General features: G+C 32.6%; 47 protein-coding genes and 3 pseudogenes. 40 read left to right on the top strand and 10 right to left on the bottom strand.

Features of this window, described 5'->3' with window-relative positions; translation table 11 throughout:
- Positions 1–964 precede the first annotated feature (964 nt).
- From CER22_RS24590 to CER22_RS24560, 7 genes and pseudogenes are all read left to right on the top strand, one after another.
- Positions 965–2,164 carry an FAD/NAD(P)-binding oxidoreductase gene (locus CER22_RS24590; RefSeq protein ID WP_088609804.1) on the top strand — a complete coding sequence of 400 codons (1,200 nt, stop codon included), beginning with the start codon at positions 965–967 and terminating at the stop codon, positions 2,162–2,164.
- Positions 2,165–2,230: 66 nt separating this feature from the next.
- Positions 2,231–3,667, top strand: a complete 1,437-nt coding sequence (locus CER22_RS24585) for an MBL fold metallo-hydrolase (RefSeq protein WP_088609803.1) — start codon at positions 2,231–2,233, stop codon at positions 3,665–3,667.
- A gap of 115 nt (positions 3,668–3,782) precedes the next feature.
- Positions 3,783–4,046: pseudogene (locus tag CER22_RS24580) on the top strand (metallophosphoesterase); the annotation flags it as partial.
- 208 nt (positions 4,047–4,254) lie between these two features.
- Positions 4,255–4,506: a hypothetical protein gene (locus CER22_RS24575; protein ID WP_000548621.1), complete on the top strand. Its 252-nt coding sequence runs from the start codon at positions 4,255–4,257 to the stop codon at positions 4,504–4,506.
- Between the two features lie 177 nt (positions 4,507–4,683).
- Positions 4,684–5,409 carry an ABC transporter ATP-binding protein gene (locus tag CER22_RS24570; RefSeq protein WP_088609802.1) on the top strand — a complete coding sequence of 242 codons (726 nt, stop codon included), beginning with the start codon at positions 4,684–4,686 and terminating at the stop codon, positions 5,407–5,409.
- Entirely contained in the window at positions 5,406–6,425 is a 1,020-nt protein-coding gene (locus CER22_RS24565) for an ABC transporter permease (protein WP_088063510.1), read from the top strand. Before CER22_RS24570 ends, CER22_RS24565 begins: the two co-directional genes overlap by 4 nt.
- A 24-nt stretch (positions 6,426–6,449) precedes the next feature.
- Entirely contained in the window at positions 6,450–7,103 is a 654-nt protein-coding gene (locus tag CER22_RS24560; RefSeq protein ID WP_060488911.1) for a TetR/AcrR family transcriptional regulator, read from the top strand.
- A gap of 199 nt (positions 7,104–7,302) precedes the next feature.
- On the opposite strand, the gene CER22_RS24555 is transcribed toward CER22_RS24560, so the two are convergent.
- Together CER22_RS24555 and CER22_RS24550 are read right to left on the bottom strand one after the other, a co-directional pair.
- Positions 7,303–7,626, bottom strand: a complete 324-nt coding sequence (locus CER22_RS24555; RefSeq protein ID WP_087986149.1) for a WGxxGxxG family protein — start codon at positions 7,624–7,626, stop codon at positions 7,303–7,305.
- Between the two features lie 172 nt (positions 7,627–7,798).
- A complete protein-coding gene (locus CER22_RS24550; protein WP_088609801.1) occupies positions 7,799–8,314 on the bottom strand; it encodes a DUF3231 family protein in 516 nt (171 codons plus the stop codon).
- Between the two features lie 465 nt (positions 8,315–8,779).
- Here CER22_RS24550 and CER22_RS24545 point away from each other — a divergent pair, with 465 nt between their 5' ends.
- The 8 genes from CER22_RS24545 to CER22_RS24510 all read left to right on the top strand — a co-directional run bounded on the left by CER22_RS24545 (position 8,780) and on the right by CER22_RS24510 (position 17,965).
- Entirely contained in the window at positions 8,780–9,748 is a 969-nt protein-coding gene (locus CER22_RS24545) for a YbgA family protein (RefSeq protein WP_087986147.1), read from the top strand.
- A gap of 216 nt (positions 9,749–9,964) precedes the next feature.
- Complete coding sequence (locus CER22_RS24540; protein WP_000397260.1) at positions 9,965–11,110, top strand: acyl-CoA dehydrogenase; 1,146 nt, start codon at positions 9,965–9,967, stop codon at positions 11,108–11,110.
- Positions 11,111–11,125: 15 nt separating this feature from the next.
- The gene (locus CER22_RS24535; protein ID WP_000486754.1) at positions 11,126–12,463 is read left to right on the top strand and encodes an acetyl-CoA carboxylase biotin carboxylase subunit; all 1,338 of its coding nucleotides are present in this window, start codon (positions 11,126–11,128) and stop codon (positions 12,461–12,463) included.
- A gap of 26 nt (positions 12,464–12,489) precedes the next feature.
- Entirely contained in the window at positions 12,490–12,705 is a 216-nt protein-coding gene (locus tag CER22_RS24530; RefSeq protein ID WP_001987345.1) for an acetyl-CoA carboxylase biotin carboxyl carrier protein subunit, read from the top strand.
- 21 nt (positions 12,706–12,726) lie between these two features.
- Positions 12,727–13,638, top strand: coding sequence for a hydroxymethylglutaryl-CoA lyase (gene mvaB / locus CER22_RS24525; RefSeq protein WP_088609800.1), 912 nt, complete (start codon positions 12,727–12,729; stop codon positions 13,636–13,638).
- A 4-nt stretch (positions 13,639–13,642) separates the two neighbouring features.
- Positions 13,643–14,431 (top strand): enoyl-CoA hydratase, encoded by a 789-nt coding sequence (locus CER22_RS24520; protein WP_088609799.1) that lies wholly within the window; start codon positions 13,643–13,645, stop codon positions 14,429–14,431.
- 2 nt (positions 14,432–14,433) lie between these two features.
- A complete protein-coding gene (locus CER22_RS24515) occupies positions 14,434–15,975 on the top strand; it encodes an acyl-CoA carboxylase subunit beta (protein WP_088609798.1) in 1,542 nt (513 codons plus the stop codon).
- Between the two features lie 49 nt (positions 15,976–16,024).
- The gene (locus CER22_RS24510) at positions 16,025–17,965 is read left to right on the top strand and encodes an AMP-binding protein (protein WP_088609797.1); all 1,941 of its coding nucleotides are present in this window, start codon (positions 16,025–16,027) and stop codon (positions 17,963–17,965) included.
- A gap of 442 nt (positions 17,966–18,407) precedes the next feature.
- Here the strand turns inward: CER22_RS24510 and CER22_RS24505 are convergent, their stop codons facing one another.
- Positions 18,408–18,605: a hypothetical protein gene (locus CER22_RS24505; RefSeq protein WP_044440827.1), complete on the bottom strand. Its 198-nt coding sequence runs from the start codon at positions 18,603–18,605 to the stop codon at positions 18,408–18,410.
- A 317-nt stretch (positions 18,606–18,922) separates the two neighbouring features.
- Between CER22_RS24505 and CER22_RS33755 the strand changes: the two genes are divergently transcribed.
- Together CER22_RS33755 and CER22_RS33750 are read left to right on the top strand one after the other, a co-directional pair.
- On the top strand, positions 18,923–19,138 hold the full coding sequence (locus CER22_RS33755) for a hypothetical protein (RefSeq protein ID WP_000237377.1): 216 nt from the start codon (positions 18,923–18,925) through the stop codon (positions 19,136–19,138).
- Positions 19,139–19,183: 45 nt separating this feature from the next.
- The gene (locus CER22_RS33750) at positions 19,184–19,405 is read left to right on the top strand and encodes a hypothetical protein (protein ID WP_256943730.1); all 222 of its coding nucleotides are present in this window, start codon (positions 19,184–19,186) and stop codon (positions 19,403–19,405) included.
- A 17-nt stretch (positions 19,406–19,422) separates the two neighbouring features.
- Here CER22_RS33750 and CER22_RS33745 read toward each other — a convergent pair.
- Both CER22_RS33745 and CER22_RS24495 read right to left on the bottom strand, forming a co-directional pair.
- Positions 19,423–19,479 (bottom strand): annotated as a pseudogene (locus CER22_RS33745) (exosporium leader peptide-containing protein); the annotation flags it as partial.
- Between the two features lie 198 nt (positions 19,480–19,677).
- Complete coding sequence (locus CER22_RS24495; RefSeq protein WP_002168337.1) at positions 19,678–20,046, bottom strand: FtsB family cell division protein; 369 nt, start codon at positions 20,044–20,046, stop codon at positions 19,678–19,680.
- A 666-nt stretch (positions 20,047–20,712) separates the two neighbouring features.
- Here CER22_RS24495 and CER22_RS24490 point away from each other — a divergent pair.
- Positions 20,713–21,093: a hypothetical protein gene (locus CER22_RS24490; RefSeq protein WP_002127497.1), complete on the top strand. Its 381-nt coding sequence runs from the start codon at positions 20,713–20,715 to the stop codon at positions 21,091–21,093.
- A gap of 107 nt (positions 21,094–21,200) precedes the next feature.
- On the opposite strand, the gene CER22_RS24485 is transcribed toward CER22_RS24490, so the two are convergent.
- On the bottom strand, positions 21,201–21,503 hold the full coding sequence (locus CER22_RS24485) for a hypothetical protein (protein ID WP_306426517.1): 303 nt from the start codon (positions 21,501–21,503) through the stop codon (positions 21,201–21,203).
- Positions 21,504–22,052: 549 nt separating this feature from the next.
- Here CER22_RS24485 and exsK point away from each other — a divergent pair.
- From exsK to CER22_RS24460, 5 genes are all read left to right on the top strand, one after another.
- On the top strand, positions 22,053–22,367 hold the full coding sequence (exsK, locus tag CER22_RS24480) for an exosporium protein ExsK (protein ID WP_000535565.1): 315 nt from the start codon (positions 22,053–22,055) through the stop codon (positions 22,365–22,367).
- 141 nt (positions 22,368–22,508) lie between these two features.
- Positions 22,509–23,024 (top strand): GNAT family N-acetyltransferase, encoded by a 516-nt coding sequence (locus CER22_RS24475; protein ID WP_142293550.1) that lies wholly within the window; start codon positions 22,509–22,511, stop codon positions 23,022–23,024.
- Positions 23,025–23,075: 51 nt separating this feature from the next.
- Positions 23,076–23,636, top strand: a complete 561-nt coding sequence (locus CER22_RS24470) for an AAA family ATPase (protein WP_088609795.1) — start codon at positions 23,076–23,078, stop codon at positions 23,634–23,636.
- A complete protein-coding gene (locus CER22_RS24465; RefSeq protein ID WP_088609794.1) occupies positions 23,629–24,369 on the top strand; it encodes an alpha/beta fold hydrolase in 741 nt (246 codons plus the stop codon). Before CER22_RS24470 ends, CER22_RS24465 begins: the two co-directional genes overlap by 8 nt.
- Positions 24,370–24,375: 6 nt before the next feature.
- A complete protein-coding gene (locus tag CER22_RS24460; protein ID WP_088609793.1) occupies positions 24,376–24,834 on the top strand; it encodes a DinB family protein in 459 nt (152 codons plus the stop codon).
- A 59-nt stretch (positions 24,835–24,893) separates the two neighbouring features.
- Here CER22_RS24460 and CER22_RS24455 read toward each other — a convergent pair whose 3' ends face one another.
- The 3 genes from CER22_RS24455 to CER22_RS24445 form a co-directional block, all read right to left on the bottom strand.
- Entirely contained in the window at positions 24,894–25,910 is a 1,017-nt protein-coding gene (locus tag CER22_RS24455; RefSeq protein WP_088609792.1) for a D-alanyl-D-alanine carboxypeptidase family protein, read from the bottom strand.
- 180 nt (positions 25,911–26,090) lie between these two features.
- The gene (locus CER22_RS24450; protein ID WP_060488935.1) at positions 26,091–27,248 is read right to left on the bottom strand and encodes a sensor histidine kinase; all 1,158 of its coding nucleotides are present in this window, start codon (positions 27,246–27,248) and stop codon (positions 26,091–26,093) included.
- Complete coding sequence (locus CER22_RS24445) at positions 27,238–27,933, bottom strand: response regulator transcription factor (RefSeq protein WP_087986134.1); 696 nt, start codon at positions 27,931–27,933, stop codon at positions 27,238–27,240. The genes CER22_RS24450 and CER22_RS24445 overlap by 11 nt, the downstream gene beginning before the upstream one ends.
- Positions 27,934–28,125: 192 nt before the next feature.
- Here CER22_RS24445 and yqeK point away from each other — a divergent pair, with 192 nt between their 5' ends.
- The 7 genes and pseudogenes from yqeK (at position 28,126) to CER22_RS24410 (ending at position 35,112) form a co-directional block, all read left to right on the top strand.
- A complete protein-coding gene (gene yqeK / locus CER22_RS24440; protein WP_088609791.1) occupies positions 28,126–28,734 on the top strand; it encodes a bis(5'-nucleosyl)-tetraphosphatase (symmetrical) YqeK in 609 nt (202 codons plus the stop codon).
- Between the two features lie 13 nt (positions 28,735–28,747).
- Positions 28,748–29,395, top strand: a pseudogene (locus CER22_RS32660) (DUF3885 domain-containing protein).
- A 26-nt stretch (positions 29,396–29,421) separates the two neighbouring features.
- Positions 29,422–30,159 carry a 5'-methylthioadenosine/S-adenosylhomocysteine nucleosidase gene (gene mtnN, locus CER22_RS24430; RefSeq protein WP_142293551.1) on the top strand — a complete coding sequence of 246 codons (738 nt, stop codon included), beginning with the start codon at positions 29,422–29,424 and terminating at the stop codon, positions 30,157–30,159.
- Positions 30,160–30,174: 15 nt separating this feature from the next.
- Positions 30,175–30,810, top strand: a complete 636-nt coding sequence (locus tag CER22_RS24425) for an SDR family oxidoreductase (protein ID WP_088609789.1) — start codon at positions 30,175–30,177, stop codon at positions 30,808–30,810.
- Positions 30,811–30,899: 89 nt separating this feature from the next.
- On the top strand, positions 30,900–31,748 hold the full coding sequence (locus tag CER22_RS24420; protein WP_088609788.1) for a GNAT family N-acetyltransferase: 849 nt from the start codon (positions 30,900–30,902) through the stop codon (positions 31,746–31,748).
- Positions 31,749–31,856: 108 nt separating this feature from the next.
- Positions 31,857–32,231, top strand: coding sequence for a hypothetical protein (locus tag CER22_RS24415; RefSeq protein ID WP_088063527.1), 375 nt, complete (start codon positions 31,857–31,859; stop codon positions 32,229–32,231).
- 208 nt (positions 32,232–32,439) lie between these two features.
- The gene (locus CER22_RS24410) at positions 32,440–35,112 is read left to right on the top strand and encodes a M4 family metallopeptidase (protein WP_088609787.1); all 2,673 of its coding nucleotides are present in this window, start codon (positions 32,440–32,442) and stop codon (positions 35,110–35,112) included.
- Between the two features lie 291 nt (positions 35,113–35,403).
- Here CER22_RS24410 and CER22_RS24405 read toward each other — a convergent pair whose 3' ends face one another.
- The gene (locus tag CER22_RS24405) at positions 35,404–36,630 is read right to left on the bottom strand and encodes an AraC family transcriptional regulator (RefSeq protein ID WP_142293549.1); all 1,227 of its coding nucleotides are present in this window, start codon (positions 36,628–36,630) and stop codon (positions 35,404–35,406) included.
- A gap of 574 nt (positions 36,631–37,204) precedes the next feature.
- On the opposite strand from CER22_RS24405, the gene CER22_RS24400 reads away from it, so the two are divergent.
- From CER22_RS24400 to CER22_RS24355, 10 genes are all read left to right on the top strand, one after another.
- A complete protein-coding gene (locus CER22_RS24400; RefSeq protein ID WP_088609786.1) occupies positions 37,205–38,866 on the top strand; it encodes a SpaA isopeptide-forming pilin-related protein in 1,662 nt (553 codons plus the stop codon).
- 92 nt (positions 38,867–38,958) lie between these two features.
- Positions 38,959–39,762, top strand: coding sequence for a class C sortase (locus tag CER22_RS24395; RefSeq protein WP_088063922.1), 804 nt, complete (start codon positions 38,959–38,961; stop codon positions 39,760–39,762).
- A gap of 153 nt (positions 39,763–39,915) precedes the next feature.
- Positions 39,916–42,150 carry an MSCRAMM family protein gene (locus tag CER22_RS24390; RefSeq protein WP_088609785.1) on the top strand — a complete coding sequence of 745 codons (2,235 nt, stop codon included), beginning with the start codon at positions 39,916–39,918 and terminating at the stop codon, positions 42,148–42,150.
- Between the two features lie 185 nt (positions 42,151–42,335).
- On the top strand, positions 42,336–42,896 hold the full coding sequence (locus CER22_RS24385) for a class I SAM-dependent methyltransferase (RefSeq protein WP_088063530.1): 561 nt from the start codon (positions 42,336–42,338) through the stop codon (positions 42,894–42,896).
- A 270-nt stretch (positions 42,897–43,166) separates the two neighbouring features.
- Entirely contained in the window at positions 43,167–43,646 is a 480-nt protein-coding gene (locus CER22_RS24380; protein ID WP_000559859.1) for an SRPBCC family protein, read from the top strand.
- Between the two features lie 79 nt (positions 43,647–43,725).
- Entirely contained in the window at positions 43,726–46,896 is a 3,171-nt protein-coding gene (locus CER22_RS24375; protein WP_088063531.1) for an ATP-binding cassette domain-containing protein, read from the top strand.
- A gap of 394 nt (positions 46,897–47,290) precedes the next feature.
- Positions 47,291–47,632 carry a PadR family transcriptional regulator gene (locus tag CER22_RS24370; protein WP_046955943.1) on the top strand — a complete coding sequence of 114 codons (342 nt, stop codon included), beginning with the start codon at positions 47,291–47,293 and terminating at the stop codon, positions 47,630–47,632.
- Positions 47,629–48,141: a hypothetical protein gene (locus CER22_RS24365; RefSeq protein WP_142293547.1), complete on the top strand. Its 513-nt coding sequence runs from the start codon at positions 47,629–47,631 to the stop codon at positions 48,139–48,141. Before CER22_RS24370 ends, CER22_RS24365 begins: the two co-directional genes overlap by 4 nt.
- Entirely contained in the window at positions 48,141–49,592 is a 1,452-nt protein-coding gene (locus CER22_RS24360) for a serine hydrolase domain-containing protein (protein WP_088063532.1), read from the top strand. Before CER22_RS24365 ends, CER22_RS24360 begins: the two co-directional genes overlap by 1 nt.
- Positions 49,593–49,707: 115 nt before the next feature.
- Positions 49,708–50,517, top strand: a complete 810-nt coding sequence (locus CER22_RS24355) for a MerR family transcriptional regulator (protein WP_088609784.1) — start codon at positions 49,708–49,710, stop codon at positions 50,515–50,517.
- Positions 50,518–50,606 lie beyond the last annotated feature (89 nt).

Below are 50,606 nucleotides of genomic sequence, written 5' to 3'. Positions count from 1 at the left end.
CCTTTCTTATTATAAAAAAAGAAATAATTAGTTCTCCATAAAATTAAAAAATACGCTATTCTTTCTGTAGAATCATAGGAAAGGATGGCGTTTTTTATGTCTGTTTCTGTGTCTGATGAATTACAACTATTTGCTCAAGAGATTCAAAGGTTCTTATCTCCAAATACCTTACGGAATCTTGCTAGAGATTTTGGTTTCGTTATGGGGGTACTTTAAAATCTTAGCTTGATAGACATGCGATAAGACCCCCAATTAAATATAAAAAAGAGCACTGATTTTTAGTGCTCTTTTTGTAAGCATTAAATAATGAAATTTGAAATATTCTTTAGAATAGCGAATAATTCAAATCTGTTTATTTTTAAGATTAATCAATACAGCAATACTTATGCATTTATTATATTTAAAAGGGCTATTTTATTGAAAGCAAATAATAGATAATTCTACTTTACCAATAAGGTTTACTTCTCCTTTTTCAACATCAGCATATATTATCTTCGGTAACCTCAATAATTTCACTCAATTGAATTTGGATCGTTGCTAATTTCCATGTAATTAGTAATTTTTTTACATGAATACTTAGCGCGATATAAAAACCTTCCATATTTAAATGGAATTCCCTCTATCCGATTATATAAATCTATACAATTAAGAAAAACTATTCGAACTTTTAAATTCCAATTACAAGTAACGAGGTATTCTTCGAAAAAGAAGATAAAGATAGCTTTGAGTGTAGAGAGAAACTGTAATAAAAGTAAGATAGGGCAAAGACTAGTATTGAAAAATATAAAAGATGGAAGTAGCATAGGGGATTTACGCATAAAGTAAAATTGATGGTGAAGTTAACAAAATTTTCAATTAAGTCAGATAAAAGGGTGGTGTTTTTAACTTATAATAATGTTAATACAATGAAAATACGGCTGCGAATTAGTTGTTTTAAAAATCAAATTTAGATGGGAAGAGGATAATGAAGACCAGAGATAGTTATAAAATTATTGTAATTGGTGCTGGGACTGCAGGAATATCTTCTACTGCACATTTGTTACGAAATGTACCCCTATTGAAAGAAGATATAGCAATTATTGATCCATCAAAAAAACATTATTTCCAACCACTATGGAGTTTAGTGGGGGGAGGAATTGTTTCAAAGGAAAGTACGATGCGTGATCAAGAAGTGCTTATTCCAAAAGGTGCAACGTGGATTCCTAAAAGTGTTGTTAAGTTGTTTCCGAAAGAAAATAAGCTACTTTTAGATGATGGATTGCTGCTTGAGTATGAAATTCTTATTGTAGCAGCCGGTATACAAATAAATTGGGATGGTATTAAAGGCTTGAAGGAGTCTATTGGGACTAATGGGGTTTGTAGCAATTACTCTTATAAATATGTTGATTCTACTTGGAGAGAAATTGAAAAATTTAAAGGAGGAAATGCAGTTTTTACCCACCCAAACACTCCTATTAAATGCGGTGGTGCTCCACAAAAGATTATGTATTTAGCAGAAGAGTATTTTTCTAATAGCGGTGTAAGAAACAAAAGTGAAGTAATGTTTTATACGGCGAACGCTAATATATTTCAGGTTCCACGTTATGCTAATACATTAGAACAAGTACTAGAAAGAAAGCAAATTATAACGAATTATAATAAAAACTTAGTAGAAATTATTGCCGAAAAAAGAGAAGCAATTTTTGAAGATACGCAAACACTGAAAAGAGAAACTGTACCATACAGTATGATCCATGTTGTTCCACCAATGGGGCCACCTAATTTTATTAAAGAGAGTGAGATAAGTGATTCTCAGGGGTGGGTAGATATAAGCCCTTATACTTTGCAGCATATACAGTATAAGAATATTTTCGGACTTGGAGATTGTACCAATTTACCCACCTCTAAAACTGGAGCGGCAATTCGAAAACAAATACCTGTCTTAAAACAAAATATTATGGACGTACTTAACGGAAGAGACTTGCATGCTAAATATGATGGATATACATCCTGCCCGATTGTTACAGGTTATAAAAGTCTTATACTCGCTGAATTTAACTATGAACATGAGCCTCAAGAAACATTTCCGTTTAATCAAGCGAAAGAACGATATAGTATGTTTTTACTTAAAAGATATATGTTGCCCTATATGTATTGGAATTTTATGTTGAAAGGGATGCTATAGGAGAAGATAGAAAGCAGTTATACAAATTGAAAAGTAATTTGAAATAACTATTTGGAGGGAATAGCTATGCTTTTAAAATATTTTTATGATGAAAAATTAGCACATGCTTCCTATTTGGTCGGTTGTCAGAAGGAAGGCGTAGCAATTGTAATTGATCCAGGTCGCTATATAGAACAATATATAGAATTTGCTAAGAAAGAGGGAATGGAAGTAATTGCTGCGGCTGAAACTCACATTCATGCAGATTTTCTTTCTGGGTCTAGAGAACTTTCTAATCTTTATCATGCAAAGTTATATGTATCTGATGAAGGAAATTGTGATTGGAAATATCAATATCTTAACGAAGGTCGATACAAATTGGTTAGAGAGGGCACAGAGTTTAAAATAGGTCATATAAAATTTAATGTAATTCACACCCCAGGGCATACGCCTGAAAGTATTTCTTTTTTAGTAACTGATACAAGTCAAAATAATTATACGAATGATAAGCCAATGGGAATATTCACAGGTGATTTTATATTTGTAGGAGATATAGGAAGACCGGATTTATTAGAAACTGCTGTAGGTATGAAAAATACTGCAAAAATAGGAGCGAAACAATTATTTAATTCTATACAAAAAATAAAAATACTCTCTGATTATTTGCAAATATGGCCATCACATGGTGCAGGAAGCGCATGTGGAAAAGCATTAGGAGCAATTCCAACTTCTACATTAGGTTATGAAAAGATGTTCAATTGGGCATTTCAGTGTAATGAAGAAAGTGATTTTGTATCGACTTTATTGAGGGGACAGCCAGAGCCTCCAAAGTATTTTTCATTAATGAAGAATTTAAATAAGTCTGGTCCTCCAATTCGTAAGAAGAGAGAAGTTATTGCTATTGATACAGTAGAAAAACTTCAAGAAGTTATGACAAGCGTTCAGCAAATAGTTGATATAAGGGATGTAGAGAGTTTTGCTTCTGGTCACATCGAGAAATCAATTAACATACCTTATAACAATTCCTTTACAACTTGGTGTGGATGGTTACTAGATTATAAAACAGAAACTTTAATCATTCTAGATGAGGAAAAGGTTAGAGTGGAGGAAGTTATTAGAGACTTTGAATCTATTGGGCTAGATAATATTATTGCTTTTGTACCTGTAAAGGTAATACAAAGATTTAATAGATTAGAAAGTTACAAAGAAGACACATCAATCGAATTATATCCGCATATAAAAGGTGGAAGTGTTAAGGTAATCGACGTGCGTAGTAAAAAAGAGTGGGAGGAAGGACATCTTCATGATGCAATACATATCCCTTTAGGAAATCTATTTAAGCAGCTAGATTGTATACCAAAAGGTTGCCCAATAGTTTTACAATGTCGAACCGGATTGCGTTCCGCCATAGCAGCTAGTATTTTACAAAGAGCAGGTATAAAGGAAGTAGTGAATTTAAAGGGAGGATTTCTTGCATGGAAAAAAGAAGAGTTTCCTTATATAACATGTAATCGCAATGTGTAGGGAAATAATTTTTATTAATTTATCCGATAAGGAAAATTGCGGATTACATAGGAGTATATCTATATATAGGTGCAATACAGTTAGATAGTGTATTAAAATAGGAGAAATAGATGATTTATTCTATAGACCTGAATTTATTCAGAATTATGCTGATGAGCAAATAGATATAGTTTTATCAGGACACGCTAATGGTGGACAATTTAGGTTACCATTTATCAGCAAATTAGTGGCTCCAAATCAAGGTGTTTTACCTAAATATACAACTAGTTTATATGAAAAACAAAATACGTCTATGGTAGTAAGTAGAGGATTAGGCAATAGTATCATTCTGCAAAGAATTTTTAATAGGCCAGAACTTGTAGTCGTACAGTTAAATTGAACTGTACGACTTTTTGTACAGAAAAAATAGGCCATATGCATTTTATACAAGTTAACATTACAGTTTTGTTAAAAATTTTCTACGTTACATAAAGTAACAAAATTTGACCCGGAGAGTTTGTTATAGTGTAAATAATCAAAAAACTTAAAAATTAGTCGAGTGAAAAGTGTGATAAGCAATTCAGTAAAAAACTTAAAGGGGTGTACACATGCATAAAGAATATGAAATTGAAGAGTATACGGCGATTGAGGAACAAATACATTATTATTGTAAATGTTTATTAGTAAGTCATCCTGATCAAATTATAAAGTATTTAGAAAAAAGGTTAGAAAAATATGCAGAAACATTACAATATGCACATTTATATCCTGATACAGTTATTTTACCGTTACAGCAATTAGTTATCGAATATTCTTTAGATGTTGCTAGAATTAGAAAATATATGAATTTAAAAACGTAAAATGAAATATATAATTTAAATGAAACAGAGTCGACTTTAAGAAATGAAATTCTAATGTCGACTCTGTTTCATTGTTTAAGATTGAAAATACATACTAATCAATGAAGTTTGACATATAATTACGCAAGAGTAAAATGAAAGTGAGTACTCACTCATTTTGAAAAGGGGGAAGAATACATGCAGCAACCTGCTATTATTTTACGAACCGTGTCAAAAAGTTTTTGGAAAAAAGAAGTTTTACACAATCTTTCATTGCAAGTTGAAAAAGCAGAGATATTTGGTTTAGTTGGGCCTTCAGGTTCAGGGAAAACGACTCTTATTAAATTGATTGCAGGTATTAATGAGGCAACGAAAGGTGAAGTGCTTGTATACAACACGAACATGCCTAATTTAAATGAAATGAAAAGAATTGGTTATATGGCTCAGGCTGATGCATTATATGAAGAACTATCAGCATATGAAAATGCAGATTTTATTGCAACGATGTATGGATTAAAAGGAAAACATAAAAAAGAAAGAATCGAAGAGGTTTTTGACCTTGTACAATTATCAAAACATATAAGACAGCAAGTGCAGCATTTTTCAGGTGGGATGAAGAAGCGTTTATCATTAGCGATAGCACTCCTTCATGAACCTGAAATATTAATTTTAGATGAGCCAACAGTGGGGATAGATCCACTTCTTAGAAAAAAAATCTGGGAAAAATTTTATGATTTGAAAAAGAAAGGCACAACTATTATTGTAACGACGCACATTATGGATGAAGCTGAGTTTTGTGAGCGTTTAGGGTTGATTAGAGAAGGAAAGCTAGTTGCGACTGGAACACCTGAAGAATTGAAAAAACGGGTATCATCAGGACGGATTGAAGATGTCTTTTTGTTGGAAGAGGTGGCCCTATCATGAGAGTTACTGGTGTAATCATTCGTATTATTCGCCAATTTTTTCGAGATAAACGTTCGTTAGCGATGATGTTTGGAGCACCAATGTTATTACTTTGGTTATTGTCTCTAGTGTTTACACAAAAAGACTATGTACCGCATATTGCTGTAGTTGATGTGCCTGCTCCTATTGTAAAAACAATGAAAACTCAAGAAGCCTCAATTTATGAATATGGCAAAGAGAAAGCAATTTCAGAGTTAGAACAGCAAAAGGTAGATGCAGTAATTTATTTAGAGAATGGGAAAATGAATGTTTTATTAGAAGGAAGTGATTCATCAAAAAATCGTGCTGTACTTCAAGTTTTACAAAAGAGTTCAGAAAAGAATGATGTATCAGTTATGAAGCCTGAAGTAAATTACTTACATGGCTCTAAAGACTTTACAATGTTTGATGGGCTTGGCCCCGTATTGATTGGTTTCTTTACATTTTTCTTTGTATTTATATTATCTGGAGTTTCCTTTGTTAGAGAACGTTTAAGTGGTACATTAGAGAGGTTATTGTCCACTCCAGTGAGAAGATGGGAAATAGTTGTAGGATATATTATTGGTTTTGGAATCTTTGCATTTATACAATCAATTATAATCGTGAATTTTTCAGTTTATATTTTAGACTTGTATGTAGCTGGCTCCATATGGCTAACGCTACTTATTACATGTATGCTTTCTTTAACAGCACTAACTTTAGGGACATTTTTATCAGCATACGCAAATAATGAATTTCAAATGATTCAATTTATACCGCTTGTCATTGTGCCACAAATTTTCTTTTCTGGGTTGTTTCCAATTGAATCTATGAATAAGTGGCTACAAATGTTAGGGAAATTATTTCCGCTCACATATGGAGCTGACGCAATGAGACAAGTGATGATTCGAAATCAAGGATTTACAGAGATTGCGTTAGATCTAACTGTATTACTACTTTTTTCTCTATTATTTGCAATAGGGAATGTATTTGCATTAAAGAAACATCGGAAAATATAATGATGATACAAAGGGGCATTATAGATGAAGAAGGATTGGTTGGATGAATTAATTGCCGCAACTAATACGGATAAACGAAATGAACGTCAAATGCGTATTTTAGAGGCAGCTGTTGATATGTTTGGAGAAAAAGGATATGCATCAACTTCTACAAGTGAAATTGCAAAGCGTGCTGGTGTAGCGGAAGGAACAATCTTCCGCTACTATAAAACGAAAAAAGATTTATTGTTAGCGGTCGTCATGCCGACATTAACAAAGTTTGCTGCACCATTTTTCGTACAAGCCTTTGCAAAGGAAATATTTAAATCGAAGTATGAATCATATGAGGGACTTTTACGAGTTGTCATTCATAATAGATTTGAATTTGCTCAAAAGCACTTTCCTATGATTAAAATATTAATTCAAGAAGTACCATTTCAACCAGAGCTAAAAAATGAAATACAACAATTAGTAGAAACGGAACTGTTTTCACATTTCAAAAAGTTGATTGTGAAGTTTCAAGATAAAGGAGAAATTATTGAGATACCACCATCTTCTGTATTACGTCTTACTTTATCAGCTGTATTAGGTTTACTATTAACACGATTTTTATTATTGCCTGAAGAAAAATGGGATGATGAAGTGGAAATTGAAAATACGATTCAATTTATATTGTATGGATTAACGCCACGAATCTAACTATAACAACATTTTAGGGGTTTGATTTTTGGTATTTAAATAAATGTAATTTAATAGGTTTAATCATAAGTAAAAATATATTGATGTGTGAATTACATATACTATTTTTAAGCAAATAATAAATCGCCTTTAAAAAGGCGATTTATATTCATTATACAATTTTGATAAATAAGTACTTGTTTACGAAAAACATTCTAGATTAACGTACTTCTTTGTCTCTTCTTCTAAGACCTAATAATCCTGCTAGACCTAATAAACCCAGCCAAGCCCAATTATTATTTCTATCATGATTATTATTTAAATCATTTGTCGTATTTACATTTCGAGTTCTCACATCATTATTAACTCTGTTCAAGTTATTATCATTAACTCTGTTCAAGTTATTGTCATTAACTCGAGTTGACATATCAGTGTTATTAACTCTATTCATATGATTTCCATCGTATTCAGCTTGGGCAGATGTGCCTAAAAACATAATAGATAGTGCTAAAACACTTAAAATAGATGATAATTTTTTCTTCATAAATTTCCCCTCCTTTCTTATGTATTAATTTCTCCATTGCTTTTGTACATTATTCGTATCACAGTATCTAAATCATAAAGTTAAAATTATTAGAACTATCTTTAATCTCCATTATTAAAAGGACAGGTAAATACAACGAAGCGGTTAACAAAAGTTAACCGCTTACGCCATGTTATGCTTGATCAGATTGAAGAACATGTAAAGGAGGAGGAATAATCCAGCCTTTTTTCTTATTTAACCGTAGTAAGGTAGCACCTGCTTGTGCCTTTTTCATATGGAATTGTCCAAACATCATTCCTACGTCTTCTCGAAGTGATTGTCCCATCGCTTGGCTACATGCTACTAGTCCAGCAGCAAGATCCATAGAAACTTTAGCTGCAATTTCTGCGTCATTAATACGAGCACCAGGAGGGATTGTTTCAATAGATGCAACTGGACGCTCTGGAGGTGCTGGTGGTAATGCCACACCGTTTGATTTTAACAAGTTTTTTAGTTCTTCAACTTCTGATTGGATATCATTTTCTATAAAATTTTCTAAAAACTTTTTTAAGTCCTCGTCTCCAGAATGATTGACAAGAACTTGGTAACCAGCAATTGCACCTTGTGCCCCTGCAAGATAACTCCAAATTGCAAAGACTTCTCCGTAATGCATTGGTTCATTTTGGGGATTACCACTTAATACTCCCATTTTAATATGCCTCCTTAAAATGAATGGATTTTTTGAAATATTTTTTACCAAAGAAAAAATGCTTCTGAAAATGTTCCGTAATAAAGAAAGTAGGTTTCTAAAATTCATTTGGAACACCCTAACTACAAGTAATACTTTCTCAGTCTATAATGTACAAATATAAAGAATATATTCCAAATAACTTGGGATTAAAATTCGTATTAAGACTTATTTTAATTTAAATGTAAAGAGGAGAGGAAAGAATCTGTAACTATGCTAGTAAAGATGGATTGTGTTTAGACAAAAATGTATTAACAAGTTTGTACAAGAACTTGTTAATACATATACGAAATAGATTTGAATTGCAGTTGATATAGCATTAAATTTATAGTTATTATAAAAATAATCAATATAAACAGACTTTGCTTAAGATACTAATATCAGTACAATTTAGATTGTATGGATTGATACCATGGAGGTAATGAAATGCGGCAATTTGCAAAACCAACAATAGTTGTAAGTAAATGTTTAGAATTTGATGCCTGTCGTTATAATGCAGAGATGATACCAGATGTAACAATACGAAATTTGCAGCCATTTGTTACATTTATACCTGTTTGTCCAGAAGTCGAGATCGGATTGGGGACTCCTCGTGAAACGATACGAATTGTAGAAGAAAATGGTGTGAATAGGCTTGTACAGCCGTCGACACGAGAAGATGTAACTGAAAAAATGGAGCAATTTTCATATGTCTTTTTACAAACGATATCTGATGTGGATGGTTTTATTTTAAAGAATCGTTCGCCTAGTTGTGGTACGCGTGATGTGAAAATTTATTCTGGTTTTGAAAAAGCACCAGCAAAAGGAAAGGGATCTGGCTTATTTGGCGGAGCAGTAATAAAAAATTTTTCGCATCTTCCAATTGAAGAAGAGGGTAGATTGTCGAATTTTATTATTAGAGAACATTTCTTTACAAGGCTGTTTACAATCGCGCATTACAAAATGATTAAACATACTAAAAACATAAAAGAACTCGTATCATTTCAATCAGACTATAAGTATTTATTTATGGCATATAATCAGGTAAAACAAAAGGAATTGGGGCGTATTATTGCAAACCAAAAAAATGAAACGATTGAAGTGGTATTTGAAAACTATGAGAAGACTTTATATGAATTATTTATGCGCACACCCCGCTATACATCGAATGTAAATGTATGTGAGCATATTTTTGGATATTTTAAAACTAAGCTGAAAAAACAAGAAAAAGATCATTTTTTAGATTTGATACAAAAGTATATAGAAAAGAAAGTCCCGCTTAGTAGCTTACTTGCAATTTTAAAATCATGGGCCATTCGATTTGACGAAAAGTATTTATTAAGACAAACATATTTTGAACCTTACCCTGAAGCTTTAGTAGAAATTTCTGATTCGGGAAAAGGTAGAGATTATTAAACAATAAATTACATAATTCGACAAGAAAACTCCTATGTTGTTGTAGAACAATGTAGGAATTTTTTTGTGCATTAGTACAGAATCTGTTTTAAAATTAAGTTATGACAGAATTATAGCAATTATCTAACTAATATTCGTGTCTTTTAATTCGTAATGTTTGTAGTAGAAACTCGCACGCTGTCGAAACTCAATATTCGATAAGGGGTGTGTAGCGGAATGGAATTTACTCTAACTCGCGAAAAACAAATGATTAAAGAAATGGTACGTGACTTTGCTGAAAAGGAAATCGCACCGAAAGCTGTATATTATGACAAAACTGCGGAATTTCCATATGAAACATTTCAAAAAATGGGCGAACTAGGATTATTAGGAATCCCATTCCCTGAAGAGTATGGAGGTTCAGGTGGCGATACTGTATCGTACGCGTTAGCAGTTGAAGAAATTGGTCGTGCTTGTGGTGGGACAGGATTAAGTTACGCTGCAACAATTTCATTAGGTGCTTCTCCAATTTATTATTTCGGTACAGAAGAACAAAAACAGAAATATTTAATTCCAATGGCATCAGGTAAAACTTTAGGTGCTTTCGGATTAACTGAGCCGAACGCTGGATCTGATGCAGGTGGTACACAAACGAAAGCTGTATTAGATGGAGACGAGTATGTTATTAGTGGTGAAAAGTGTTGGATTACAAATGCAGAGTATGCAAATACAATTATTGTAACCGCTATCAACGGTGTTGAAGATAATGGTAGAAAGCGTATTTCGGCATTTATCGTACCGACTACAAGTGAAGGATTAACGATTTCAAGTCCTTACGATAAGATGGGTGTTCGTGCTTCTAATACATGTGAAATCGTACTTGATGGTGTACGTGTACCGAAAGAAAATATTCTTGGTGATGTAAATAAAGGATTTAAACAATTCTTATATACACTTGATGGAGGACGTATTTCAATCGCAGCATTAGCAGTAGGTATTGCACAATCTGCATTTGAACGTGCGCTGCAATATGCGAAAGAACGTCAACAATTTGGAAAGTCAATCTCTAATTTCCAAGCGATTCAATTTAAATTAGCTGATATGGCGACTGAAGTAGAACTTGCACGTAATTTAGTACATAAAGCAGCTTGGTTAAAAGATAATGATAAACCTTTCGGTAAAGAAGCGGCTATGGCAAAGTTATTTGCATCTGAGGCTGCTAGTCGTATTGCAAATCAAGCGGTACAAATTCACGGTGGATACGGCTATATGCGTGAATATGAAGTGGAACGACATATTCGTGATGCAAAACTATTAGAAATTGGTGAAGGAACTTCTGAAATTCAACGTCTCGTAATTGCAAGACATTTAGGATGTAGATAAAAAGGAGGAATCACTATGTTTCAAAAAATATTAATTGCTAATCGCGGGGAAATCGCAGTTCGTATTATGAAAACTTGTCAAAAACTTGGCATTCGCACTGTTGCTATTTATTCTGAGGCTGATGAAAATGCCCTACATGTAAAAATGGCAAATGAAGCTTACTTAGTAGGTGGACCGCGTGTCCAAGAAAGCTATTTAAACCTTGAAAAAATTATTGAAATAGCTAAGAAGACAAATGCTGAAGCAATCCATCCGGGATATGGATTATTATCAGAGAATCCATCTTTTCCGGTTCGCTGTAGAGAAGAAGGAATTGTATTTATCGGTCCATCTGAAGAAATTATTACGAAGATGGGAAGTAAAATCGAATCTCGTATTGCAATGCAAGCTGCAGATGTCCCAGTAGTTCCAGGTATTACTACAAATATTGAAACTGCTGAAGAAGCAATTGAAATTGCAAAACAAATTGGTTATCCACTAATGCTGAAGGCATCCGCAGGTGGCGGAGGCATTGGAATGCAGTTGATGGAAACTGAGCAAACGCTCACCAAAGCATTTGAAAGTAACAAAACAAGAGCACAAAACTTCTTCGGTAACGGAGAAATGTATTTAGAGCGCTATATTGCAGATGCACACCATATTGAAATTCAGCTTTTAGCAGATACACATGGTAACACAGTGTATTTATGGGAGCGTGAATGTTCCGTGCAGCGCCGAAATCAAAAAGTAATTGAAGAAGCACCTTCACCATTTTTAGATGAAGGTACGCGAAAAGCGATGGGGGAAGTTGCTGTACAAGCTGCCAAAGCTCTAGGCTATACAAATGCAGGTACAGTTGAGTTTCTTGTAGATGATCAGAAGAACTTTTATTTCTTAGAGATGAATACGAGATTACAAGTAGAGCATCCAGTTACAGAAGAAATTACAGGTTTAGATCTTGTAGAACAACAACTTCTAATTGCATACGGTGAGAAACTATCATTTACACAAGATGATGTAAAACGTAGTGGTCATGCCATTGAGGCACGTATTTATGCAGAGGATCCGAAAACTTTCTTCCCATCACCTGGAAAGATTACAGATTTAACGCTTCCATCAAATGTACGTATTGATCACTTTTTGGAGAATCAAGTCACGATTACACCTTTCTACGATCCAATGATTGCGAAAGTCATTGCTCATGGTGAAACTCGTGAAGAAGCAATTTCAAAATTACATGATGCTTTAGAAGAATTAAAAGTAGAAGGTATTAAAACGAACACGCCAATGTTACTTCAAGTATTGGAAGACGATGTGTTCAAAAGTGGTATTTATACAACAGGTTTTGTAACGAAACAACTTGTTAAAAAATAAGATTTAACAATATTAAGGGGGAAAAAATGATGACGAAGGTATATGCATCGATGGCAGGAAATGTATGGAAGATTGTTGTAGGAGTAGGAGATACAGTAGAGGAAGAGCAGGATGTCGTCATTTTGGAATCTATGAAAATGGAAATTCCAATCATTTCAGAAGAAGCTGGCACAGTTATGAAAATTAATGTGCAAGAAGGCGATTTTGTAAATGAAGGAGATGTATTACTAGAAATTGAATAGGGAGATATAGGGGGAAGCGAATTGAAACTACCTAATTTTGCTGTCATTAAAGAAGTCGGGCCACGTGATGGCTTACAAAATGAAAAAAAGATTGTTGGCACAAAAGATAAAGTAAAATGGATTCAACTACTTACACAGGCGGGATTATCGTACGTTGAAGTTTCCTCATTCGTTCACCCTAAATGGGTCCCTGCATTAGCAGATGCAAATGATGTGTTTTCTGAGCTGAAAAGGGATCCCAATGTTACTTATGCAGCGCTTGTTCCAAATCAAAATGGTTTGGAACGAGCTTTTTTGCAAAATGTAGATGAGGTGAATGTTTTTTTATCAGCAAGTGAATCTCATAATAAAAGTAATATTAATAAATCAATTAAAGAAGCATTAGTTGTAATTGAAGATATAACAAAACAGGCATTATTCGAAGGAAAAAAGGTAAGAGGCTATGTTTCTACTGTATTTGGATGTCCTTATGAAGGGGATATAAGTGCCACAGCAGTTGACGAATTATGTAATCAACTATTTTCATACGGCATTTATGAAGTATCTCTTGGTGACACGATTGGTGTAGCGAATCCACTACAAGTAGAGCGAGTATTAGAACATTTATTAAAGAAATATGATGCTTCGCAGTTTGCAATGCACTTCCATAATACGTATGGAATGGCTCTGGCGAATGTAGTTAAGTCATTAGAATATGGTATTACAACATTTGATAGTTCTTGTGGTGGTCTTGGGGGCTGTCCATATGCACCAGGAGCATCAGGCAATGTTGCAACCGATGACTTAGTTCATATGCTTCATAAGTTAGGGGTCCAAACGAATATTGATGAAGAGAAGTTATTGAAAGCGAGTCAATTCATTCAAAGTAAATTAAATATCCAATTACCGAGTCATGTGTATAGAGCGCTTCAACATAAAACGATAAGTAGGTGAGAAGATGCTACAATTACAAAACATTTCAGTTAATTATGTAACACCTCACGTTGTAAAGATTTCGTTATATCGTGAAAGACAAGCAAACTCATTATCTTTAGCGTTATTAGAAGAGTTACAAAACATATTAACTCAAATAAGTGAAGAGTCCAATACTCGTGTAGTTATTTTAACAGGTGCTGGTGAAAAAGCGTTTTGTGCTGGTGCTGATTTAAAAGAACGTGCTGGTATGAATGAGGAACAAGTTCGCCATGCTGTTAGTATGATTCGCACTACTATGGAGATGGTTGAACAATTACCACAGCCAGTTATTGCTGCTATAAACGGAATCGCCCTTGGTGGTGGTACGGAATTAAGTTTAGCTTGTGATTTTAGAATTGCGGCTAAATCTGCAAGTCTTGGTCTTACTGAAACTACACTTGCAATTATACCAGGAGCAGGTGGTACGCAGCGTTTACCAAGATTAATTGGTGTTGGTAGAGCGAAAGAATTAATTTATACAGGCAGACGTATTTCAGCGCAAGAAGCAAAAGAATATGGTTTAGTAGAATTTGTTGTACCAGCTCATTTACTTGAAGAGAAAGCGATTGAAATAGCAGAGAAAATTGCTAGTAATGGTCCTATTGCTGTTCGATTGGCAAAAGAAGCAATTTCAAACGGTATTCAAGTTGATTTACATACCGGATTACAAATGGAAAAACAAGCGTATGAAGGTGTAATCCATACGAAAGATAGATTAGAAGGATTACAAGCATTCAAGGAAAAACGCACACCAATGTATAAGGGGGAGTAAATATGTTAGACCAAAAACAACAATCGAATACATTTGAAGAACGAGTTGAAGCGATTAAACAAGGCGGCGCACCAAAGTATCATGAACAAAACAAAGCAAAAGGAAAACTATTCGTTCGAGATCGCTTAGCTCTTTTATTTGATAATGGTGAATATGTAGAAGATGCATTATTTGCAAATTGTGAACAAACAGGATTACCTGCTGATGGTGTTATAACGGCAACGGGTAAAATACATGGTCGTACTGCATGCGTAATGGCAAATGATTCAACGGTAAAGGCTGGATCATGGGGCGCACGTACAGTTGAAAAGATTTTACGTATTCAAGAAACGGCAGAAAAATTACGTGTTCCGTTATTTTATTTAGTTGATTCTGCTGGAGCGCGTATTACAGATCAAGTAGAAATGTTCCCAGGGCGCCGTGGTGCAGGAAGAATCTTCTACAATCAAGTGAAATTATCAGGTAAAGTTCCTCAAGTATGCTTATTATTTGGACCTTCGGCAGCTGGTGGCGCATATATTCCAGCCTTTTGTGACATTGTTATGATGGTAGAAGGGAATGCATCTATGTACTTAGGTTCTCCTCGTATGGCGGAGATGGTTATCGGCGAGAAGGTAACTTTAGAGGAGATGGGCGGAGCTCGTATGCATTGCTCTGTATCAGGATGCGGAGATGTTTTATGTAAAACAGAAGAAGATGCGATTAAACAAGCAAGACAATACATTTCATATTTTCCAAACAACTACTTAGAGAAGACTCCATTGGTTACACCTCAAGAACCGAAACAATTCGAAAAAACGTTAGAACAAATCATTCCAGAAAATCAAAATGCTCCTTTCAATATGAAAGATCTCATTAATAGAGTTATTGATGAAGGTTCTTTCTATGAAGTAAAAAAATTATTTGCTCAAGAACTAATTACAGGCTTGGCACGTATTGATGGTAAGCCAGTTGGTATTATTGCGAATCAACCGCGTATGAAAGGCGGCGTATTATTCCACGATTCTGCGGATAAAGCAGCGAAATTTATTAATTTATGTGATGCATATCATATTCCGTTGTTATTCCTTGCAGATGTACCTGGATTTATGATTGGTACAAAAGTAGAGCGTGCGGGTATTATTCGTCATGGTGCAAAGATGATTTCTGCAATGAGTGAAGCAACTGTACCGAAAATTTCTATCGTTGTTCGTAAAGCATACGGTGCTGGTTTATATGCAATGGCAGGTCCAGCCTTTGAACCAGATTGCTGCCTAGCATTACCGACAGCTTCTATTGCAGTAATGGGTCCAGAAGCGGCAGTTAATGCTGTATATGCAAATAAGATTGCAGCTTTACCAGAAGAAGAGCGTGATAGCTTCATTGCTGAAAAACGCGAAGAGTATAAGAAAGATATTGATATTTACCATTTGGCATCAGAGATGGTCATTGATGGTATTGTTCATCCAAACAATTTAAGAGAAGAGTTAAAAGGACGATTCGAAATGTATATGAGTAAATATCAAGTATTTACAGATCGTAAACATCCTGTTTATCCAGTTTAAAAGCCCTATTTAGGGCTTTCTTGCTCAAAAAGTCAAGGAGGGGAAAACATTGAAACAAGCAGTTTGGTTTCCAACAGAAGAATATAAAGAAAAAACGCGTTTATATGGTTGGATGAAATCATTGGGCTATGAAGATTATGAAACGTTTTATAATAAATCTATTGAAGAAACAGATTGGTTTTGGGGAGAAGCTGAGAAAGCGGTTGGCTATCAATGGATGAGGCCTTATACAGAAGTGCTAGATTTAGAAAATGGTACGCCGTTTGCACAGTGGTATAATGGCGGAACATGTAACGTTGTAGAATCAGTTTTATCACGCTGGCTTGCAGATGATGAAACAAGAACGCAACCAGCACTACAGTACGAGGGAGAAAATGGAACTTCAAAATCATTTACATATGAAGAGCTTGACAACTGGGTAAGTCGCGTTGCAAACGGTTTGAAACATGCGGGTATTGAAAAAGGTGACCGTGTAACAATTTATATGCCGATGATTCCAGAAACAGTTGTTGCAATGCTAGCTGTTATGAAAATCGGAGCAATTATTTCACCAATATTCTCAGGATTTGCGTCTGATGCAGTCATGACTCGTGTACAAGCGGCAGGATCAAAAATGATCATTACTGCAGATGGTTTTTCACGCCGGGGTAAAGTTGTTTCATTAAAAGACGAAGTAGATAAAGCTTGCGAACATTGTCCAACTGTTGAAAAAGTTGTTATTGTTCGTCATGCAGGAAATGATTTTACACCACATAATTATGATTTCCCATGGAGTGCGCTAGAAAAAGAAAAACCATTTACACATGCTGAAGAGATGAATAGTGATGATCCGTTAATGCTCATTTATACATCAGGTACAACTGGGAAACCGAAAGGAACAGTACATACACATGCTGGTTTCCCTTTGAAATCTGCATTTGATGCAGGATTTGGAATGAACATCAAACAAGGTGACCGCGTATTATGGGTAACTGATATGGGCTGGATGATGGGACCGTTTTTATTATTTGGCTCTCTCATTAATGGAGCAACGATGGTTATGTACGAAGGTGTTCCAGATTTCCCAGAAGCAGATCGTTTATGGGAGACCGTTGATAAATATGAAATTACACATCTCGGTATATCACCAACATTAATTCGTGCGTTAATGGCAAAGGGTGATGAGTATGTAAATAAACATTCGCTCAAGAGTTTAGAAGTATTCGCATCAACAGGTGAACCTTGGAATCCAGATCCTTGGATGTGGCTATTTGAAACAGTTGGAAAAAATAATGTACCAATTTGTAACTATTCAGGCGGAACTGAAATTTCTGGTGGGATTTTCGGAAACGTCCTTATTAAACCAATTGCACCGATTAGTTTTAACGCATCTTTACCAGGAATGGCAGCGGTTGTGCTCGATGATCAAGGCAATCCAATTCGTGATGAAGTTGGAGAATTATGTTTAGAGAAACCTTGGGTTGGTATGACGAAAAGTTTCTGGGAAGACGATGAGCGTTATGTGAACACGTATTGGTCACGTTTTGAAAACAAATGGGTTCATGGTGACTGGGTGATTTATGATGGTGAGCAATATATTATTACAGGACGCTCAGATGATACGTTAAACATTGCTGGAAAACGTATTGGACCTGCAGAATATGAATCTATTCTTGTGAAGCATAATGATGTCATAGAAGCTGCCGCGATTGGAGTACCTGATGATGTAAAAGGTGAAGTTTGTCATTGTTTTGTAGTATTAAGGGACGATGTAACATTCACAGGAGAGTTAAAGAAAGAATTAATGAGTTTAGTAAACTCTCATATCGGAAAAGCATTGTGTCCAAAAGATATTCACGTTGTAGAAGATTTACCAAAAACACGAAATTCTAAAGTAATGCGACGTGTTATTAAAGCAGCTTACTTAGGAAAAGAGTTAGGAGATTTATCGTCACTTGTAAATCCTGAAGTAGTTCCGTTTATTCAGGGGTTACAGTCTAGCAAACTATAAAATTACGAATGAGCTCTATTTACATAGAGCTCATTTTTAATGTTTACAAAAAGATAAGAGAGAAAAAGTAAATTTGAAGTTAAAAAATCTACTATTAGTGTTAAGTATATCTGTTTGTTTTTAGTTTTTATCAAAATAGGATACTATGGCTGTCTATTCAATGGAGTGATTGAATTTTGTTAAGAATGAAAATTTAGTGAAGAAAAAAGTAATGAATAAAAGGAGAAATCCCTGGGGGACAGGGATTCAATAAGGGAGATATCATTGTCGTTCGATGTCGAAATTTGGCGTATCCGACAAATTAATATTATCACGAATTTTCAGGAGATTGTGATAGTGGATGTGTCAAAAATGTGTACGGGTTTCATATAAAAGTGTTATTTAAATAGGAAAAGGGAAAAGAATTAAGTTCACTGGTTCTTAAGATTTTTCCCTTTTAAATTTACTGTTTGTTCGTTGTTCTATATACATCTGAAATTGGTAAATCTTCGCCATGTAAAGCTTGAGTACTGTCCTTTTTGTTTGAATCATGTGCCTCCTGAGATGTTTCTTGCATTTGCTCTTGGGCCTTACTAGGAGTATTCAGCGCATCTGATGACACATGATCAAGTTGTTGACTTAATAAATCTTTTTTATCCATGTTATGTAGCTCCTTTTTGAACTTAGATATAAAAACGAAGTGCTTTTAAATAGTTACGTGGGTATTATGTATCTTTGAATGGAATTATATACATAAACTATATTGAGAATTTAACTAATTATAAAAATTACTTGTGATGACAAGCTTAAGAAATATAAAGATCATTAGTTCTTAATAAAAGCGTTATTTTAGTAGGGTGTTACGAAATTTTATTTGAAAGGAACATCCCAATGATAAAAAAGAGCACTGTAAATCAGTGCTCATCTTATTAGATATTGCTTAGTCCTTAAAAATAAAACCGTTACGGACAATTCACAATGGTAATAGTGACGTTTGCCATTGTTCCAGGAGAATCAAGAAGTGAAGCAGTAACGGTTACTGTTCCAGGCCCATTAGCGGCTAGAAATACAGCGGTAAAGTTACCTGAAGCATTGGTAATGACCGCAAGAGGAACCATGAAAGCAAGAGAAGGGTTACTGAATGAAAAACTGACCACTACTCCTGGAGTAGGACTACCGTTTACTAATACTTGACCCGAAAAAAATAAAGTATTATTTCCTTGAGTGGATACACATGCTGTGGTTTCGTTAGAAGTCAAGGTAATAGAGGCAGGCCCAGCAGGAAGATTAAATCCAGTTGGTCCGGTAGAACCGGTAGAACCGGTTGATCCGGTTGGTCCGGTAGAACCAGTTGATCCGGTTGATCCGGTTGGTCCAGTTGGTCCAGTTGGTCCGGTAGAACCAGTTGATCCGGTTGAGCCAGTAGCTCCTGTAGAACCGGTGGGACCAGTAGGGAATTGAAAGGGTTGAACAGGTGGAAGTGTAGGTCCAATAGAACCCGGATTAAGTGCAGCAAAATATAAAAACTCGTCCATTATTTATCACCTCTAAAAATCGTATTACTAATAGTAAATGTAATGATAGAGCAATGTGAAATGGACAAGTGGTTGTATTTTAATAAATTAAACAAAATAGTTATTTGATAGAAAAAGAAATTAGTATGTTTATTTTAGAAATTAAATATAAAAAGGCGATTATCGTCAAATCGCCTTTTTGGGTAATGCAGTGTAATTTTATTCAGTTATTTGAAATATAGTTTCATTCGGTTTGGAAAATCCATACAGTTTCCTTGCGAATTTTAAAATTTCTTCTTCACTACCTGTTAAAGCCTTAACATCATTTTTAAGGGAATGACCATCCTTCTTTAAAGAAGATAATTTTTGTTGCTCCGTATTAACCGTGATTTGTTTCTCTTTAATCATTTCTTGCTGGTTATTAAGAGAATATTGAAGGACAAAAATTATAGGTAATATAAAAGCTAAAGTAGTTATAATACGGCGTCTTGTTTTTTTATTATTACCTTGTTTGGTGTTAGCGTTCACTTGCTGTGAGGGTATCTTAGGATTTGATTGTTGTGATGATATTTTTGGGATGTTTCCCATTAAAATGCCTCCATTACTGATTGTAGAATTTAAACTGTTTAAAAGTATTATAAATGTTCAATGGGAATTTTAGAAGATAGTTTAATATAGGTGAGTTTTGTAAAGTTTAAACAAAATCCTTATTTAAATAAAAGGAACCCCGATTGTCTGCAGGGCTCCTAAGGGTAATCGTCAAGTAATGACGTACTCGACTAGTTAACGATATCATGAATTTTTTGGTAAATATACTGGTAAATGCGTCCAAATTAATGAGAGCATTATTTGAAACAAAAACGCTATTTTAATAGGGAGGGGAATAATGATGATTCCATGGGACAAGCGAGTATACATTGTATTAAGGTGATCATTTTATTACAGAGGGGACAATTTTAGAGGTTAGTGAAAAGGCGAATAAATCATTATATTGGCTTTGGTGCATGTTAGCTCCAAGCTATGAAAAAGTGTGCGGTAATAGTACAAAGCGACTTCGGTTGATTCGGATAGATGATGATGAAGAATGATATAAAAATTTCATTTTGTAGAGAAATGAGGTGATTAAGGATGGGCATAGAATATGCCATGTTTGTATTAAAAAAGAGCAGAATTTAGCCTATATATAAAGATGTTGGAATTGTTCTAAAGGGGGGAATATCTGAAATATAAATAATTGAGGGGAGTGAACTAATAATGGAAACTAGTACTTTTTTAGGATTGTTTTGGGGATGGATAACGGTTATCGTATCGGGAATACTTTTCGTACGTCCATCGGTACTACGTGAATTAAAAAAATTAGTGGTTGAAGACAGAGGATTTGGTATTATGTATGGTTTTCTATCGATTTTCCTAGGGTTAGGTAGTGTAATCCTACATAATGTATGGGTATTCAATTGGCAGGGGTTCCTAACGGTTATTGCATGGCTTGCATTATTAAAGGGAATCTACATAATTGCATATCCTGAACCCTCCAAGAAAACAGACTTTGAATTAAGGGTACTATCTACACGTATAGCGCTCGCTATCATTGGCGCCTTGGCTTTATGGATGCTTATAGTAATCTATATAAAATAATCCTTTTCTAATAAGAACTATATTAAAATAAATCTCTACGTGTTCATTGACAAAAAGCTGACTATACTTAGTCAGCTTTTTGTATATTACATTCTAGTATTTATCGGTCACAAAAGACATGTTCTCTCTTTTAAGTCGATATCGAAAATATTACCAATTTTTTCTTTTACAATGACAACAAATAAAGAAACATTTACAACGACACTTATTTCGTTTAGAACTCCAATCATCATCACAATGATTCTTTTCTTTAGATTTCCACCAATCATCATTACAATGCTTTTCCTTAGAACTCCAATCATCATCACAATGATTCTTTTCTTTAGATTTCCACCAGTCATCACAACAATGCTTTTTCTTAGAACTCCAGCAATCATTTTTCCAGGACATTCTTTTATACCTCCCTTCAATAGGATTCATACTATTCTATGTTTTAGTAAAAGAATGGCTTGTTTATTAACCTATTATTTTACCTTTATATGATAGAGTGCTTTCTACTAGATATAGAATTCATACAAACTATGCTAATTTTCAGGAGATAGTTGAGAGAACTACTGGTTATGATATTAATCAACAAACACTTGTTGAAGGAAACGTTAAGATTTTAAATAATATCTTATTTTGGAGTACGCTTTTTTGAATGTATATTTCACAACAGCAAAGGTACTATATTAATGCAAACAAAGCCTATGTATATGGTATATGTGAAGTAATAGGAAAAGCTGGGGACTCTTAAAGGAGCTGACTTATAAGAGGTTGTCTAAACTTTAAATTCAGCAGAATTAAATCCAATTCCCCTCATTAAACAAGCTTCAAATTGTTAGAGGCCTGTTTTTATAGTTAATAAAGAAAAGAATGTCTAATACAATTGTTTGTTTTTTCCTTTCTATGTGTTTGTCTCTTACACTTTTAAGCTTGTGGACATACTTTACTAATAGAAAGGATTAGGGGGTGAGGTTTTGGGTTCTCGATTTAATAATTGTAAAAAGAAGTGTACATGTAAACAGGATGATTGTTGGGATGCTTTCGAAGAATGTAAAAAAGAACAAGAAGAACAAAATAAAAAATGCGATTGTTGCTGTGTACAAGGAATTAGAGATGAGCTTAAAAAATTAGTAAACAGAGCCGTGCGAATTACTACAGTAGGAAATAATTATGCAGGAACTGTTTCTTCAGTAACTTGCGATGTTGTAAAGCTTGCTAATAGTGCTGGGGTAGTTACGGTAATTATTTCTGTTTGTAAAATTGAAGCGATTGAACTTTTGTTGACATAGGAAAATAGCATAATTATGCCGTTTTTTGTAAAGCCATTCTTATGAATGGCTTTATTTTAATTTCGTATAAAAGGAGAATATATTCTTTATATAGAAATAGGTTTGAGGCTATAAAGAGTGATGTACGAACGGAGAATGAGAGTGATTAAATTAGTACCCTTTAAAAGATCTGATTTCAAACAATTAATAAATTGGATTAATTCCGAAGAATTTTTAATACAATGGTCGGGAAATGCATTTACATATCCTTTAAATGAACAGCAATTAGAGAAATATACAGAATGTGCAAACACACTGGCATTCAAAATAATGGATGAAGAGACTAAAGCAGCTATTGGTCATATTTCTCTTGGACAAATAGATAATATAAATAAGTCTGCTAGAATTGGAAAAGTGCTAGTTGGTAATACGAAAATGAGAGGGCGTTCTATAGGGAAACATATGATGAAAGCCGTACTTTGTATTGCTTTTGATGAATTAAAACTACATAGAGTAACTCTTGGTGTTTATGACTTTAATAAGTCAGCTATTTCTTGTTACGAAAAAATAGGTTTTGTAAAAGAAGGTTTATTAAGAGAGTCAAAAAGAGTAGGAGAAACGTATTGGAATTTATGGGAAATGAGTATGTTAGAATATGAATGGAGCGGTAAAAAATAATAGTTATCTATAACTATGTTATGTTAATTAAAAGGGGTATGGTGGGAAATTATGAATAAAAAAACGAAAATCATTACAGTTGCAGCTGTTTCAGGAGGAGGTAAAACTACTGTTACAGAAAAATTAACTCAAAAGTTAACAAATTCAAAAGCACTATATTTTGATAGCTATCACTTTAAAAACTGTCCTAGTGATATTTGTAAATGGATTGATGATGGAGCAAATTATGATGAATGGGTACTTACGCCATTAATTCATGATATTCAGCATCTTATACGAGAGGCTAATGTAGATTATATTATTGTAGATTATCCTTTTGCATACTTAAATAGTGAAATGCGAGAGTTTATTGATGTAACTATATTTATCGATACACCTTTAGATATTGCGATGGCTAGAAGAATTTTGCGAGATTTTAAAGAAGATACAATAGATGAAATACATAATGATTTGAAACATTACATGACATTTGCGAGAAAAGCATATTTAGAGGCAATTCATACTGTTAAGCCGAATTCGGATATTATATTGGATGGCTCTTTATCTGTAAGTAAAATAATTAATCATGCTGTAGAGGAACTTGGCCTGAGAGAAGTGATTGTCAATGGTTAAATGTATAGAGGAATATGTGCAAGTTGATGATTTTAAAATGTATACGAAAAAGTTTCAAGGAAAGAAGCTGCAGCCAGTTATTATAATGGAGGCAGGTTATGGCGATTATTCAAAGGCGTGGGACCATATTGCTGAAGAGTTGATGGAATATGGGACGGTACTTACATATGATCGAGCGGGATTAGGGAAAAGTGGGAAGAGTTCCAAGAGACGTATTAGTTCTGAAATGGTAAAAGATTTAAGAAGTTGCTTAGCGCAACTACAATTGAAACCACCTTATATTTTGGTAGGACATTCTTTTGGCGGTATAAATGCACGTTTATTTGCGACTTCTTATCCCAAAGATTTGTTGGGAATCGTTTTGGTTGATTCGACACCGGAAAATTATAAAGAAGATTTTCTGCCAATCATGTCTCCAGAATTTCAAGAAGCTTACTATAAACAGTTTGTATATGAAAGTTCTTATGAAGAGTTTACATTTAGTTTAAGTGAAGTAGATAGACATTGTAAATCAATGAATGATATTCCACTTGTCGTGTTAGCTGCGGGTAAAAAAGCTTTTTATTCGCCAGATGCACAAATGAAATGGTTACAATTGCAAGAAGAATTATTACGATTATCATACAATCATAAATTTGTAATTGCAGAAAAAAGCGGTCACTATATTCAAAAAGATGAACCATATTATGTAATAGATGCGGTTAAGTGGATTGTTGAGGTAGGGGAGAGATAAATATATATGTACACGTTATTTCAATACAATTGGCAAGTAAGGGATGATTGGTTTAAGTGGTGTGAACAACTTTCAAAGGAAGAATTACTCCGCAAGCGTGTAGGTGGTGTTGGGAGTGTTTTAGAAACATTATTCCATATTGTCGATGTTGAGTACAGCTGGATTAGTGCGCTTCAGGGAAAAGAAGATAATGAACCGCAGTTTAAAGATTATCAATCCATCCAAAAAGTGAAAGCGTTATCTGATTTATATAAACGAGAATTAGAAGATTTTTTACAAGAATGGTCATCTACCGTAGAATGTAAGATATTAAAAGCTTCATGGACGGATAAAACATATACATATGGTGAAGTTTTAAGACATGTAATTGTACATGAAATTCATCATATTGGTCAGCTATCTATATGGGCGAGAGAATTAAATCTTCAGCCTGTTTCAGCGAATTTAATTGGAAGAGGATTATAAATTTAGAAAACCGGCTTGCACTGTAAATGCAAGCCGGTTTTTATATAAAAGAAGATTTCCTAGTTGAAATCCTCGGATTTTTTCTGACGTATATGTAAAAACATTAAAATTGTAATGATGAAGAAAATCAACAATGTTTGTATGATCAAATTTTTAAATTGAAGCAAAACTGTCCACGATGTAACAGCATCTTTAAAAGCTTGGAGTGCAGAGTACGAGGAAGGATCAAAACCGTACTGTAGTAACTTTTTTGTTTCAATAAAAGTACTGTTTTCTTCATTGGAGTCTAATATTACGGAAATAAGTCTAGTATCTCCTCGTTTTGCTGTACTGACAAAACTATAATTACCATTAGTTGAAAAACTAGTTTGTAAGCCGTCAACACCTTGGAGTTTAATGTTTTTATTAAGAGAATAAATCATTTTATTTGTGTTGAAAACTTTTGAGTCTTTGAAGGTAAATTGGTAAGAGGTTAGTTTCGTAACATTCAATACATCTGGAAAGTCTTTTACTAATTGTGTCGCTAGTTTAGCTACGTCTATAGCTGTTGTAGTTGATTGTTTATTTGTATCGTTATTCATTCCAGTAGCATTTAAAAACGGGGATGGTTGTGATAACTTTAGTTGTTTTGCTTTCTCATTCATTAAAAGTGTAAAGTTATCTTCGTTTCCAGCAATGTGTTCTGCAAGGGCAAGTGCGGAACGATTATTCCCTGTCAAAAACAGTGCATGAAGTAAATCACGAACTGTCGTTTTATCTTTCGAAGTTACTTGTATAGGACTCGTTTCTGCTCGGAAAACTTCGTTACTTATTTTTACTAATTCATCTAACTGTATTTTTCCTTCATTCAGTTGTTCCAGTGTGATATACTCTGTCATTAATTTAGATAAAGTAGCTGATTGTATAGGAGTTTCTTCATTTTTTTTATAAACAACTTCACTTGAATTAGCATCTATTAAAATAGCTGATTTAGCTTGAATAATTGGACCATTTACATAGAGGTAAAAATATAAAACGATAAGTGCTGTAATAACAAAAGATAAGAATAAAATTGTGAACTTTTTCAAGAATTGCATAAGCGATCCTCCTACTATGACATCAATAATACTATTGTAAAAAGGAATGCTTAATTAGGAAGAAAGAAAAGGTAAAGAATTTCTAAAGAATTATAAAGGATTATTAAATTTGGATTTTAATGGAAAATAGAAGATCCAATTTCTTATATGGTAAGAAATTGGACCTAAAATTAAGTTGTATTAACATTTATATGGTTGTAGTTTTACAGTGAAAGTTGTTTTTTTATCATCACTATATACTTCAATTGTTCCTTTATGCAATTCCACAATACTTTTTGCAATTGCCAATCCGAGTCCAGATCCACCAGTGTTCGTAGAGCGAGATTTTTCAACGCGATAAAAACGTTCAAAAATATGAGGTAAATCCGTACTAGGAATAGGTTGGCCGTAATTTGTTATATCTATAGTAATCATGTTATTGCTTTCATAGGCAGCAAGGTCGATATATCCACCGTCGTTTCCATAAGCGATAGCATTTATAATAAGATTTTCAAACACTCGTACTAATTTGTCTCCATCAGCTAATACCATGAGTTTTTGAGATGGGAAAGAAGGTCGACATTCTATATTAGCTTCTTGAACTTGTATGCGGAATTGAACAGTTAATTGCCCAAGTAGCTCTACAATATCAATGGGAACAGAATATAAACTTAACTCTTTATTTTGAACACGTGTATATTCAAACAAATCATTCATTAATGCGTTAAGACGGGTTACTTTATCGTAAATGACTTGTATATAATGGCGTAATTCCACTTCATCTCTATAATTATCATGGTGGATTAAATTTACGTATCCAACTATAGAGGTAAGAGGAGTACGTAAATCATGCGATACATTTGTAATAAGTTCACTTTTTGCTTGTTCCGCCTGTCTTTCTTCATCAATCGAAACTTTCAATTGTTCAACAATGTGATTAACCCCGCTTGCTAACTCTTCCAGATAATTATGGTTTACGATAGAGACTTTATGATTGAAGTTTCCATTTGCAATATAACGAATTTCTTCTATCATTTTTTTAATACAAGTTTCATAATAAATCTTTCTTTCATGACGATAAAAAATGTATAGGTAGGATGAGAAAATAGAAAATAAAAACAAATAAGATACAATCATCATCCATAGAGATTCCTTTATTCCTTTATATTTTTCATATCCAAAAATTCTAATGAATTCTTTTCCGAGCTCGCTTAACGTAAGTGAACTTTCAATTACACTTGTAACAAGGCGATATATAATTAATTCAGTAATAGGAGTAAGTGTGATGGCTAACATAAACCAAAAAATTAACTTCCATTTTGGGATATCTTTTAATATATCAAATGCTTCATTTCTCAATTTTATAGCCTACTCCCCAAACAGTATGAATAAACTTCTCTCCATTCATTCCTGTTTCAAGTTTATCTCGTAAATTACTAATGTGAACCATTACAGTTTTATTTGAACCATAACCATCTTCGTTCCATACTCGTTCAAAAATTTCTTCGGAACTAAATACTCTTCCGGTATTACTCGCAAGTAAATATAAAATATCAAATTCAATAGATGTAAGTTTAATATATTCTCCATTTACTTTAACAGTATGATTATGTTTGTGTATTTCAGCAGAACGAATACGAATAATACCATCTTCATTTTTGGAGGAAGTGGCATTTTGGAAAGATGATCTTCGTAACAAAGCTTTCACTCTAGCTACTAATTCTAATGGATTGAATGGCTTAATCATATAATCATCTGCACCTGTCATAAGACCTAATATTTTATCCATATCTTCTGCTTTTGCACTCAGCATAAGAATAGGTACAGTATTATTCTCACGAACTTCCTGGCAAACTTCTAATCCATTGCGTTTTGGCATCATAATATCCAAAACCATAAGGTCAACATCATATGTAGAAATCATTTGCAATGCCTCATCGCCATCGTATGCTTTATAAATGTTATAGCCTTCATTTCGCAAATAAACAGCAAGTAACTCAACAATTTCTTTATCATCATCAATAATTAATATGTTTTTATTCATTATGTAGTTCCTTTCCTTACAAATCATTAACATTACTATAATATCAAACATTTATGTATTTTGTAGCAATGATTCACCATGAAATTTCATGTAACGTATAAAAAAGGGATTAAAACATTCATAACGAATACAAATAAAAAGGATATTTAAATACAGCGTTATATTGAAAGTTAGGAAGAAAGGTGACTTGAGATGTTATATAAGGATATATATTCATTTACTCCAACTGGAAAAATTGAAAATGATATAAAATCATTTCTATTAAAATACAATAAAGAACATACTTATAAACATTCAATTCGGGTGACAAAAGAAGCCCGTAAAATTGCGATTACGTATCATGTAAATGAAGAAAAGGCAGCGATTGCAGGATATTTACATGATATTAGTGCAATCTTTCCAAATGAAGATCGGGTTGCAGTTGCTGAAGAATTTGGAATAGAGATATTACAAGAAGAACGAGAATTTCCAATGATTATTCATCAAAAGTTATCGAAAGTAATTGCAAAAGAGATATTTAAAGTGGATGATGAAGAAATCTTAAATGCAATTTGCTGCCATACTACACTACGTAAACTTGCAACGAAAATGGATTTAGTGTTATTTGTTGCTGATAAAATAGAATGGGATCAAAATGGAGCACCACCATATTTAGTAGAAGTAAAAAAAGAATTAGAAAAATCTTTAGAACATGCTGCTTTTGCATATATTTCATATTTGTGGGATAGAAAAGACACGTTGAAAGTTATACATCCATGGCTAGAAGATGCATATTGGCAGTTAAAAGAAATTGTAGAGTAGAAAGGAATTAAGAATGCAATTAAAAGAATATATGAATGAAACATTCCCTGGAGTTACATTAGTACCACATATATACTTTCAATGGGAAAATCATTTGCATTTTCATTTTGGGAAAGGGAAAGACCTATTTGTAGAAAGAACCGACGATGTAAATAGGGAATACTTCACTCAGCTTTATACATAAAATAAATACTTATTTGAAGATATATTTTCAAAAGAAGATGAAGTTTTTTTAGTAACAAATGTTTATCGATTTAAAAAGGAAAATGTGAAAAATCCGCAGAAAATTAATATATATAGACGTTTTATTCATAATAGAGATTTAAAGTATCATATAAGGCAAGAAACAATACCTTTTTTATTTGAAGAAGAAGAAGCTGACTTGTATTGTACTTATCAATTTTCATTAAAATGTTTTGCTTGTGATATAAAGTATACACCGCTTATTCAAGCTGCAAATCATGAAGATTTTCTAGGTCTTTATCCTCGTTTTGGACGCAAAAAAGAAATTTCTTATCCAGATGTATTTCTCATAAATGCAACAAAAGATATTATCATGTTTATTTACGATGATAGAGGATGTGAAGTAATTGCGAAGAATAAAGAAACAATACGAAATTTATATGAGAAATATAAAGAGTGGATTCCAGATTATGAATGAGAAAGTATAGATAAAGTATTTACATGATAACAATAGGGGAAGTGAAGCATGTAATGAAACGTATTGCAATCGTATCCGCATGGGAACCAGAACTTACGTATTTGCATCAATATTATCCAAGTGAACGTATTGAAAAACGAGCAGCTTGGGAATTTCATTTTCATTATATTAATAATATGGAAGTTATCTCCGTAATAACTGGAGTTGGGAAAGTAAGTTGTGCTAGTTGTGTGCAATTATTAATTAGTGAGTTTCAGCCAGATGAGTTGTTTATGACAGGAATATGCGGAAGTCTATCAAATAAGGTGAAAAATGGACATATTGTAGTAGCCCTTAATGCAATACAACACGACGTTACTGCTGCTGGTTCAGGGGAAGATATTTTTAATTTATATAATGGTAGGACAGCACCTATTGAAACAACAAAGTCACTTGTAAGAAGAATAAAAAAGATACGATCTTATGATTCGATTCATTATGGTACATTTTTATCTGGAGATCAACGTATCCGTAGTTCAGAAATGAGATATTTACTCCATACTGTATATGGAGCATTAGCGGTTGATCAAGAAGTGGCAGCTTTTGCTTATGTGTGTCAAATCAATAACAAACCTTTTCTTAGTTTAAAAGCTGCATCAGATCAAGCAAATGATAAAACGAAAGAGGAACAAAAAATCTTTAAAATGTTAGCGTGTGAACGAGCGTGCGAGCATTTAATTGCTTTTTTACGTGTACATGAGATTAATGTAGTAAATAATAGATAGTAAGAGGGGTTAATATTGGAAAGTACAAATAAAATAGCTATTCTGGGTGCAAACGGAAACGCAGGGAAATTCCTTGTAAACGAAGCGTTAGAAAAGGGATATCAAGTAAAAATATTAACAAGAAATTCTAATAATATCAAAATAACAAATGAAAATTTAGAGATTATTAATGGAGATGCACGTGATTTTGTTTCAATACGCAAATTACTTAAAGGGTGTCGAGCTGTAATTAATACGGTAGGTCAACCAAAAAATGAATCTTATATTTTTAGCACAGTAACGAAGCATATTTTAGAAGCAATGAAAGAATTTGAAATAAAAAGATATATACTAATTTCTGGAGGTTCTTTAGATGTTACAGGAGATCAAAAGGGAATTGTAAATAAAATAGGAGCTACCTTGTTTAAAGTATTTTTATCAAAGATGATGCAAGATAAATATAAAGAATTGCAAACTATTCAAGGTAGTGATGTAGATTGGACAATTGTTAGATTACCATTTGTTATGGAAGGGAAGAGCATTGGAAATATAAAAGAGAGTTTAGTAGATATGCCAGGAATCAAAATTCAAAATAGTGATATTGCACCATTTGTTATAAAACAAATTAACAGTGAGAGATATGTAGGGAAGTGCCCGTTTATTTCAAATTAAATGTTAAAGAATGATGGGCAGAGTGAAACTAGTACATTTTACGTATTTGAATGCTAAGTTTAACACGAGTAAGTGGGGGAGAATTTTATATGATTCAATACAAAAGATGCAGTGAAGTAAGTATAGATTTAGTGTATGAAGCTTTTAAAGATGGATTTTCAGATTACATTATTAAAATGGAAGTTTCAAAAGAAGATTTTATAAAAAGGTTTTTGGGACCAGAAGGGAATTCACTAAAACATTCCTTTCTTGCTTTAGACGGTAACAAATCTGTTGGTGTAATACTTGGCGGGATAAAGGATTATGAAAACATAAAAACAATGCGTTGTGGAACATTAGCGGTTCATCCTAATTACCGCGGTATTGGTGTGAGTCAAAAATTATTTGAACTGCATAAGGAAGAGGCGCTTCAAAATGAGTGTAAGCAACTTTTTCTTGAAGTCATTGTAGGCAATGACCGAGCGATTCATTTTTATACGAAATTAGGCTATGAAAAAGTGTACGATCTATCTTATTATAATTTAAAAGATATGACTAAAATAATAAATAAAGATTGTAAGGGAATTGAAGTAAAACAATTAGAATTTCCAGCTTTTAAAGTTGAAATTCAGAAATGGTTACACTTCCATATAAATTGGCAAAATGATATGGATTATATCGGAAAAACAAACAATACATTTTATGGTGCATATGTCGATAATGATTTAAAAGGTTCTATATGTATGAATGAACAAGGTAAAATTAGTTTTCTTTTCGTAGACAAAGACTATAGAAATCGTGGTATTGGATCAAAATTATTACAAGTAGCAACAGAAAACTTAAATGTATCAAGTTTATCAATTGGGTTTCCAAACAACAATTTACTGGAAGGGTTTTTAAAGAAAACTGGATTTGAAAAGAATTCATTAGCACAATATGAAATGTATGTATTATTATAAAAAGCGAAAGGAGTCATTCTTTCGCTTTTTATTTTTGTGCTATATTGATATTTTACTTTGTATAATATTCTTTTTTTATGTAGAATAGATAGGATGGGAGGGGATGAAATGAATAATGGATTAAAGTTTAAGATTTTTGAATTGCATTGTTTCGTTCAAAAGACTTATTCTGATATTAAAATAGCATGTGATATTGCTATTTATCAAGAAAACACTTCTAAATATTTAATTTCATTAGGATTTTTAAATAAATCATATATGACTTATATAGAAGCAAAAAGATTTTATCGTGAAAATGAAGAACTTATAAGTGTAGAATTTGATAATTTCTTTCATACATATGATAAATTAGAACAAGAATTAAAAAAAGTTATTTCAACTGAAGATAAGAATCCTTCATTGCTACATAGCAGATTTGATCAGTTTCAGCAAAAAGTTGAAAATATAAATGACCTAATAAAAGTATTGCAAAACGCTCGTTAAAGAATACTTTTTCTTTTTCATATAGAAAGTATGCATTAAAAACATATTAGGGATATGACATATTGAAGAGGTGACTTTTGTTGATGACAGAAGTCATCTTTTTATAATACGGTTTTGCGTAATGTGATGTACTTTTTATTTTTTCTATTTTTGATAGGAATACATTTAAGCAGTTTCATATTTTAGGAAATTATACGAGGAAAATAAAATGAAGAATAAAAAAGAAATAGCTATAGTTGTATTAACAACAGGATTAGTTTTAACAAGTGTAGCACCATACGGAGTAGTTTATGCAGAAGAAACGGGTCAAATGCAAGTTGATATTCAAGAGGGTTCGTTCCGTACAGGTGAACTTACACAACCATCACAAAAGACGCCAGAGAATGTAGTGAAAGATGCACTTAAGGAAAAAACCGAGCATGCTTTGTCTCCAAAACAAGTTAGTGGGGACAAAGGGGTAGATTACAACGTTGTTCAAAAACGTGCTTCTTATGATGGGACTACACTTGTACGTATGCAACAAATATATGAAGGTAAAGAAGTATATGGACACCAATTGACTGCTCATGTAGATAAAAAGGGTATTATTAAAAGTATTTCAGGAGAAAGTGCACAAAATTTAACACAAGAAGATTTAAAGAATGCTAGTAATTTATCAAAAGAAGAAGCAAAACAATATATTTATACGAAGTACGGGAACGATATTAAATTTATTTCTGAGCCAGAAGTTAAGGAAGTTATTTTTGTTAATGAAAATCATGGACAGGCTACCAATGCATATCAAGTTACATTTGCCGCTGCAACACCAAACTATGTATCTGGAACTTATTTAGTGAATGCTCATAATGGTGATATGTTGAAAAATATGGTGCAAGAGTCAGATTTAAAAGTAAGTGAAGAGCATGTTGAAGCTATTAAGGAGAGTAAAAAAAGCAATTTTAAATCATTAACCGGAACTGGAAAAGATGATTTAGGAATAACTCGTACATTCGGTATTTCTGAACAAAGTAATGGGAAATATGCGCTTGCAGATTACACAAGAGGGCAAGGAATTGAGACATATGATGTGAATTATAGAGATATTAGTTTTGAAGAAAAATATTATCCTGGTATATTAGCAACTAGCACATCAACAACATTTAATGATCCAAAGGCGGTAAGTGCCCATTTCTTAGCAACAAAGGTATATGATTTTTATAAAGATAAATATAAGCGTAATAGTTTTGACAATAAGGGGAACAAAGTAGTATCAGTTGTACATGCATGGGATTCTGGAGAAACAGATGATCCTAAAAATTGGAGTAATGCATTTAGTGCTAATGTTAACAATGTTAGTATGCTTATATATGGTGATTCAATGGTTAGAGCGTTTGACATAGCGGGCCATGAATTTACGCATGCGGTTACATCTAGCGAATCTAATCTTGAATTTTTCGGAGAATCTGGAGCAATTAACGAGGCGTTATCTGATATTATGGGAACGGCTATTGAGAAATATATAAATAATGGAGAATTTAATTGGACAATAGGAGAACAAAGCGGCTCAGTTCTACGTAATATGAAAAATCCATCTTCAATCAATTTTTTTGATGGAGTACCGTATCCAGATGATTATAGCAAATACAGTAATTTAAACGGAGAAGATAATGAGGGCGTTCATTTCAACTCAAGTATTATTAATAAAGTCGCGTATTTAATTGCACAAGGTGGCACTCATAACGGTGTAACTGTAAATGGTATTGGTGAAGATAAAATGTTTGATATTTTCTATTATGCAAATACTGATGAATTGAACATGACTTCTAATTTCACTGAATTAAGATTAGCGTGTCTTAAAGTTGCAACAAACAAATATGGAGCGAACTCAATTGAGGTTGAAGCGGTCCAAAAAGCTTTTGATGCAGCAAAAATTAAAGGGACAGTGAAAGAAAACGAAAAAACTGCAGAAAACCAAGTCCCTGAATTAACTGTACCGCTTACAATTACACTGCGTGTTGGTGATACGTTTGACCCGATGAGTAATGTAAAAGCTGTTGATAAAGAAGAGGGTGATTTAACAAATAAAGTAAAACATAAAGGCGATGTAGATACTTCTAAACTAGGTACATACATTGTGAACTACTCGGTCGTTGACTCTCAAGGGGGGAATGCAACGGCTACACAGACTGTAATTGTAAAGGGAAATGGAGAAGCATTAGATTTAAACCCTACATTAACAGTGCCTACTGCAGCGACAATTCATGTAGGAGATTCATTCGATCCAATGGCAAAAGTATTAGCTATTGATAAAGAAGACGGTGATCTTACTTCTAAAGTAAAACTTAATGGTGAAGTAGATACCTCTAAAGCCGGTACTTACGTATTAACGTACACAGTTACAGATTCTAAAGGTCATAAAGTAACTGCGGAACAAACTGTAACGGTCAAAGTTAGAGATGAAGTTAAAAATGAAATACCAATACTAAAAGTACCTGCTACAACTACAATTACTGAAGGAGACCAATTCAATCCAATGGCAAAAGTATTAGCTACTGATAAAGAAGACGGTGATTTTACTTCTAAAGTAGCATATGAAGGTATTGGAGATACCACTAAAGCTGGTACTTTTGAAATAATATATAGTGTCACAGATTCTGTAGGTAATGAGGTACATACAATACAAAAAGTATTGGTGAAGGATAAAGATACTAGAAAAGCTAAAGGCGTTGCTAATAACAGTAATATCCCGAACAACAGTAATACCGATAAAAAAGAATCTACATATAAAGAGCTTCCCAACACAGGTGCCAGTACAACTAACAGTGCAACAATGGGCATATGGATGGTTATTGCAGGTACAGTACTCACTTTGGCTCGCAAATTTAGACAGATACAAAAATAACAGTAGGGATTATTTCTCGCACAATAATTATTAGATGAATTTTTTACTTAATAAGATTTTAGTATTTAAGTAGTGTATTTGGCTTCTATAAAACTTTTTGCTTGGACGCTATTTTGCCTACAGACCTACATTACATATAAAGCACGTTACTATTCTCATTCAAATAAAAGAATAGTAACGTGTTTTTTGATTTAAAAATAGCCTAAATTCAAAAGGTCATGAGTGTGGAAGTAATTCAAATCTGCCATTGATAAGTTACTAAAAACACTTTGTTTTAATGAAAGTTTAACTCTATATGACAACATGAGATTTTCGGTATTTACCAGGTGTTTCGTTAGTGAATTTTTTGAAAATTTTAGTAAAATAGCTTTGATCACTAAAGTTGAGCGAAGCACATATGTCTGATAAGGGATAGGTTGTGAAAGTTAATAATTTTTTTGCTTCTTCGATTCGTTCACGTTGAATGTACTCAATTAATGAAATACCGACTTCTTTTTTGAATAATATAGATAAATAATCTGAATTTACGTTTGCAAATTTAGCAAGTTGTTTAACTGATATTTGATTGTAAATATTTTCAAAAATATAGTTTTTGCAAATAGCGATAGTCTTTGAGTATTTCTTTACTTTTTGTGCTTTTACACGGTCTGCAAAAGTACAGAAAACATTTCTTAATAAATCCCAAACAGATTCTGTGTCTTTTAAATCCTCTGTCTTTTGGATGTGTAGATCGTAAATCTTGTAAGCAATCCCGGAAGGAAGTCCTCCTTTTATAGCATATCTAGTAGCAAGTGTGATGGATGAAATACAAATGTTTTTATGACGTCTTAATTGATGGAATGAAGATAAGGATGAAAGAGTATCTTGTTGGAATTCGTAATAATATTTGAGTACGCTTTCTTTATCCCCGTTTTCTATAGCTCCAAGTAGTTGGTTCTCTATATACAAATTATGACAGATAGATTCGTTTTTTTGCATTGAAATATATACATCCTCGTTTAAGATACTGCTATGATTTACATGAAATGAGTCACTGTTATTTGAAAAGGTACGTACATCTGATTTTTTTTTGTAGAGAATGTTATAGAACAATATTGCTATATTTACAAAGAAATTTTGATCTTTGACTGACAATGAAAAATAATAATCTCTTGTTCGTTTATAATTCGAAATAAAATTAAGGTTACTATCCGTTTTACTTGTAGAAAAATTTACATGTGTCAAGGGCCCAATAATAACAGTACCGTTCACCATATAATGACTCTTTATGTGAATTAAAATGAAGTGCCCTAAATATTGGTGAGATCTGAAGATGGGCGAATTATTTGAATCATTTTTTTGAAAAAGCACATGTAACTGTTCTATTTTTGATTTATAGAACGAATGTGATTCATCTTTTGATGTAAATTCTAAAAGAATATTTTTGTTACAATCTAAAAAACAAACTGGAATTTCAAAAGATTGGAAAAACAGATTACAAATGTACTCTATCTCAACTAGACTGAGCTTTTTATTCATATTATTCCTCCTTACAGTTGTGTGTAATAGTTGAATGTTTATATATTCCTTTTTTTCATAAGTAGAAACGGAAAAACTTTATCTATAAAAATTATAAACTTCTAAGAATAATACCATAATTTAACATGATTAGCACATATTATTTGAATATACAGGTAATAGTTTTGGGGAGTAACGTAAAATATGAATTGTCATACTTATTCGTTGTTCATTGTTTATATGTATCAAAAATGATTAAGATTGGATTTTAAATAGGGATAGGAAGGGAGAGATTAATGAATTGAAGTTAAGTTAAGTAATTAATGAAAATTTGCGATAGAAGTTAATATGTAACGATTTTTGAAGTAGAGATATAAGTGCAATTCAGGGGAAAAACTACATATATCATACGGAGAGACAACGTAATAATAGAAAATAAGAAGAGTGAATAAGTGATTGTAAACAATGGATTGTTGGACGACTATGTTTTAGGTTACTCGTTTAAATCTGGTACTTGGCACACTATTACTTTTAAGAGGGTAATAGTAATAAAGAGATTTTTAAAATGATAGAAGTAGTAAAGGGGATAAGAGAAATGAAAAAAATATTTAGTGTGCTTTTAGTATTTTTCTTAACATTTTCTACATGGTCTAGTGTATTGGTAAAGGCAGCTTCACCATCCAAAGGTACTTTAACGATTCATAAATATGAACAAGAAAAAGATGGCGCACCGGGGCTAGAAGGTGATGGCTCTGCAAATCAAGAGGTACCAACAAATGCGAAACCGTTAAAAGGTGTAACGTTTGAAGTGAAAAGGGTTGCGTCGTTTGAAAAAATTTCAAACGATGGGAAAATCGTGAAAGAAGATGTGAAGCCTGTAATGGGAGCAACTCCAACTCAAGTAGTAACAGATGATAACGGACAAGCTGTATTAAAAGATCTTCCGCTAGGACGTTATGAAGTGAAAGAAGTGGCAGGACCCCCGCATGTTAACCTAAATCCAAATACGTATACAGTGGATATTCCATTAACGAATAAAGAGGGTAAGGTACTAAACTATGATGTTCATATGTATCCGAAAAATGAGATTAAACGTGGTGCAGTTGATTTACTAAAAACTGGTGCAAATGAAAAAGCATTAGCAGGTGCAGTATTCTCTTTATTAAAAAAAGATGGTACAGAAGTGAAAAAAGAGTTAGCAACAGATGGTAATGGGCATATTCGTGTGCAAGGATTAGAGTATGGGGAATACTATTTCCAAGAGACAAAAGCGCCGAAAGGGTATGTACTAGATCCGACTAAACACGAGTTTTTTATAAAGACCTCCGGAACTATTAACGAAGATGGAACAATTACTTCTGGTACAGTAGTTAAAGTAGAAGTGCAAAACTATGAAGAACCAAGTATTGATAAAAAGATTAACGGGAATTTGGAAGCGTTACCAATTAATCCGTTAACTAATTACAATTATGATATCAAAACATTAATTCCAGAAGACATTAAAGAATACAAAAAATATGTAGTAACAGATACTTTAGACGATCGTTTAATGATTCAAGGAAAACCAGTCGTAAAAATTGATGGAGCGGAAGTAAATGCAAGCATTGTAGAGGTAGCTGTAGAAGGCCAAAAAGTAACAGCCACAGTAAAAGATTTCACAAAGTTAGATGGTAAAAAAGAATTTCATTTACAAATTAAATCACAAGTAAAAGAAGGAGTACTATCTGGTTCGGAAATTTTAAATACAGCAAAAATTGATTTTATAAATAAAAATGATGTAATTGGAGAAAAGGAATCTAAACCTGTAGTTGTTGTTCCGACAACTGGAATTATCGAGTTAACAAAAGTTGATGGTGCTGATAAGAAGAAATTAAAAGGTGCGGAGTTTGTACTTAAAGATAAAAATGGAAAAATAGTTGTTGTGGCAGGTAAAGAAGTCACAGGTGTATCAGATGAAAATGGTGTTATTAAATGGACTAACATTCCGTATGGAGACTATCAAATTTTTGAAACGAAAGCACCAATTTATACAAAAGAAGATGGTATAACAGCTTCATATCAATTATTAAAGGACCCTATTGATGTAAAGATTAGCGAAAATAATCAAACGGTTAAATTATCGATTGAAAATAATAAAAGTGGATGGATTCTTCCTGTAACGGGTGGTATCGGAACGACTCTATTTACTGTACTAGGTCTTACGTTAATGGCTACAGCGGCATTTGTTTTCTTTAGAAAAAAGTTTGCTAATAATTAAGGTTTTAGGAACATGTAACCAAGTGATGTGAAAAGGGGAGAAGCAAAATGCTTCCCTCTTTTCAATATTTTAGTATATACAGAGGTGGAAATATGAAACGAAATCTTGTTTTAGGAGGTATTTTTTTATTTGGATTAGCTATTTTTTTATATCCTACTATTAGTAATTGGTTGGCGACTCGTGCACATTATTCTGAGATTAGCTCCTACGATAAGAAGATCAAAGTACTACAAAAGAAAGAAGTTGAACGTAGGGAAAAAGAAGCAACCGAATATAATAAACAAGTTCAAACTTCCATGAAAACATTTGCAGATCCATTTTCTGAAGAAAAAAATAATCATCAAGCGTATGCTGATGCGTTAAATTTAGGTGATGTAATGGGGTATATTGAAATATCGAAAATTAATATAAAACTGCCAATCTATCAAGGGACCTCTGAGGAAGTATTGAGTCGCGGGGTAGGTCATTTAGATTATTCTTCACTTCCAGTAGGTGGAGAAAATACGCACACTATTTTAACAGGGCATCGTGGTTTACCATCATCAAAATTATTTACAGATTTAGATAAGTTGAGTGAAGGAGATCTTTTTTATATTCATTCTTTAGACAAAATTCTTGCTTATAAAGTAGATCAAATTAAAGTAGTGTTACCACACGAAACGGACGATTTAAAAATTGTGAAAAATAAAGATTATATAACATTAATTACATGTACGCCTTATGGAGTAAACACAAATAGATTACTGGTTCGAGGTGAGCGTGTGGAGTTTAACGAGAAAGAAAAACAAAAAATGGGTAAAGAGATATTTATGTTTAATAAGTGGACCGTAGTAATCTTAATCCTATTATTATGTGTGTTACTAGTCGCAATTTATAAGAAAAAATTAACTCGATAGAATGAATTTATTTATCCTGTATTAATGGGCAGTGGGACCGAAAATCCAGAGATAAGTAAAGAAGGTATATAGGGGATGAAGTAAATCCTTACTGAAAAAAGTTTCACTTTATTCGACTGTAGAAAAAATACGGTAAAGGTGGGAACAAAGGAATTGAAGTTACAATTAAAGTTGGTAAGTATTCATTTTATGGTTTTGTTAATGTTATGTGTAAGTTTTGTCGTATATGCACCAAAAGAAGCATATGGATCCACGACTAACTTAGAAGGTCTAGGGGATATATCGCGTTATAATGCTGTTGTCTTTGGTAACCATATAGCAGTAGGTGGAGACATTGAAGGAGCAATTGCAGTTCAAGGTGATATGGATGCATCTGGTTATACAATTGTAGGTGCAGCAGCGGGAACATCTAATATAGTTGGGGAAAAATGGGATGATGAGGGATATCCATCCTTGTTATTGTCTGGAAAATTTAAAAAATCAAGAGAGGAATCTTTTATCATTCAAAACGGAATAGTCGTAATGACAAAAGAGAGTGATCCAGATCGTATCATACAATCTTCTTATGATCGTATCGTTTATAAAGAAAAACTAGAAATTGACGCGAAATTTAATGAATTTCACAACATAGTGAACCAAGTCAGTAAAAATGCAGGTCAATTTAAAACGAATACCCCAATTCCAAATATGAGTTATGGAATCGGAAAAGATATAAACAATCCTAATATTTATGTTTCATCAGAACTGGTAGGGAAAATCAATTTAGATATAAGAGATGTCTCTTTACCTAATGCTAAAGGAAAAGATTTTATCGTTATGTATTCGGATGCAATAGAGGTTACATTTAAAAATGGTGCTATCTTATATGACACGAACAATATTGGTAGGGCTACAGATATAATTCCTACATCACAACCCTATTCTCCTAATTCACCGTTCACTGAGTTATACGGGAAGGTGATTTGGGTTTTTCCTAATGCAAAAAAGATCACAACAGAGGGATATGGTGTCGTTGGGAGTGTGTTTGCTCCAAATGCTGTATTAGAAACAAAAGGCGGTTCGATTAATGGACAAGCATTTGTCGGTGCAGTACAACAAACTGGTGGATTTGAATTTCACAATTTCAAATTTAATTGGCAACATTGGAACAAGCCTAGTACAGGAAAAGTAAAGATAAAAAAAGTAGATAGTAATAATGATAATAAAGAATTGATGGGGGCAAAGTTTCATATTGAAGATTCAAATAAAAAGGTAGTTGGTGAGTTAGTAACAGATGAAAAAGGGGAAGCGATATCAAAAGAATTACCAATAGGTAACTATACTCTTGTGGAAACAGAAGCGCCTAAAGGTTACGAATTATTAAAAGATAAAATAGCTGTAAAAATAGAAAAAGATGCAGTAGTAGAAATTAAAATAGGAAATAAGAAATTACCAGATCCGATGGGGAAAATGAAGCTAGTGAAAGTAGATACGGGAGATAAAAATAAAAAGCTAGCAGGAGCAAAGTTTCATATTGAAGATTCAAATAAAAAAGTAGTTGGTGAGTTAGTAACAGATGGACAAGGAGAAGCGATATCAAAGGAATTACCAATAGGTAACTATACCCTAGTGGAAGTAGAAGCACCTAAAGGTTATGACTTATTAAAAGATAAAATAGCTGTAAAAGTAGAAAAAGATGTAGTAGTAGAAAGTAAAATAGGGAATAAGAAATTACCAGATCCAATGGGGAAAATGAAGTTAGTAAAAGTAGATACGAGCGATAAAAATAAAAAGCTAGCAGGGGCAAAGTTTCATATTGAAGATTCAAATAAAAAAGTAGTTGGTGAGTTAGTAACAGATGAAAAAGGAGAAGCGATATCAAAAGAATTGCCAATAGGTAACTATACCCTAGTGGAAGTAGAAGCACCTAAAGGTTATGACTTATTAAAAGATAAAATAGCTGTAAAAATAGAAAAAGATACAGTAGTAGAAATTAAAATAGGGAATAAGAAATTACCAGATCCGACTGGGCAATTTGAAATTGAGAAAGTTGATGATAAGGATATTAATTTAAAACTAAAAGGTGCTGTATTTCAAGTATTAGATAAAGAAGGTAAAGAAGTTACTAGATTAACAACGGATGAAAAAGGAAAGGTGATTTCCAACCAGTTAGTACTTGGAAAGTATATGATTAAAGAAATAAAAGCGCCAAACGGTTATATGTTACTTAGAGATCCAATAGAAATAGAAATTACAGAAGCGGTAAGGACACAAAAACTAACAGTGAAAAATGTGAAAAATAATTGGGTAATTCCTAATACTGGTGGCAGCGGAACAACAAGTTTTTACGTGATTGGTTTTGTGCTAATGTTTGGTGTGTTATGCTTATATAAGAAAAATCGTATATAAATAGTATAAAAACAGTTGTGTATTATGAACTGATTCCATAAAGTTAGAAAATCGTTTGGTTAGAAAAATTTCCAGCATGAGTTCGGTATTGTACTGGATTCATGCTATTAAATTTGTTGAAGAAGGAAGGATAATAGTAAACATAGAATATATTAATAAATCAAAATGTTTACGAGGTGAAAGTGATGGCAACAAAACAAGATGAAATTAAAGTAGTAGTCGGCGCTGGCGTGTTTAATAATAATCCAGGTTGGATTCAAACACAAGAAGATGAACTTAACTTATTAGACAAAGCTACGTGGGAAGAAAGATTTGAATACAACTCTATTTCAGCTATTTTAGCTGAGCATGTATGGGAACACCTTACTTTTGAAGAAGGTATAAGAGCAGCTGAAATTTGTTATGAATTTTTAAAGCCAGGAGGGCATATTCGTTGTGGTGTTCCTGATGCATTCTTCCGAGATGAAGCATACCAAAACATAGTTCAAATAGGCGGACCTGGCCCGAAAGATCATCCAGCAGCAAGTCATAAAATTGTTCATAATTATAAAACATTAACGGAAATGTTTAAATTTGCTGGATTTGAGGTAGTTTTACTTGAATATTGTGATGAAAATGGTCAGTTTTATTACAACGAATGGGATGCAAACGACGGTGTTATTTTCCGTTCGAAAAGGTATGATTCTAGAAATAAAGGTGAGAAGCTTGGTTTTCCATCTTTAATTGTTGATGCGATTAAGCGGTAAGTCATTCAATAAAAGCAAGGGTTAATACTATAATTTCATGAGTCGCAAATGCGGCTTTTTTTATTGGTGCGTAAGTCTATATTTAATAAGGAAACGGATATACATGATAATTATTTTTCAACATTATATAACTCGACTTGGAAAATATTTAAGTTTTTCTCATTACCATTAACTTTAAATTAATACTTCGTTGACATAAAGATTTATTTTATATTTATATTCGTGTAAAATAGAGTGAGAACATACATTCTGTATAAAGGGGCAATCAATATGATAGCTGAAATTGGGAAACTAACTAATGGGTATATTGTAAAATTTGAACGCCGATTTCCAAATACAATAGAGGAAGTTTGGTCTGTTTTAACAGAAAACAGTAAGCTTAAAAAATGGATGTCTAATTTACAAATTGAAAGTCTTAAAACGGGTGGAATAATAAAGTTCGACATGATGGACGGTTCATTTATAAATATTGATATTTTAGAGTGTCAAGTAAATTCAGTACTTGAATTTACTTGGGATAAAGATCGTGTCCGATTTGAAATACATAAAGAAGAAAGTGGAACTCTTTTACTTCTTAAAGAGTACATTCATGTATTAACTGATCATACACCGAAAGATATAGCTGGTTGGCATATTTGCTTAGATCTTTTTTCTTCCGTACTAGAAGGAAAAGAAAAAGAATTTTCTAAAGATGAATGGCAACAATGGTTTGAAACATATAAGGATAAGATCCTTGAAGTGAGAGGGTAATCGTATAAAAAGTTATATTAATTATGTAATTATTACACTGTAAAAACGATTTTAAAGAAAAATAAGAATAGAGGTTAATATGAAAGTAAATCAATTAATTGCTAATAACATAAATAAATTAGATACAGTGATTCCATTTAATAAGTCGTTTGGAATCGCTGGTTTATCAGGCTCAGGTAAAACAACCTTTTGTCAAACGATTGGTGAAGAATCAAAAAAACGATTAGTTTCTTTATTGCCAAAGGCTGAATATCAATATTTATTTCCTAACATTATGCAAACGAATTTTAGTGCTATTAAGATAGAAGATATGCCTTTAGTTCTTTTTCTAGGAAAATCATCGATTTCTTCCAATCCACGTTCAACGATCGGTACACATACTGGTGTTTTCACAGAGGTACGTGAAAAACTTGCTGATGTATTTCATCTTTCACCTGAGGTTTTTTCATTCAATAACCAGTTAGGCTGGTGTACTGGCTGTAAAGGCCGAGGTACTACTAAAAATATTGAGTGTAAAAAATGTAAGGGAAAACGTTATAGCGAAGAAATCGAACAACATAAGATAGATTTATTTGCTAAACCACATACAATTTCAAATATTAATGATTTAAGTGTTGAGTCTATTCTTTCGTTAGCGGAAGAGTTAAATATTAGTGAAGCAAAGCAACATATACTGCAAAATATAATTAATATGAACATTGGTTATTTAACATTAAATCGAATTATGGGTACGTTGTCAGGTGGAGAGTTAACAAGACTATATTTGGCTGAATTTATGGCAGTAAGCGAAAATGCTGTAATTATTATTGATGAGATTTCAGTTGGACTTGATCATGAAACATTATTACAAATATTAGAAGAGATTAAGCAGTTAGGGTGTAAAAATCAAATTTGGCTCATTGATCATTCAGATACTGTACTGGATACAACAGATGAGCAATTGTTCTTTGGACCTGGTAGCGGAAAATATGGTGGACAAATTGTGAAAGAATCGCCAAGACCAAAACCAATACTGTCGGATCTAAATAAAGAAGTACCAACAGAATACTATACATTCCATGAATTATATTGCCGTAATATCCAAATGGCGGAGTTTCAAATCCCTAAAAATAGGCTTGTGACGGTTACTGGAGAATCTGGATGCGGGAAATCTACACTTGTCAATGAATGTTTAGCTACAGATTTCTTGAAACGATATCCAAAAGATAAATTAGTTATGGTAGGACAAGATCGAAATCAATCCATTACAAGTCGATCAACTGTAGCCACTTTCCTAGATATTAAAAAGAAACTCACAAAGTATAGCGAAGAAATTGATGATATTTTTGAGCGTTCGATTGAGGATATTATAGATGAACTTCCAAATGAAGATATTGCGTATAAACGCTTGAGTCTACTAATTAAACTAGGACTTGGTTATTTAACGTTAGAACGAAAAACACAAACATTATCAACAGGTGAGTTTCAATGTGTTCATTTAGTTTCGGAGTTATTTGCAAACACAAGAAATCCACATACATTATTTATTTTTGATGAGCCTTCAAAAGGTTTATCACAAAATATTTTAAACCAATTTATAGATAGTGTTAGAGGGATATTACAAGATGAATCAGTCTCTATCATCATGATTGAACATAATAGTTATATGTTAGAAAGCTCTGATTATATTGTAGATTTCGGGAAAAGACAGCTTGAATCTATAAAACATCTTGATGTAGTAAGTCATGAAGATTATTATCGTCAAAAAAGCAGTGTGAATAATGCTGAGCAAATACATATTTCTTCAGCACTTAAGCATAAAGAAGGCGTTCACTATTTAGAAGAAAATCATATTCACTATTTTAAAAATGCCGAAAACATTTATAAGGGTGGTATTTTAAAAAGTTTATCATCAATGGCCCGTTTAATTTATAGTGAATATGAATCTGATACAATTGCACCTGTTGTTGCTATTGATCTTGAAAGACATTTATATAGTCAATATAGTTTTTTATATGAAATTGGTGGATTAATTAATCATATTGTAGCTGCTCATCCAACTAATAAAGATACGAGAAGTTTTGATTTCTATTTACAGGACAATCATTGTCCATCTTGTTCTGGACGTCTTCAAATTGAAGTTTTCGATAAAGATATTACAATTCAAGATAAAAACGTTCCATTTTGGGACGGTTTATTCGATCCGGAAATCATGAAAGTATTAAAATTTTATCAATATGAAAAAATAGAATTTCTATTTGAAGAAATTAAAAATGAGCTTGGTCACGATTTATCAAAGAGCTATAATGATATGTCAGAAGAAGAAAAGCATACGTTTTGGTACGGATATTTTGAAAAATCATTTTATGATAAAAAAGGAAAGACACGCAGAACATGGGTAGGATTTAATACGATTATTGGTGGATATATTGTTATTTCTAAAGCAGCTATTAAAGAAGAAATTAAGTCTTCTAAAGAAATGATGACATGTCCAATTTGTGAGGGTACGGTTTTAAATCATCATAAACCGCTTAAATTTGCTAACTTCGATATTCGTGAAGTTATCAATCAACCAGTTGATGAAGTGTTGAAAATAGTTGGTGATTTACCTGCACTTCATAAATTAAAGTCTATAGTTGGTGGCGATATGAGATTGACAGAAGATGTTTCTTTATTACCAAGGAAAGCACAAGTGGCACTGAAAATGTTTGAATTAGAACAGGCAAGCTTTTCAAACTATGAAATGGTGTTACAAAATGTATTACCATTCTGGGACGAAATAAAAGGAAATATCGAATCCATTAGTGTTAATAATCAAGTAACTATTTGTGATTTCCCTAATGTTTATGAAACGAGAGAAAACATTATAGATAAGTATTTCACAAATGGTAAATATAAAAAACTTACGTATGTATATGAAGCGTTTGGATACAAAAAGTTAGTTACCCAAATTAATAAAATTAAAAAAAGTAATCCATGTCCATTCTGTAAAGGGAAGAAAGTTATTACTGAAGATAATTTGCATGATGGTGTGTTTAAACTAACAATTCCATGTGTAACTTGTAATACAAGTGGTATTAATGATGAAGGACTAAAAGAAGTGGTTGAGGATGTGGATGTACAAACATGGTTAACTGGAAAAGTTAGTGATGTTGTGGATGAGAGCTTATTAACAGAAGCTGTTGCGCAAATACCAATTTTTAATCGTATTCGCGAATTGGATAAACGAGATATGATGGCGGTTTATGAATGTCTTGAGAGTAATCAGTAAAGTTTTATTAGTTTATGTGTTATTAACATAACTTATATAAAATATAAAACGTATATTCTTTATAATGTTTATAATAACGCAGTATGAGTATTACAAGGTAATGAAAGAAGATCCAATTTCTTAATGTGAAAATTAAGAAATTGGATCTTTTAGTATTTTCATGTCCCGTATACTATAGTTCCAACTAAATATATATGGAGGAGAGATAAAAAATAATAGGGATGAACAGTTGATATATTATGTAATTATTATATTATAAAAATGATGATTAGGGGTAAAAACAGTTTATTAGTTATATATTTGTTTATTAATCATGTTGTTTTATTGTCTGATTTTTTAAATTTAACAGAAATATATACTTGAATGAAGTATATATTTCTGTTAAATTTATCCTATGGACAGAACAAGTTTAATTAAAGGTCATTTAGAAATGTGTGTATTATCTATTTTGTCGAAAAAGAAAAGTTATGGTTATGAGATTATGAAAGAACTTGAAGTAAACAATTTAAAATTGAAAGGAGTAGGAAGTATTTACCCCATTTTAACTAAGTTGAAAAATCAAGAGTGGGTTAATACTTATCAAGAAGTAACAGACAATGGTAAAGTTAGGATTTATTATGAAATTAATGAAAACGGAAAAATACGTCTTGAGAAGAAAATTAACGAGTGGTTAGAATTGCAATCGGATATTCAAACATTATTAAAAAGTGGTTTGAAAGGAGACCTTCTGAAATGAGGAATAGATTGATAGGTAAAGAAAAGCAATTTTTAACAGACGTACTTAAGGAATTAAAGCAATACGATATTAGTTTAGAAGAAATGGAAAATGTAAAGCGACAAATATTAGAACATATTCAAGAATGTCGTGAACATGGTGAAGATAGTATAGATGATTTAGGTACACCCCAATTATTTGTTCAAGATTATTTAGAAATAAATGAAATTGATTTACAAGTTAAAATGAAACAACTTAAAAATAAAAAGGGTAAATTAAACACATCTATGTTACGTGACATATTCATCGCAGTTATTACTTACCTTGTCTCGCAAACTACATTGACAATATTTTTAACTGGATCATTTAATCCAACTAAAAGTAAAAATACATTCCAGTATAATCTTTTATATCGTATTTCAGAAAATCAATGGTGGAATTCATTATTAATAATGATTAGTTTTATGCTCTCTGTAGCAGTATTTATTAGTTTAGTAAGTTATAAAAAAAGAAAGCTGTCTAAAGCATAATGAAGAATACGATCTATAAACTGTCTCTAATTTATATTCTTTGTAATGTATTAATGTTATGTATTACAGATCCAAAAGTTTACGCTCAGCAAAATATTAAAATTGCATTAGATAAGTATATTGAAAAATTTATAAAGGAACAGAACATTCCGGGAGCTTCTGTTGCAATTGTACATAATAAGGATGTATTCTTCACAAAAACGATGGGGATTACTGGAGAATCTGAAAAAAAGGTAACTAGTAAAACCCCATTTGCAATCGGCTCAATAAGTAAATCTTTAACAGCTTTAGCTATAGTGAAATTAATAGAAGATAAAAAAATAAAATTAGAGGATGCAGTTCAACGATACCTCCCCTGGTTTAAACTAAAAGATTCTCAAATATCCTCAACTATAACAATCCAACATCTACTAACTCATACAAGTGGAATAAGCACATATGAGGGCTTATCATTATCGGATAAGCAATCCAAAAGTTCTACAGCATTAAAAGAAAATGTAATGAAACTTTCAAATGTAAAATTAACTGCTCCACCAGGTGAAAAATATCAATATAGTAATGCGAATTATATAATACTTGGTGCACTTATTGAGGCCGTTACAAATGAAACATTTTCATCATATATGGAAAAGCACATTTTTCAGCCATTAAATATGAATGGTGCGGCAGCAAGTAAAGAGACTGCATATGAAAAAGGTTATTTAACAGGTTATCAGTCTTGGTTTGGCATACCGAAAAAAAGTATAGTCGCCTATGATAATGCCGGGGCACCGTATGGCTATATTACTGCAAATTTAGAAGATATGATTCAGTATACTATGTTTTTGAATCGGTCAGAGGATGCTCAATTCTTAAAGCAAGAAAACATGGATCTTTACCTTTCACCACTTTATAAAATAAATTCAGAAAAAAGTTATGGTTTTGGATTAAGAACAGCAAATATAAATGAAAGCAACACGATGATTTGGCATTCAGGATCAACGCCCGATGCTCGTGCAGAAATATTTATTTTAAATAAAAGTGGCTGGAGTGGTGTGATTTTAACAAATAAAAATCATGTTTTAGAAGAATCGGCACTATCGGTATTGAAAAATGGGATTATTAGTATTTTGAATGGAGAAGAACCGGTTAATTCCCCTAAAAACATACCATTTACACAAATTATTTTGTTGATAGTTACACTTATACTTTTCATAATATCATTTATGTTAATTAAAAAGTATAAACATATGAAAACTGCAAAAAAGGTAATTTGGTTATCCATAGGGATTCTATACCTACTATTATTTATTACGTTCATCCCAATTCTTACTTTTAGTACAAGATCACCATGGCGCACGATTAAAATGTTTGCGCCAGACGTAGCTTTATTTACAAGTATTATTGTAACTTTATTAGCTGTGAACGGGCTAATTTCAATCTTTATAGCCTTAAGGAGGAAAAAGGTATAAAGGTAAATAATTAAAGAAATATAATTTAAGCGTTATAAACAGTTGACTCTCACACGATGTCATTGTTTAAGATGAAGTTGAGCTTCGAAGTAGATGTAATTCATAGGAGGAAAACATGTTTAAAATAGGGGATTTTTCAAAACTATCTTCCATTAGTATACGTATGTTGAGACACTACGATAAAGTGGAATTATTACAGCCAGTAAAAGTCGATGAGCAAAGTGGATATCGATACTATTCAGCAGCCCAATTGAAAAAAGTAAATCGAATTCAAACGTTAAAAGATATGGGATTTAATATTGCTACTATTAAAGAAATAGTAGAATCCGATAATATAGATGGTATTAAGGAACAATTTTTAAATCGTAGTGCTCAAATTAAGGAAAACATGAATAACCTCCAAAAACAATTACGTCTTCTCGAAGCCTCAATGAAAACGATGAGAGAGGATGTTGTTGAGATGAACTATCATGTTTCAATAAAAGAAATTCCAGAAAGAAATGTAGCTAGTGTTAGAAAGATTATTCCATCGTATAATTGCGAAGGGGATGTATGGAGTATATTAATGCAAGAAATTCATATGAAAAATATTAGTATTGCTCATCCGAGTTATAGTATTGCGGTTTTCCATGATCGTGAATACAAAGAAAATGATGTGGATGTAGAAATACAGCTAAGTATTTTAGGAAAACATGAAAATACAAATGATGTTACATTTAAAAATATTGAATCAACTCATGTGGCGTCTATAACAGTTAATGGAAGTTATGAACAAATGACAGCTGTAAATGAGGCTGCAGCAAAATGGATTGAGACAGAAGGTTACGAATTAGCAGGCCCGATATTTAACATTTATCATGTGAGCCCAGCGATGGAATCGGATCCTAATAAGTGGGTTACAGAAGTTTGTTATCCAGTAAAATGATGATAAAGAAAAAAGGCATATACATTGATATTATCCCCTTAAGGTAGACAGTGTAAAAAGACCATGAACAAACATGGATGTTACACTTC

Origin of the sequence: Bacillus sp. K2I17 (assembly GCF_002209985.1) — a bacterium.
In the GTDB taxonomy this organism is placed as follows: Bacteria; Bacillota; Bacilli; order Bacillales; family Bacillaceae_G; genus Bacillus_A; species Bacillus_A wiedmannii.
This window is presented reverse-complemented; position numbering and strand designations above follow the sequence as displayed.

Excerpts from the sequence above, each read along its gene's own strand:
- CER22_RS24590 (WP_088609804.1), top strand. The coding sequence starts at position 965 with ATGAAGACCAGAGATAGTTATAAAATTATTGTAATTGGTGCTGGGACT.
- CER22_RS24585 (WP_088609803.1), top strand. The coding sequence starts at position 2,231 with ATGCTTTTAAAATATTTTTATGATGAAAAATTAGCACATGCTTCCTAT.
- CER22_RS24575 (WP_000548621.1), top strand. The coding sequence starts at position 4,255 with ATGCATAAAGAATATGAAATTGAAGAGTATACGGCGATTGAGGAACAA.
- CER22_RS24570 (WP_088609802.1), top strand. The coding sequence starts at position 4,684 with ATGCAGCAACCTGCTATTATTTTACGAACCGTGTCAAAAAGTTTTTGG.
- CER22_RS24565 (WP_088063510.1), top strand. The coding sequence starts at position 5,406 with ATGAGAGTTACTGGTGTAATCATTCGTATTATTCGCCAATTTTTTCGA.
- CER22_RS24560 (WP_060488911.1), top strand. The coding sequence starts at position 6,450 with ATGAAGAAGGATTGGTTGGATGAATTAATTGCCGCAACTAATACGGAT.
- CER22_RS24555 (WP_087986149.1), bottom strand. The coding sequence starts at position 7,626 with ATGAAGAAAAAATTATCATCTATTTTAAGTGTTTTAGCACTATCTATT.
- CER22_RS24550 (WP_088609801.1), bottom strand. The coding sequence starts at position 8,314 with ATGGGAGTATTAAGTGGTAATCCCCAAAATGAACCAATGCATTACGGA.
- CER22_RS24545 (WP_087986147.1), top strand. The coding sequence starts at position 8,780 with ATGCGGCAATTTGCAAAACCAACAATAGTTGTAAGTAAATGTTTAGAA.
- CER22_RS24540 (WP_000397260.1), top strand. The coding sequence starts at position 9,965 with ATGGAATTTACTCTAACTCGCGAAAAACAAATGATTAAAGAAATGGTA.
- CER22_RS24535 (WP_000486754.1), top strand. The coding sequence starts at position 11,126 with ATGTTTCAAAAAATATTAATTGCTAATCGCGGGGAAATCGCAGTTCGT.
- CER22_RS24530 (WP_001987345.1), top strand. The coding sequence starts at position 12,490 with ATGATGACGAAGGTATATGCATCGATGGCAGGAAATGTATGGAAGATT.
- CER22_RS24520 (WP_088609799.1), top strand. The coding sequence starts at position 13,643 with ATGCTACAATTACAAAACATTTCAGTTAATTATGTAACACCTCACGTT.
- CER22_RS24515 (WP_088609798.1), top strand. The coding sequence starts at position 14,434 with ATGTTAGACCAAAAACAACAATCGAATACATTTGAAGAACGAGTTGAA.
- CER22_RS24505 (WP_044440827.1), bottom strand. The coding sequence starts at position 18,605 with ATGGATAAAAAAGATTTATTAAGTCAACAACTTGATCATGTGTCATCA.
- CER22_RS33755 (WP_000237377.1), top strand. The coding sequence starts at position 18,923 with ATGGTAATAGTGACGTTTGCCATTGTTCCAGGAGAATCAAGAAGTGAA.
- CER22_RS24495 (WP_002168337.1), bottom strand. The coding sequence starts at position 20,046 with ATGGGAAACATCCCAAAAATATCATCACAACAATCAAATCCTAAGATA.
- CER22_RS24490 (WP_002127497.1), top strand. The coding sequence starts at position 20,713 with ATGGAAACTAGTACTTTTTTAGGATTGTTTTGGGGATGGATAACGGTT.
- CER22_RS24470 (WP_088609795.1), top strand. The coding sequence starts at position 23,076 with ATGAATAAAAAAACGAAAATCATTACAGTTGCAGCTGTTTCAGGAGGA.
- CER22_RS24465 (WP_088609794.1), top strand. The coding sequence starts at position 23,629 with ATGGTTAAATGTATAGAGGAATATGTGCAAGTTGATGATTTTAAAATG.
- CER22_RS24460 (WP_088609793.1), top strand. The coding sequence starts at position 24,376 with ATGTACACGTTATTTCAATACAATTGGCAAGTAAGGGATGATTGGTTT.
- CER22_RS24455 (WP_088609792.1), bottom strand. The coding sequence starts at position 25,910 with ATGCAATTCTTGAAAAAGTTCACAATTTTATTCTTATCTTTTGTTATT.
- CER22_RS24445 (WP_087986134.1), bottom strand. The coding sequence starts at position 27,933 with ATGAATAAAAACATATTAATTATTGATGATGATAAAGAAATTGTTGAG.
- yqeK (WP_088609791.1), top strand. The coding sequence starts at position 28,126 with ATGTTATATAAGGATATATATTCATTTACTCCAACTGGAAAAATTGAA.
- CER22_RS24420 (WP_088609788.1), top strand. The coding sequence starts at position 30,900 with ATGATTCAATACAAAAGATGCAGTGAAGTAAGTATAGATTTAGTGTAT.
- CER22_RS24415 (WP_088063527.1), top strand. The coding sequence starts at position 31,857 with ATGAATAATGGATTAAAGTTTAAGATTTTTGAATTGCATTGTTTCGTT.
- CER22_RS24410 (WP_088609787.1), top strand. The coding sequence starts at position 32,440 with ATGAAGAATAAAAAAGAAATAGCTATAGTTGTATTAACAACAGGATTA.
- CER22_RS24405 (WP_142293549.1), bottom strand. The coding sequence starts at position 36,630 with ATGAATAAAAAGCTCAGTCTAGTTGAGATAGAGTACATTTGTAATCTG.
- CER22_RS24400 (WP_088609786.1), top strand. The coding sequence starts at position 37,205 with ATGAAAAAAATATTTAGTGTGCTTTTAGTATTTTTCTTAACATTTTCT.
- CER22_RS24395 (WP_088063922.1), top strand. The coding sequence starts at position 38,959 with ATGAAACGAAATCTTGTTTTAGGAGGTATTTTTTTATTTGGATTAGCT.
- CER22_RS24385 (WP_088063530.1), top strand. The coding sequence starts at position 42,336 with ATGGCAACAAAACAAGATGAAATTAAAGTAGTAGTCGGCGCTGGCGTG.
- CER22_RS24380 (WP_000559859.1), top strand. The coding sequence starts at position 43,167 with ATGATAGCTGAAATTGGGAAACTAACTAATGGGTATATTGTAAAATTT.
- CER22_RS24375 (WP_088063531.1), top strand. The coding sequence starts at position 43,726 with ATGAAAGTAAATCAATTAATTGCTAATAACATAAATAAATTAGATACA.
- CER22_RS24370 (WP_046955943.1), top strand. The coding sequence starts at position 47,291 with ATGGACAGAACAAGTTTAATTAAAGGTCATTTAGAAATGTGTGTATTA.
- CER22_RS24365 (WP_142293547.1), top strand. The coding sequence starts at position 47,629 with ATGAGGAATAGATTGATAGGTAAAGAAAAGCAATTTTTAACAGACGTA.
- CER22_RS24360 (WP_088063532.1), top strand. The coding sequence starts at position 48,141 with ATGAAGAATACGATCTATAAACTGTCTCTAATTTATATTCTTTGTAAT.
- CER22_RS24355 (WP_088609784.1), top strand. The coding sequence starts at position 49,708 with ATGTTTAAAATAGGGGATTTTTCAAAACTATCTTCCATTAGTATACGT.